Raw genomic sequence first — 45,494 nt, 5'->3', positions numbered from 1 at the left:
CGAGAGGATCTCACGCTCTTCGAGCTTCTGTCGATAGCGCAGAATCGGGTCGTTCTTTTTGTGTTCCTCGATTTCCTGCTTGGTGCGATAGGTGTCGGGGTCGGACATCGAATGTCCTCGGTAGCGATAGGTGTTTACTTCCAAGAGGGTGGGCAGATGTTCGGTTCGCGCCAGGCTCACGGCTTCCGCCACCATGGCGCGCACTTCTTCCACTTCCATTCCGTTGGCAACCCGGCCAGCCAGATCGAAGGCCGAGGCTCGATTGACCAGAGGCAAGCCGGCGGAGGAGCGTGAAACGCTCGTCCCCATCGCGTAATCGTTGTTCTCGATAAGGAAGACGATCGGAAGCTTCCACAAGGAGACCAAGTTGAGCGTTTCGGAAAAGACCCCTTGGTTCACGGCTCCCTCGCCGAGGAGGCAGAGGGTGATCCCTCCCGTGCTCTCATATTGTTGGGCGAAGGCGAGTCCCGCTGCCACGGCGGTATGAGATCCCACGATCGCGTGTCCCCCATAGAAATGATGCTTGCGATCGAAGAGGTGCATCGATCCGCCCATCCCCTGGGAGCAGCCGGTCTGCTTTCCTAAGAGCTCCGCCATGCATGCGCGAGCCGAGGTCCCACGCGCCAAGGCGACTCCGTGATCCCGATAGGCCGTAATCACCGCATCCCGAGGCTCCAGAACCGATAGGGCACCGACCGCGACCGCTTCCTGGCCGATGTAGAGGTGGCAGAAGCCCTTGATGGCAGCCCGCATAAAGGCCTGAGCCGATTTTTCCTCGAAGCGCCGGATCCGAACCATCTGGCGGTAGAGATCAATTTGAATCTCGGGACTAAGGGAAGAAGCGGGCGCTTTGGGCTCCGCTACGGCTACACCGGGATCATCCGCTACCATAATCGCACCTGCCTCCTTGTTTTTCAGGGATCGTTCGTCCGAGCGTTTCGACGTTCGCCCGCGACCGATCCGCTGCTGCTTGCGGTTCCTGTTCCTACAAAGCATATTTTGGGCCCATTGGCAATGAGCGGACGATGATTCCTGCACAAAAGACGCAGATCCCGGGACCGCGCTCGTCTATGCTATGCGCCGGGTTGCGCCGCTGGGAATCCCGGAATGTGACCTTTCTTTCCGCAGAGTTTCCCGTTTTCTGGGAGCAGGCCGAAGGAGTGAACGTCTGGGATGTCGACGGAAACCGTTATCTCGATTTGACCGCGGGATTCGGTGTAGCGGCCTTGGGATATTCCCATCCGGCGATTGCCGCCGCCGGCGGTGCGCAGTTGCGGCAACTACCTCTCGGGATGGGGGACGTCCACCCCTCCGCGGGAAAGGTCGAGCTCTTAGAGTTCCTTTCGCGTCTCACCTTCGAGGCGTGGGGAAGGGGAGAGGCCAAGTCGATTCTCGGTTGTACGGGCAGCGACGCCGTGGAGGCAGCGATGAAGACCGCCTTCCTGGCTACGGGGCGTCCCAAGCTGATTGCTTTTCGAGGGAGCTATCACGGGCTTGCCTATGGAGCGATGGAAGCCACGGAGATGGGCGATTTTCAAAAACCGTTTCTTGAACAATTGGCCAAGCGAGCGGTCTTCTTGCCCTTTCCGAATTGCTGGCATTGTCCCTGGGGCAAAGGAGAGCGTTCGCCCTCGGAGTGCGATGCAGGCTGCCGTTCCGCATTGGCTGCCGATCTCAAGCGCGTCTTCGCGAGCCACTCGGTGGGAGCCGTGCTCGTCGAGCCGATGCTAGGCCGGGGAGGCATGGTCCTGCCACCGGACTGGTTTTTACCCCTCCTTCGCCAGGTGGCCGATGAGGAGGGAGCGCTTCTGATCCTGGATGAAATTTTTACCGGCTTCTTTCGAACCGGTCCCCGCTTTGCCTGTGAGCGATGGGGGGTAGTGCCCGATCTGCTTTGCGTGGGGAAGCCCTTGGGGGGCGGCTTTCCGATTTCGGCCTGTATCGGCCCCGCGGGAGTGATGGATGCCTGGCCTGAGTCAGATGGAGAGGCCCTGCATACCAGCACCTTTCTCGGAAGTCCGCTCGGTTGCCGGCTGGCTTGCGCCTTCTTGGAGGAGATCGAAAGCTGCCGGAAGGGTTTGGCGGTCGAAGAAAAGGGAAAACGGCTCTTGGCAGGATTGAGCGAATCGCGGTTTCCGGCATCGCCTCTCAAGAACGTCCGCGGTTCCGGGCTTTTCGTAGGGGTCGAGGTGACCGACCGGCATGGCCGGCCGGACGCGGCTTTGGCCGGCCGACTGGTTTCCGCCCTATTGAAAGCCGGATTGATCTTGCTGGCTGGAGGTCCCGATCGCCATGTGCTCTCGTTCACTCCCCCGCTGGTCGTCACGCAAGACGAACTGAACTGGTCGATCGCCACCCTTCACTCTCTTTTGGAGAGGATCGGGAGATGATCTTCAACCGGGCTCCTTGCCTGGATCCATGTCAAAGTTATAGCGAACGACGCGCTTGGCATGCACATCGAGGATCTGCCGCTCGAACTGATAGTAGATCGGGTTGCGCTGGGCGAATTCGAGCTTCTCCGGTGAATCGATGTCAAAGGAGAGAAAGAGGCTGAAAGGATCGCCCGGAGCGAGATTGCGTCCTACGCGCAGGCTATGGATATCCGGAAGCTTGAGCAGAATAATCCGGATTTCGATCATGAGGGTGTCCAGTTCGGACGAAGAAGTAGAAGGAAGGAGTTCGAGAAAGCAGAGGTGATGAATCATGACGTGGGATGTTAGTAATTGTGCCGCAACAAATTCATACCAGCCGTATCATAAGGCGGGGGCAAAGGCAAATTTACTCGACACGGCTAGGCATCGGCGGCAGAGTGCCGACAAATGTTCGGCAAGCTCTTAAAAAAAAATTAGGGTTGGCCCAAAGCCCAGGCAGCGATGCTCCGCCGGAGATGGCTTCCTCACCCGAGGGTCCTCCTTCTCCTCAAAAGACTCCGACTTCTCCTCTGCCCGTCATTCCCTGTCCGGTCGGTGAGGCAAAAACGCCGAAGGCCGAAGAGCGCGCGCCGGAGCCTCTCATCTCTGTTCTTGTGCCCCAGGTTTGTCGCGTTCCTTCCCTGCCGGAAGTGCCGGAGCCCGAGGAAGAGACGGACGTCATCGGGGCCGGGACGCAGTTACGAGGAACGATTGCTTTTGCGGGAACCCTCGTCATCCACGGTGGCTTCGTAGGGAGCGTCCATGCTCCGGAGGGAACGGTGCGGATTGGCGCCGAGGGACAAGTAGAGGCGGACGTGGAGGCAGCGGAGCTGCAGGTCGAAGGGAAAGCGAGAGGCAGCTTTTTTGCTCATGACTTGATCGAACTGCGGGAAGGCGCGGATGTCCATGGGAATATGCGGTGTGCCCGCTTGCAGATTGCGAGAGAAGCAGCATTCGAAGGGTTTTGTGAATGCCACCGACCGTCTTCCCCAGAGCCCGAAAAAAGGATGGATCGGCCCGATCTGGATGACTTCTTCACGGCAGTGCGAATCGCTTCCCTCCGGCCATGAATCGGCCAGGAATAGAGAAGCCGAAAGACGGCTGAGCCTCTTTAACGGATTGAAGCGCAAAGCGGTCGGCCGACGATATCTTCCAACACCGTCAGGGGGGAACGCTCGGGATGTCGAAGAGAAGCGCGTGGGAGATGAAAGGTCTGTTCCAGCAAGTGCTGGCCGGAATCGACTGCATGCAGGGCTTGGTCGGTAAAGCACATCCAGGTGCTGCCCGGAGGGAAGGCAAAGGCCTCCTGCGGGCTCTGTCGCTGGTAATCCATGTCGAGCTTGCCCTGATCGTGTAGGCCGAGCATGTAGTGATCGTACAGGCTGCGGTATCCTTTCGTGGCTCCGACGAGAGAGAGCACGAAGCGGAAGCCCGGAATCGGCTGGGGAACGCGGCCGGCAAAACGTTGGGCGTATTCCCGGAAACCTTCGCCGATGCGCCAGCAGCGCGGCTTTCCCTCCGGATTGATGTTGCAGAAGACCCTCAGGATCCGCTTTCCGCCGGTCGGACGAGACGGAAAGGAGTCGACATGAAGCCGGGTGTCGTCCTTCCGATAGGAAGAGGCCCTGCCGGAGATTTCGATGGGCCGGAAGCTCGTCCTTGCCTGGAGAAGAGTCGACGCATAAGTCGGGAGAAGGTTTTGCAGGAACTCGCGCGTGCTATCCGCGTAGCGGCGGAGCATTCTCGAAAGCGCTGTCTTCTCCGCGTCGCTGCCGCTGACTCCCCAAATCTGTCCGGTTTCGCGCTCGAAGCTGATGTTTTTTGCGTCCCCCGTGCTCCATTTCGGCTGGAGAAACGCATCCTCCCCCGGGAGAAGCTCAAACGCCAGGTGCGGGAAATAGAGGACCTTGCCTTCCTCGAGACTCTCGATCGCTCGGTCCTGCACTTCGGAGGCTACCGCTTCCGTCCAAGAGTTTCCAGGCAGTTCAATAATCGAGTTCATGGCCATAGGAGCGGTAATTCGAGGACAAGTTTCTCGCGATGGCCGTAGAGCGGCTCTTTAGCGATTCTTCTTAAGAATCGGTAGACCCGTCCGGTCACTCTCGGAAACGATATAACCTGCCGGAAGGGCGTCAATCGCTCCATCGCGAGGCTGCGTCGAAAAGAAATAGAGCGTTACCTCGTGACCGTTACGCAAGGTCTGCTCGCGAGCATGTAGATAATAGGTTTTTCCGGACTTTTTGCTAACGACATGAAACGGCATGAATCTTCCTCCCCGAAGTTGTCCCGCAATTCAAACGCAATGATCCAATGTTACTAATCCAGCGCACCCGCTTCCCGAAGCGTCGCGTAGACTCCCTTTTTGCTCAGCGTCTTGAGTCCTCGAGCGGAAAGCCGCAAGGAGACCCAGCGGCCGAGCTCCGGCACGAACAGTCTCTTTCGCCTAAGATTCGGGAAGAACGTCCTGGGGGTTTGCGCGGTCACATGGGTTCCGATCCCCCCCTGCTTCTTCGGTTTGCCCTTGCGCCGGATTGCATGGCCGCGAGTCGGTCGCTGGCCTAAAATACAACAATGACGAGCCATCGAAATCTCCAAAACCTATTTTAGGAGCAGTACGTTGCGCGCACGCTTAATTTCCTGCGTTAACTTTCTGTGAAGTTTAGCAGGCATTCCCGTGATTCGTCGAGGAAGAATGCGACCGCTTTCCGTGGTGAATTTGCGAAGGAGATCCGTGTTGCGAAAGTCGATTGCTTCCGTATTGATGTCGACTCTGCGTCGGCTTTCCGCACTGTGCTGCCGGCGATTGCGGTTGTGTCTCTTTTTTTTCATGCCTGTCTCACTAGGCCCCGGGGCCTTCTCTCTCCTCTCCCGCCTCGTCTTCTTCTTCGCCGGCTTCCGCCGCTTCTCCGAACTGGGGAACCGATTCCCACCTCCGCTCGAAACGGCTCTGCAACTCTACTTGGCGCTGGCAGGCTACGGTAAAGCGCGCGTGCGGGGCCGCCTCCAATCGCTGGAGCGGGATCGGCTCGCCGGACATTTCGCAGATTCCGTAGGTCCCGCCTTCGATCCGCTTGAGCGCCTCCTCGATCTCGTAGAGAGCATCCTGCTCCTGAGAAAGCAGGCTCAAGGCAAAATCCTTGTCGTAGGCATCGGTGCCCGCATCCGCTTGGTGCATGCCGAAGCCGCTGGCCTCGCTGCCTTCCGGACGAACGCGTAGAGAATCCTGGGCGATGCCTTGCATCTGCCCCAGGATGTCGTCGCGCAAATCGAGGAGACGCTGGCGCTGCGTTTCAATAAAGCTCTGGCGGCGTTTGGGCGAAAGGTCGGCGAGTGTGAGCGTGGATGGTGTTTCAGACGCTTCTACGCTCGCTTCGTTTTCTTGCGAAGCTTCTTGTGGCGTTTTCGCTGCCTGCTGTTTGCTTCGGCTCGGTGAAACGGGGGAGTTGTTCTTTTTCGTGCTCAATTTCTTCTCCGCTGCAGCAGTCGAGGGTGAAATTTCTAACCCTGCTTTGGCCTTAGCCTGCATATCCTTGGAACTCTTTCTGCTGCTTTTCCCAGCCATTGCGCCAGACAATATGCGAGGGAAGGCAGCGTTTGCCAAGGACTTTGTCCTGGATGTCGCAGGCAGAAGAGGGTGACTACCACCTCTCGGGTACGAAATGTGTAAGAAATGGCGGCTAGAAGAGATTATCCTTCGGCCATGCGTCCCGAGCGGATCTTTCTCGGATGGGATCGTCCTTTTCCCCCACAGGCGGCGGAATGGCTGCTGGAGCGAGCGGGAAAGGGCTCCTGGCCCGATCTCTCCCGATGGCTTCTGATCGTACCGACCCGGCAGTCGGGAAGGACGCTACGGGGCGCGCTCTGCCTGCTCAGACCGGGAGGTTTCCTCGCTCCTCGCGTGGTCACTCCGATGGAGCTTTACGGTGAGGGGCGAAGCTCGGCGGGCAAGGTGGCCGGGCCGACGGCTCGGCTTTGGGCATGGACTCAGCTTCTGCTTTCGGAGGAGGGGATGGAGGAGATGGCCCTCTTTCCCGGGGAGGCGTTCGAGCGGGATTTCTCCTGGGCTCTAGGTGTGGCGAAGAGTCTCTGTAAGGCACAGGATCTCCTTTCCGAAGGGGCCTCGACCTTTTCCAGCGTTCAGGAGGTGAGCGGCCACCCCGAACCGGAACTCTGGTTCCGGTTGGCCCGACTGGAGGAGCGGTATCGGGCAATCTTGGCCGGTGCGGGCTTGCGGGATCCCATGGAAACCCGGCTTGAAGCTCTCCGTGAAGCTTCCTGGAATTTCGACGTCGATCAGGTCGCCCTGATTGGTTGTCCTGACCCTCACCCGCTGGCCGTGCGGCTGTTGGAGCGGGTCTTGCCGGACGAGGTCTGCTCGGTGTTGATCCAAGCGCCAGAAGGGATCGCAGGCGGGTTCGACCTGTGGGGAAGACCTGATCCGGCCTTTTGGCGAAGAAGGGAGATGCCCTTCCTGCCGAACACCCGGATCTATGCGGAGGAAGGGGAGGTCATGGGCCGTACGGCCGACCTGGTGGCGGCCAATTGCTCGTGGGATGCGGTTACCGTCGGCGTCTGCGCTTCCCGACTCCTTCCCTTTCTGCGTCTCTCTCTGGAGGAGAGGGAAATTCCCGTGTTTGATCCGGGCGGCATTTCCGCTCGCGGATCAAAGTGGGCCTCTCTTTTGGCGGACCTCCGGGAACTCCTGCGGCAAAGAAACCTCGCTTCCTTTCGTCGCCTGCTCTGTCATCCCGCGGCGGCGGACTGGCTGGGTTTCCGGGAAACCGGAGTGGTACGCTCCTTCCTGCTCGGAAGGCTCGATCGAGCGGCATCTCGAACCTTGTCGCAGGAGTTCCGATCGGCCACACGGCCGGAGTCGGCCCTGGAGCCTTTTGTGGAGCGGGCGCAACGCTTCTTGTCCGAGGCGGGCGCAGACCCTCTCGGAGCGATCCGGAAGATCTTGGAGGATGCTTTCGAGCCGGAAGGCGACTCGGGGAGCCACCGGCTCCTTTGTGAGGAGCTGGAGCATGCCCTGGAGGAGATCGAGGCGCTCGGCTCCTCGGCGAAGAACCGTCTGGATGCTGCAGAATGTCTCGATCTCCTGATCGACCGAGTCTCTCAACAAGACCTGCCGGAAGAGCGGCCCGAAGCGGCGGTCGAACTCCGGGGCTGGCTTGAGCTGCTCTGGGACGATGCGCCTCACCTCATCCTGGCCGGTTTTCAGGAGGGCTCGGTTCCCGAATCGGTCGCCTATGACTTTCTGCTCCCTTCCGGCCTCCGCGAGCGGCTTGGCCTGAGGACCGATGCCGAGCGCGAAGCAAGGGATGCCTATCTTTTGGAAGCGATCGCGACGCACAGGAGGGAGCAGGGAAGGATCGATGTGTTGGCCGCCCGGTTCAGCCGGGAAGGGGAACCGCTCTTCCCTTCCCGGCTTCTCCTTCGCTGCCCCCCAGCCTCGCTGCCCGAGCGCGTGCGGCGGATATTGGAAGTTCGAGATTCGCGGCTGCGCCATCAGCCCGCGTCGACCGATTCCTTTCCCCTGGCGATCGGACCGCTGCGTTGGCAGGGAGGGAAGGAGCTCTCCGTTACGGCCTTGCGGGATTACCTCTCTTGCCCGTTTTTCTTTTTTCTTCGCCGGGTTAAGCGATGGGAAGCGGTCGAACGGCTTCCCGAAGAATTCGATGCACCGGAATTCGGCGCTCTCCTTCACGATGTTTTGGCTGATTTCGGACGAGCGGACGAAATGAGAGAGTGCGATCGGAGCGAGGCGATCGAGACGTTTCTCCGGGATACTCTCTCGATGCGGCTTCGGCAGCGCTTCCCCGAGGGGATTCCGCCTGCGGTGGCCTTGCAAGCGCGAGCGATCCAGGGGAGGCTTGCCGCCTTCTCCCGCGTGCAGGCAAAAGAAGTTCTTCAAGGATGGAGGACGATCGTTGTGGAGGAGCCCTTTGAGCTCCGAATCGGCGGTTGGAAACTCGACGGCAGGATCGATCGGGTCGATCGCGATTCCGAAGGAAGGATTCGACTCATCGACTTCAAGAGTCCAGAACGAGCCTTGAGCCCGGAATCCGCGCACCTGGTCGCGGCCGAGAAGGGGCAGGGGCCGGCCGCCGGTCTCTTTCTGCGGGAAGGAAGAGGGCTCCGATGGAAAGACCTGCAACTTCCGCTCTACGCCGCGGCATGGCGTCTTCGTGAAGCGGACTGTCCCGATCTCCGGGTAGCCTACCTCGTGCTCCCCAAGGATCGCGAGAAGGTGGGGGTCCAGGAGTGGCGGAACTGGAGCAGGGAACTGGAGAGGGAGGCGGAAAGTTGCGCCGCCCGGATTTTGCAAGCCATCGAGGAAGGCTGGTTTTGGCCACCGGAGAGATCCGCCGAGTGGGATCGGGAGCCGTGGCGATTCTGGTTCGATGGACGTCCGGCGGAGATCGTTGCCCCCGTTCGAACCGCCTCGGGTACGAACGTTGCGGGACATGCAGATTAGGATAGGAGGAACGTGGGAGAGAGTTTGCCGATGGACCGCTGCTGCTTGATTCGCGCTTCCGCCGGGACAGGGAAGACCGAAGAGTTGGCGCGGCGGATGGTCGATCTGCTCCGCTGTGGCGTGGAGCCGCATCGGATCGTTGCGGTCACTTTTACGAGAAAGGCTGCAGCGGAGATCCTCGATCGAGTTCTCGGGAAGCTCGTCGAGCAAGCCGAAGCCGATCGGGCCGGCGCAGGAGAGGACCGCGGGCGGTTTGCTCGAGATGCTCTCACTTCGCTCCAGGCCTTTCTGGCCGATCTGCCGCGGCTGCAGTTGCGCACGATCGACAGTCTCTTTCAACGGATCGTTCGCGTCTGCCCGATCGAGCTGGGCCTTCCCGAAAGCTTCCAATTGATGGATGAGCTGGAGGCGAGGGAATTGCGGAGTTCTCTGCTTGCGGAAATGCTCCGAGAGGGCGGAGAGGCCGGAGCGATGTTGGCCGAGGCCGTGAGCCGGTTGACGCAAGGAGAGGAGAGGAAGAGCGTCTGGATGGTGCTCGATCCGTTGATCTCGCAATTTTGGGAAGCCTATCAGGAAGAACCCGACCGGGAGCGTTGGGGGGGAGAAGCACTCCGGCGTGCGCTGATCCCCGACGGCCGGGAGACGGATGGAGAAAGGCTCTGGCAGGAGATCGCCCGAAAGTGGAGTCTCCAAGTTCCGGATCGCAGCGACGACTGGGAGAGGCTTCGCCCCCTCTTGCTTGCGTATCGGGGGAACGGGACCCCTCATCGGCTGATCGCCAATCTCTTGGAAAGTTACGATCCGGCTGCGGGCTCTTGCGGGGAGTTCTATTTTCAAAGAAAAAAGATCGTTCCCAATGAGGAGATGGCCCGCCTTCTGGGGCGTCTTGCTCGGTTCTGGATCCAGAATAGCCTCGAGACTGCTTGCGAACGGACCCGTGGGCTCGCCTCTCTCCTTGCCGAGTTTCACGCTCGCTATCGGCACGCTCTTCGTAGCCAGGGGCGCATCGCTTTCAGCGATGCGCCGCGGCTCCTCCGGGAGTTGGGAGCGGCGGGCGGAGGCATGGATCAAGACCTCTGGTTGCGGATCGCCTTCCGGCTCGATTCGCAATGGGACCATTGGCTCTTCGACGAGTTTCAGGACACGAGCCGGTCGCAGTGGAGAGCGCTGGAACTTCTGGTGGGAGAGGTGATTCAGTCGACGGAGGAGACGAGGAGCGTCTTTTGCGTCGGGGACGCGAAGCAGTCGATCTACGGATGGCGGGGGGGAGATCGGCGCCTCTTCGAGGAGATTGCTTCCCGCTACGAAGGTGGCGTTGCACTCAGGACGCTCTCGACCTCGTATCGATCGCAGCCCGCCGTGATTGAGCTGGTGAACGCGCTGTTCGGCAGCAAGGCGGCGTTGGAAGAGCTCTACGGGGACGCGGGGAGAGCCTGGGCGAAGGATTGGGCGCCCCATGCATCGGCGTTGCGCGACGCCAGCGGATATAGCTGCTATCTCGAGGCCGGCTCCGATTCCGATGAGCCCTCTTGGAGCGAAGGGATGGCGGACGGTACGGACGAGGAGGCGGAAGAAGAGCGTTCCTCGCCTGTCGACTCGGCCCTGGCTCGCCTGATCCGGGAAAGCATCCGGCCCGCCGAGCGGGGGCTTTCCTGTGCGGTTCTCGTCCAGACCAACCGGTGGGCCCGGCGTCTGGCGGATCGGTTGCGCAAAGAGCGGGTCGGCTCGGTCTTCCTGGAAGGAGACATCTTTCCCGGCGGGGACAATCAGCTTGGACGGCTTGTGGCGGCAGCCCTCCAGAGCCTGGTGCATCCAGAGGACACGCTTGCGCGAGGCTGGGTGCAGGCTTCCCCTCTCGGGGATGGGTTTTGCCAAGAGTGGGAGAAGTCTGGGTGGCGGATCCTATATGAAGAGGGGTTTCAAGGCGTGGTCGCCGAGATCTTGGGACGATTGCCCACGGAATTGGACGATTTTTCCAAGGAGAGAGCCGCGCTGCTGCGGGAGATGGCTTGTCGGTTCGACCAGACCGGCTCGCGCGACGTGGAACGGTTCCTGCGCTACCTGAGGGATCAGCCGGTCCGCCTTCCGGAGACGGTCGGCGCCGTCCAAGTGATGACCGTCCACAAGGCAAAGGGCCTGGGCTTCGATGCCGTAGTCGTTACCGAGCTCGAGCGGCCGGTTCGAATGCGGAGCAGATTGCTCGAGGTGGATCTCCCGCGAGGGGAGTCGGGCCTGCTCTTGGCCCCGGTAAAAATGATTGCGAGCAAGATCCCTCTGCTGGCGAAGGCGAGGGAGAAGGCATGGGAAGAGGAACTCTTCGAGCGGCTCTCCGTTCTCTACGTAGCCCTGACCCGGGCCCGGCGAGAGCTCTATGTGCTCGCGGAAGCCGCTCCGGCTCGGAGGAGGGCGTCAAGGGCGGGATCGAGATCCACCGCACTCACGCATCGCGATCTCTTGCGCCGAACTCTGGTGGCGGGAGAGTCCCGAGCGTTTTGGCCGAAGAGCGGGGTGGATCTCTTCTTCGAGCGGGGGGAACTCGGGAAGTCCAAAAGGCAGGAGGATGTTCCGAGTACGGGCGAAGAGCCCGAGCGGTTGCCGCCGCTCGCCTTTCCGCCGCGCTCCGTCCGCCTGGCGCCGCTTGCCCCTTCACGATCCGGGAAGGATAGGGCCGCAAAGCTCTTCGCCCCGGGACGAGCGTCCGGCCGAGAATTCGGCACCCTGGTCCATGAGATGCTTGCGCGGGTGGAGCGGGCGGATGCCGAAAGCTTGGCGTCTCTGCGGCGGATTGCTTCCGCCCTACCATCCACGACGATCGAGGAGGCGGCGAGAATGGCGCTCGGTTGTATCGAAAGTCAGGTTTGCGGGACGATTTTCTCTGTGCCAAGCGACACGATCCTCTGGCGGGAGAAGCCGTTTGAAGCGCTGGTCTCCGGCCGATGGATCAGTGGAATCTTCGACCGGGTTCACCTTTTTCTCGATCCGAACGGCTCTCCGGCTTCTGTGATTCTCTACGACTTCAAGACCGATCGGGAGCCGCTGGAGCGAGGCGAGGAGGGACTCGTCGCCCGTTATCGGGAACAGGTCGGGCTCTACCGGGCGGTTCTTGCCCAGATGACGGCGCTTCCGATCGAGAAGATTCGCGCCATCCTGGTCTGGGTAGGGCCGCAACGCCTGGTGGAAGTCCCACCGCCTTCGGCGGACAGGTAGTAGCCATTCATCGATACCAGGCTTGCCAGACGACGCGAAGGGTCCCCATTGGTTGGGACGAGGCGGCATCTCCGAGATTGTGATAGTACCACCAGATCTTGTTTCCCTCGATCCGATATCCCTTGGGGGAGACCTCAAGAATCTTGTTGGCCAGAAATTGCGGGAAAGCAGAGGAAGGAGGGGAGCCGGGAGAGCTTCGGGGCGCGAGGCCAAAGGCGGGGCTCTTCGATTCCTGCGCCATGTAGGCATTGAAGAGACGACCAAGGTCGACCACGACCCAGTAGTTGACGACCGGCGGCCGCCAGCCGGTGGGTTGGATCAGGTCCTCGAACGAATCGATCTTCTGTCCGGGATCGACGGGAAGAACCTGCTGCAGCGATTCGATCTGCACGCGAACTCTCTGTCCGCCTGGGAAGTGGAGCGGTACCCAGTAGCGGTCTCCTTGCTTTTGGACGGGGATCGAAATGCCGTTTGCCTTGGCGCGAAAGTCGAGATAGGGGAGATGGGCCGGTTCCTGTTGGAAAAGGGAGATGTCGCCCGTTCCGCCCCAGTTGACGCACTCCCAGACGCCCTGGTAGCGGATCCGGGGGGAGGCCGGCTCGCCTGGCCGACTCGGGGTCGAGAGGAAGAGGGAGTAGTAGCGTCTTGCGCTCACGAGTTGCACCGGCGGGTTGGTCGCCCAAGCCGAGCCGGCGCCAAGCGTCAGGAAGAGGAATGCGAGCAGGAGGAGCGGGGCGGAGGAGGAACGCTGCCGCAGGAGCACGCTCTTGGAAGGCCCGGCTGCAATCCGTCCGAGAGAGGCTCCGAGAGGTCGGACCAAGATGCGGCCTTTCAGTCCAGGGCGTCAGGCGCGAGCAACCTGATCCTTCCGCGCTGCCTGGGCGACCGCTTGGGCTACGCCCTTGGCAACGTCTCGGTTGAAGACGCTCGGCACAATGTACTCCGGAGCCACTTCCGAGGCAGGAATGCACGAGGCGATTGCTTCGGCCGCCGCGAGCTTCATTCCCTCCGTGATCCGAGAAGCTCGCACGGAGAGGGCGCCTTGAAAGATGCCCGGGAAGGCCAAGACATTGTTGATCTGGTTGGGGTAGTCGCTTCGGCCCGTAGCGACAATCTGCGCGTATCGGGCGGCCTCTTCCGGCATGACTTCCGGAGTCGGGTTGGCCAGCGCGAAGACGGTTCTCGGCTCCCGCATCCCCTGAATGTCCTCGGCGGAAACCCGGCCTCCGGAGGAGACCCCGATGAAGACATCGGCTTCTTTCATGGCGTCCTTCGCCGTTCCACGGATCCCGTCGGGGTTCGTGTGGGCGGCCAACCATTGCTTAATGGGAGTGAGATCCGAGCGACCGGCTTGAATGATGCCGTTACGGTCGCAGACGACGATCGAGCGGCAGCCGACCTTGAGAAGCATCTTTGCCACCGCCACTCCCGCCGATCCGGCCCCCATGATGACGTAATGCTGCGACGCCAACTCTCGGCCGAGCAGCCGGGCGCTGTTGATCAATGCGGCGAGCACGACCACGGCCGTCCCATGTTGATCATCGTGGAATACGGGAATATCCAATCGCTTCTGCAGCTTCTCCTCGATCTCGAAGCAGCGCGGTGCGGAAATGTCTTCCAGATTGATTCCGCCAAAGCCGACGGCGATTCGGGCGACGGTGTCGACAATCTCGTCCGTTTCCCGTGCGTCGAGGCAGATCGGGTAGGCGTGGATCTGTCCGAATTCGCGGAAGAGCATCGCTTTGCCTTCCATGACCGGCATGGCCGCCGCCGGCCCGATATCTCCAAGGCCCAGGACGGCAGAGCCGTCGCTGACCACGGCCACGGAGTTGCTCTTGATCGTCAGCTCGAAGGCGAGATCGGGATGCGCGGCGATCGCTTCGCAGACGCGGGCGACTCCGGGAGTGTAGGCCATCGACAAGGTGTCGCGGTTGGTCAAGGGAACTTTGTTCTCGACATGGATCTTGCCACCTTGATGGAGCAGGAAGACGCGATCGGATGCAGAGAGAATCGTCACGCTCGGCAACTGGGCGACCGCCTCCTCGAGCAGCTTTGCATGCTCTTCACTTCGGGCATTGACCGTGATCTCTCGAATCATCTGTCCCAAGTGCACCGTGACGATATCCATCGCGCCAAGATCCCCTCCGTTGGCGCTCAGCACCCGAGCGATCTCGGCCAACATTCCGATCTTGTTGGGATAGGAAAGACGCAGAAGGAAGCTGTAGCTGGCGGATGGACGAAGCGATTTGGACTCCATGGGGTAGGATCTCTTAAAATGGCCTAAAGTAGCCTTTTTTAATGGGTAGCGACGCGGGGCGCACGTTCTTTTTGATTTCAGAATCTCTCTCGAGGATGAATCCTCGAGTCCCGGACATGAGAGAGCAGCGGATCCGCGCAGGCGTCGATCTCGGGGGAACGAAGATCGAGATCCTCGTCCTGAAAGGAGAGGGCCGGGAGATCGCCCGGCGGCGAATCCCGACCCCAACCGACGGTTACCAAGCGATCCTCGAAGCAGTGCAGCGGCTCGTAATGGAGGTCGAGCAAGAGTTGGACCTCGACCCGCTCCCCCTCGGTGTTGCTTCGCCGGGCAGCGTATCGACGACCAGCGGCCTCTTGAAGAATTCCAATACCGTCTGCCTGAACGGGAGGGCGTTGCAGGCGGACCTGGAGCGGCGGCTGGCTCGGCCCGTCCGCGTTGCCAACGACGCGAACTGCTTCGCGCTCTCCGAAGCCTCCGACGGCATGGCGAAAGGGGAGTCTGTCGTCTTTGGAGTGATCTTGGGAACGGGGGTGGGGGGCGGTCTGGTGATCGAGGGAAGGATTCTTTCCGGCGCCAACGGGATCGCCGGGGAGTGGGGCCACAATCCTTTGCCTTGGGCCCGGCCCGAAGAGCTTCCGGGACCGGAATGCTACTGCGGAAAACGGGGCTGCATTGAAACCTTCCTTTCCGGTCCCGGATTGGCCTCGGACCATGAGAGGGTGACCGGGATGCGGCTGGGGCCGGAGGAGATCGTTCGGGGCGCTGCCTGCGGCGATCCCGATTGTGAGGCCACTCTGCTACGGTACGAGGTGCGGCTGGCTCGGGGGCTCGCTCATGTGATCAACCTGCTCGATCCAGACACGATCGTTCTCGGCGGAGGGCTCTCCAACGTCGACCGCCTCTATCGCCGAGTCCCCGCTCTTTGGAGCCGGTGGATCTTTTCCGACCAGATCGTTACCAAGCTCGTCCCGCCTCGTCACGGCGACTCAAGCGGGGTGCGAGGGGCGGCTCGCCTTTGGGATCCCCCGACCTCCCGCCCGCTTCCGTAGAAGGGCATCGGCGGCTAGATCCTGGAGCGCACGAGGCGGAGCAGACGTTCAGTGGAGGCGTCGTGCGGCTTGCGTGCGGGCTCTCCGCTCAGTTCGGGCAGGATGAGCTGAGCGAGCTGTTTGCCCAGCTCGACCCCCCACTGGTCGAAGGAGTCGATGTTCCAGACCGTTCCTTGGACGAAGATCTTGTGCTCGTAGAGAGCGATCAGGCTGCCCAGGGTGCGAGGCGTCAACTTGCGAAAGAGAAAGGTGTTGGTGGGGCGATTGCCTTCGAAAGTCCGGTGGGGAGTGAGCCTTGCGATGTCATCAGCCGCCAGTCCGGCCGCTTCCATTTCGGTGCGCACCTCGTCCGCGGTCTTGCCCCGAAGGAGCGCCTCGGTTTGCGCCAGGCAGTTGGCCAGCAGGATCCGGTGATGCTCGTCCGAGGGTCCCAGGGGATTATGGCTCTGGACGGGGATGAGGAAATCGGCGGGGACGAGCTTGGTGCCTTGGTGGAGAAGCTGAAAAAAGGCATGTTGTCCATTGGTTCCCGGGGCACCCCAGAGAATCGGTCCCGTCGTCACGGAGACGGGTGTCCCGTCCTTCTGGACATGTTTCCCGTCGCTCTCCATGTCCGCCTGCTGCAGGTAGGCCGGAAGAAAGGCGAGGTATTGATCGTACGGGAAGACCGCGTGGGTCGACGCCTGGAAGAAGTTATTGTACCAGACGCCAAGAAGCCCCATGAGGACAGGAATGTTCTTTTCGAACGGAGCCGTGCGGAAGTGTTCGTCCACCGCGTGCGCGCCGGCCAGCAGCTCCTCGAAGCGATCCATGCCGATGGCCAGAACGATGGAGAGGCCGATCGCCGACCAGAGGGAATAGCGGCCGCCGACCCAGTCCCAGAAGGGAAACATGTTTTTTTTGTCGATTCCGAAGGCAACGACCGCCTTTTCATTGGTCGAGATCGCCACGAAATGCTTGGCCACCGCCGCGGGATCCTTGGCCTTTTCGAGAAACCATGCGCGGGCCGAACGGGCGTTGGTGAGCGTTTCCAGAGTGCCGAAGGTCTTGGATGAGATCAGGAAAAGAGTCGTCTCCGGAGAGAGGTCCCGAAGAACTTCGGTAAGCTGAGTGCCGTCGATGTTGGAAACAAAGTGGAGGCGAAGAGAAGAGTGGTAGGGGCGAAGGGCATTGGTGACCATCACCGGGCCGAGGTCGGATCCGCCGATGCCGATGTTCACGACGTCACGGATCGGCTGCCCCGTATAACCCCGCCATTTGCCCTCTCGCACGGCTTCGCTGAATTGCCTCATCTGAGCGAGAACGGCGTGTACCTCCGGCATGACGTCCTTCCCGTCGACGAGGACGGAGCTGCCGCGAGGGTTGCGGAGTGCGGTGTGCAGAACCGCGCGTCTCTCGGATACATTGATCTTCTCCCCGGCGAACATCTTTTGGATCCAGCCCGACAGATCCGCCTGCCGTGCGAGCTCCAGCAATAGCTCGAGGGTCTCGTTCGTAATCCGATTCTTGGAGTAGTCGAAGACGATCTCCTCCAGGGAGAGCGAAAAGCGTTCCGCGCGGCCCGGATCCTCGCGGAAGAGATCCCGAAGATGAAGCGGGCTGATCTGGGCGTAGTGTGCTTGAAGCTTGCGCCAGGCGGGTAAAGCGGTGGGAGAGTTCATGGGATTGGGAGGCTAATCACGGGGGTTTTGCGATTCGGTGGATGGATGGCTTCGGAGGGCGATCCGTTCGTCCCTACTGACTTTGTAAGGAAACCGATAAGGCCAATCGTTAACAGCTGGGTTTGCGGCAAGCAAGCCGATTCTGCGCCTCCGCTAAAAGGACCGCCTCTCTTCGGAAGGATCGCTCGCTACCGAGGAAGAGCAAGCGGGGGCCTTGCTTTCGATAGCGAGCTTTGCCATGCTTTGTTCCATTGCCCGTGCCCGACCGTGGCGGTGCCGTAGGAGGAATGGGAGGAACGTGTGCCTTTCGCCGCTCCGCTGGTTGGCGACGCCGGGTACCGCCTCTCGGCCGGTCAGAACTGATTTTTAGGTCGGGAGGGGCCGGAAGGGCACTCCTCCTTGAAAGAGGGAGTCTGTGGCTGTGGAGGTTGGTGGACTGAAGTCGCTCGATATGCGTATTCCCGTTTCTACTTACCGCCTTCAGCTCCGAAAAGAACTGGGTTTTGCAGCCTTGGAGCCCGTCGTGGCGTATCTCGGTGATTTGGGAATCGGGGATATCTACGCTTCGCCGATCACGCGAGCGCGGACGGGCAGCAGTCACGGATATGACGTCGTTGATCCGGGAGAGATCAATCCGGAGATCGGCTCCCCTGAGTCCTTCGCTCGCCTCATGGAAAACGTCCATGCCCGGCAGATGGGATGGCTTCAGGATGTGGTTCCCAATCACATGGCCTACGACAAGGAAAACCGGTTCCTGATGGACGTGTTTGAGAACGGTCCGCAATCCGAATTCTATGAGTTCTTCGACATCGAGTGGAACCACCCCTATCCGACGCTGCGGCGCCGGGTACTTGCCCCGTTCTTGGGTCCCCATTACGGAGAGGCGCTGCAAAAGGGGGAGATTCGCTTGTCCTTTGAAAAGGGGGCCTTTTGGGTCTCCTATTTCGAACACCGCTTCCCGCTCTCCATCGAGAGCTACGGAACGGTTCTCGCGCAGGTCCAGCAGCAGATTCGTAGCCGCTTGGAGCGCCGAGATCCGGACTATCTGAAGCTCCTGGGCGTGATCTACACGGTTCGCAACCTGGGTTCGGCGGCGAATCGCGAAGAGAGAATCGACCAGACGACTTTCGTGAAGGCCGTCTTGGAAGAGCTCTCTCAAAAGAATGGCTTCGTGCGGACGTCTCTGGACCGGAGCCTGGAGGGGTTCTCTCCCGCCAATCCCACCGCGGCATCGCTGGCGCTCCTGGATCAGCTCTTGTCCGAGCAGTACTTCCGTTTTGCCCACTGGCGGGTGGCTTCGGAAGAGATCAACTATCGGCGTTTTTTCACGGTCAATGATCTCATCTCGGTGCGCATCGAGCGGGAAGAGGTCTTTTCGCGTGTCCACCGGCTGATTCAGGGCTTGGTCGCGGAAGGAAAAATCACCGGGATTCGCGTCGATCATATCGACGGGCTCTATCGTCCGCGTGCCTACTTGGATGCGTTGCGGAAAGCCCTGCCGGATACCTACACCGTCGTGGAGAAGATCCTGGCATTGGGGAGAGAAGATCTCCCGAAGGATTGGCCCGTCGAAGGCACGACCGGGTACGACTTCCTGGCCATGGCAACTCAGCTCTTCTGCCCGAGGGAGAGCACCGAAGCCTTTACCCGCTGCTATGAAGATTTCACCAGGCTTGAGCAGAGCTATAGCCGGTTATTGAGGGAAAAGAAACGCTTCGTCATCGGTCGCCGACTCGCGGGGGATCTCGACCGCATCGCCCTTATGATCCACTCGCTCTGCGCCCGTCTCTGGTTTGGACCGGACGTGACGATCTACGCGATTCGCAGAGCGCTGGTCGAGGCGCTCTCCTGTTTCCCGGTCTATCGTTCCTACGTCGATGCCGATGGGCCAAGTCCGGAGGATCGGCGGTGGATCGACGAAGCGATCCAGACCTCGGAAGAGAATCTGCCGCAGCTCAGGGCGGAGCTTGAATTCATCCGCCGTTTTCTCCTCGGCGAAATGCCTCACGAGCTTGCCGAGGAAGATCGAGCGCAGGCGCTCGACTTCGTCCGTCGTTTTCAGCAACTCAGCGGACCTCTGATGGCCAAGGGCTCGGAAGATTGCCAGTTCTACGTTTACAATCGGCTCCTTTCCCTCAACGAGGTCGGAAACGATCCTTCCCGCTTCGGGATCGATGCGGAGGAATTTCATCAATTCCTAAGAGATCGCTGGCTCCACTGGCCTCACACGCTCAATGCCACGATGACGCACGACGCAAAGCGGGGAGAGGACGCTCGCGCCCGCTTGTGCGTGTTGGCCGAACTTCCCGAAGAATGGGCGCTTCTACTCGGCCGGTGGAGCAAGATCAATGCGGGAAAGAAGCCCAAGGTTGGCGATCTCTCTGTCCCCGACGCGAATGCGGAGTATGCCATCTACCAGGCCCTCTTGGGAAGCTGGCCATGGAAGAATGAGGAGATCGAAGGGTTCCGCGAGCGCTTCAAGGCCTACTTTATCAAGGCGAGTCGGGAGGCGCGGAGCTTTTCCGGATGGCAGAATCCGAACCGTCTCTACGAGGAGCGATGCTGCGCCTTTCTGGATCAGATTCTCGATTGGGACCAAGGAAAGCAGTTTTTAACGGCTTTCCTCCCCTTTCAGCAGAAGATTGCTCGGTACGGGGTCTACAACTCGCTTTCACAAGTCGTCCTGAAGACGGCGGCGCCTGGAGTCCCCGACTTTTATCAAGGGACGGAGCTCTGGGATCTCTCGTTCGTTGATCCGGATAACCGACGGCCAGTCGATTTTAGCCTGCGCAGAGAGCTTTTGGCGGAAATCCGCGGGAAGGGAGACCAGCCGGGCTATCGGAAGGAGCTTCTGGCGCATGTCGAGGATGGAAGGATCAAGCTCTTCGTCACGCACAAGGCTTTGCAGGCGCGGCGGCTCTTCCCGGAACTCTTCCGCTCCGGCAGCTATGAGCCGATCCCGTTTTCCGGACCGCAGGTGGAGCATGCCTTCGGCTTCTTGCGCTCCTGGGGAACGCAGCACCTGATCGCGATTGTTCCCCGTTTCGTCACGAAGCTCTGTTCCAGCGAGGAGGCACCGATCGGTCCGGCGGCATGGAGCGACACCTCGGCTCCTCTGCCCGAGTCGCTTTCCGGCTCGTGGCGATGCGCCCTTACGGGGAATTCGCGCCATTGGGAGGGGCAGCTCCCGCTGAAAGAAGCGATGGCCGAGCTACCGGTCGCTCTCTGGATCTCAAGCGGAGTCGATGCCCCTGGCATAGAAAACGGCGCTGCGAGCGGCTAAGGAAAGGAGGGAGCCGGGCTCGAGGCGGCTCGGTCCCGTGGAGCCTTCCCCCATCCACCGCGCTTCTTCAGTGTCAAAAATCTTCTCGATCGTGGGGAGATCCGGATCGATGCGGATCGAGCGCGGCTGCCGCGAGAAATTAAAAAAGCCTTCCACCCGGGCTTCTCCCTTGTTTCGCCGAAGCCGAAGCAGTCCGGTCTTCTCGTCCGCCTCGCAGGAATCCTCGCGCGCATCGAGCGGGATATGGCGAAGCACGCGCTCCCGTAAGATGAGAAGTTCTCGATAGAATTCCCAGAGAACGCCGTGGCTCCCCGCATGGCGGCGCTCCCATTGAAGGACGGCGGAAAAAAAGGTCGCCTCGGCGGCCGGGTCGGGGATGTCGTCGCCTGCCGCATCGTGAAAGGCGGCGAATTCGCGCTTGCGGCCATTGCGGACCGCTTCCAGGAGCTCCGGATCCTCGTGATCGACAAAGTAGGGAAAGGGGCGGGGCTCTCCATATTCCTCCCCCATGAAGAGCAGAGGGAGAAAGTCCGAGAAGAGCAAGGAGGCGGCGGCCAGCTTCCGGGACGAGAAGTCGAGGATGCTGCTGAGGCGGTCGCCGTGTGCCCGATTGCCCACCTGGTCATGATTTTGGGCGAAGACGACGAATTGCTCTCGTCCCACCCCATCCGGAGGGGCGCCGTGACGCCGCCGACGATAGGGGGAGTAGCGGCCATCGAGGACATAGCCTTGGGAGAAGGCCTTGGCGAGATCCGTCACGCCCCCAAAATCGGCGTAGTAGCCCTGTTTTTCGCCGGTCAGCAGGCCGTGAAGGGCGTGGTGGAAGTCGTCGCACCACTGGGCGGGAAGCCCGTTGCCACCCGGTCTCGGCCGAACGAGCCGGGGATCGTTACGGTCGGTTTCCGCAAAAAGAAGAAGCGGTCGATCGAGTTCCCGCTCCCATTGCCGGGTGCGCAGGGCGAGCTCTTCCAGGAAGGGAAAGGCCGATTCATCATGAATCGCGTGGATCGCATCGAGGCGGAGGGCATCGATGTGAAACTCCGCAAACCAGGTGTGCGCGTTTTGCAGGAAGTAGCCACGAACCTCGTCGCTGTCCGCGTCATCGAAGTTGACCGCCGGCCCCCAAGGCGTCCGGTAGTTTTCGGTAAAATAGGGGCCGAACTGGGAGAGGTAGTTCCCCTCGGGGCCGAGATGGTTGTAGACCACGTCCAGGACGACGGCAAGTCCTGCCGTATGACAGGCGTTGACCAGCGTTTTGAGACCGGCGATCCCGCCGTAAGAGGTTTGCACGGCAAAAGGGTAGACGCCGTCGTAGCCCCAGTTGCGCCTGCCGGGGAACTGGGCGACCGGCATGATCTCGATCGCGCGAATCCCCAGCTGGCGCAGCTCGGGCAATCTCGGAAGGATCGCGGCAAAGCTCCCCTCCGGAGTATAGGTTCCGACGTGGAGCTCGTAGAGGACGTAATCGGGTAAGGCGAGTCCTGACCAGGATCGATCCGTCCAGGGGAAAGAGGGGTCTATGATCTCGGAAGGTCCGTGGACCCCCCGCGGTTGGCATCGGGAAGCGGGATCGGGCAACTCCTTCTCGCCGTCGAGCCGGTACTGATAGAGCCAGCCCGGCTTGGCCTCGGGTACGGTCACGGTCCAGTAGCCCGCGCCATCTTTTTCCATGGGATAGATCCGTTGGGTGGGATCAACCAGCGAGAGCTCACAGCGCGAACGATAGGGAGCCCAGACGCAAAAACGACATCCGTCCGGGGTGAGAAATGCTCCTTGATTCATGAGGACTGTCTTTTCGAATGGTTGGAAATCGATTTTCCGGACAAGCGTTGCTTTCGAGCGCTACTCGCTGAGGATCGGTTCCAGGAATTCCCCGGGAGGCAGAGGCTCTGTGGGGCGCTCCCCGCGGAACAGGACACTGGTATGTCCCATCAGCGTGTAGGTTTCTCCGGCGGCCAACCGCTCGGGAGCCAGCCTGGGTTGATCGGTGTCGAGGATCCGCTCCCAACGAAGGCTTCCTCGCCGCTTGGGAAGCACGAAGGGGATCGGCTGCTCCGAAGCGTTAAAAAGAAGGAGCATCGAGCTCCCCTCAACCGGGTTGCCGAACTCATCGACGACGCCCGTCATGTCGCCGGAGAGGCGTACTCCCAGGCACTGGACCGCAGGGGAGGTCCACTCCGATTCGTCCATCGGCTTTCCGGACGGGCCGATCCAGACCACGTCGCGAATGTCGGAGCCGCGGATTTCCCTCCCTTGGAAGAAATGACGACGCTGGAAGACCGGCTCCTTCCGCCGCATCCAGATGAGTTGTTGCACCAGTTGGGTGAAAAAGAGCTTTTCTGCCGTCGGCTCCCAGTTGAGCCAAGAGATCTCGTTGTCCTGGCAATAGGCATTGTTGTTGCCCGACTGGGTATGGCAGAACTCATCGCCCGCCTGGACCATGGGCACTCCTTGCGAGGTGAGCAGCGTGAGCCAGAAGTTGAGTTTCTGCTTGGTTCGAAGCGCCAGGATCGCAGGATCCTCCGTCGGCCCTTCGACGCCGCAGTTCATGCTCCAGTTGGCATCGGTGCCGTCCCGGTTCTCCTCCCCGTTGGCTTCATTGTGCTTCTGCTCGTAGGAGACCAGGTCCAGAAGGGTAAAGCCGTCGTGACAGGTAATGAAGTTGATGCTGGCGTGGGGCAGCTTTCCGCTTGCTTCGTAGAGATCGCTCGATCCCGCGAGGCGGGTGGCCAGTTCCGAGACCATGCCTCCTTCTCCCTTCCAGAAGCGACGGACGCAGTCTCGGTACTTGCCATTCCACTCGGCCCAACCGACGGGAAAATTCCCGACCTGGTAACCTCCGGGACCGAGATCCCAAGGCTCTGCAATTAATTTCACGCGGCAAAGAACGGGGTCCTGATGAATGAGATCAAAGAAGGCCGAAAGCCGGTCGACCTCGAAAAACTCGCGGGCCAAGCTGCTGGCCAGATCGAAGCGGAACCCGTCGACGTGCATTTCGGTGACCCAGTATCGGAGGCTGTCCATGATCAGCTGGAGCACCCGGGGATGGCGCATGTTGAAGGTATTGCCGGTGCCGGTGAAGTCGACGTAGTAGCGGGGATCTTCCGAAGAAAGCCGGTAGTAGGAGAGGTTGTCGATGCCTCGGAAGGAGAGAGTGGGTCCTAGCTGATTGCCTTCCGCCGTATGGTTGTAAACCACATCGAGGATCACCTCGATCCCGTGGAGATGGAGAGAGCGGACCATCGACTGAAACTGCTCCGCGCAGGTGAGGCCGCAATTCGCAACGGCGTAGCGGAAATCCGGCGCAAAAAAACCGAGTGTGTTGTATCCCCAGTAGTTGGAGAGCTTTTTTTCGATCAGGACTCGCTCATCGATATGGTGATGTACGGGAAGGAGCTCGATCGCGGTAACACCGAGCTCCAGGAAGTAGCGGATCATCTCATCGTGGGCCAGGCCGAGGTAGGTGCCCCGGAGTTCCGGCGGGATTTTGGGATGAAGCTTGGTGAGCCCCTTGACGTGCGTCTCGTAAATCACGGTCTTATGCCAAGGAACTGCCGGAGCACGATCGTCGGTCCAGGGAAACATGGTGTGGGCGACGCGGGCCAACGGAACGAAGGAGGCGTCGTCCCGGGAATCGAGGCTGAGATCCTGGTCGGGATCGCCGACCGTGTAGCCGAAAACCGCGTCGTCCCACTTGAGGTGGGCGCCGATTTCCCGGGCATAGGGGTCGAGGAGCACCTTGCTCGGATTGAACCGTAGGCCGCGTGAGGGCTCGTAGGGTCCATGGATCCGATAGCCATACTGCTGTCCCGGCAGCATCCCTGGAACGTAGGTATGCCAGACCTCTCCGTCCGACTCGGACACGGGAATTCGCTGGAGCTCGCGACGATCTTCGGAAAAGAGGCAGAGCTCGACCTTCTCCGCACTCGCGGAAAAGAGGGCGAAGTTCACCCCTCGGCCATCCCAGTAAGCGCCCAAGGGGAAGGGATTTCCCGGCAGAAATCGTTCAAACATAGAGGGGGTGTTCCAGGATGGTTTTGAGGAAGCGGAGCCGGATCGTCGTGGACGGGGGCTCCCAACGCAGCACGAAATCGAGTTCCGAAAGACCGCGCTCCACAAGGCAAAACTTGAGAAGGCGAGCCTCTTCTTCCTTGGAAGCCGGGCAGCAGGGGGCATGAGCCATGGCTTCGCGATAGGCGCGCCAGAAGACATGGCTTGCATAGAACCACCAGCTCTCCGCCGCCGCTTGCATCCAGGGAAGATCGGTTTGCGGCAGGCCTCCATTTCGAGCGAGCGCGGAGAGCGCAGCCGCATAGAGGGAGGAGATGAGGCTCGCTATATCCCGGTGGGCGGGCCGTTTGAGCCTGCGCTCCGAGAGAGGCCGGTAAAATTCGCCTTCGAAGTCCGCAAGCACGAAGTCCTTGCCGGTGAAGCGCAATCGCCCGAGATGATAATCTCCGTGAACTCGAATCTTTGCGGCTCGGATTACGGGGCCAAGGAAGGAGGCCAGGGCTTTTTCCAATGGATCGCTCAGCGATTGCCATTCTTGATGCTCCGGATCTTGCTGCCGGAGGGCGAACATCCGGCCGACACGCCGGTGGGCCTCCATCGCAACCTGGAAAAGGGACCGCTGGGACCAAGGGGTGAACGCTTCCGGGGAGAATGCGGGATCGGTTGTAGCGGCCGCCAGCGCCCGATGCAGTTCCGCCGTTCGCTTTCCCAGGAGACGAAGGTGCTCGCAAAAGACCCCTTCGATCAGCTGCACCTGCTCCGGAGGCCAACTTTGCGGATCGCCGGCCGGAAGAGGAGAAAATTCAGCCGAGGCGGAACGCTGGCCTAAGGCTCTCTCCAGGAATCGGCTGGCGGCATCGAGGGCCAGACACCAGCCGTCGGCTTCGATGGGAGGGAATTCTTGGAGCAGCGCAAGGACAATGGTCCCGCCCTGCTGCCGATGGAGATCGATTGTGCCCGCATACCGCGGGACGAATGACAGAAGGCGGTGTTCTCCCAAGTAACGGGCGATCTCGACCTCGGGGTTGGGACCCTCTTCGAGCCTAAGATAGCATCTCAGGGCAAACCGCTTCTCATAGAGCACGGTCCGACTCTGCTTGGCACCGGGAAGGATCTCGGATTCGCTAGGCAGATCTCCCTTTCGACGAAGATCTTCCAGGTAGCCGGCCGGCCGCGCCTGGATGGTGGCGGTCTTCAAGGAGACGCGCCTCCGCGAAGCCAACCAGTCGAGCACCCATGCGCGGAAGGCCGGATCGAGGAAGGCGTCGATCAAGACGCCCGTCTTTCCTTCCCGAGCATACTGGGCGAAGACCTTTTGTGGTTCCTTCTGGAGAAGACGTTCGGCCTCCTCGCCTTCGACAGGAAGCCATCCGCAGAAGGCGGTCCCGGCTTCGCCTTCGGAATAGGAGAGACGAAAGAGGACAGCTTGCACGGGTTCCCCCAGGGAGCGGAGGGTCTCGACCTCGAGCGCGTCCTCCGCGACCGCCTGCGTGAGTTTCCGGAGGGAGCGGGTCGACCAAACCTCATGGGAGAGGTAATCGGGGAGAGCATCTCCCGCGAAAGCTCGTCCCCTCTCGGAGAGCCAAAACTCGGGCGACGGCGGCTCCGGCAACATCGCGATCCTCTCTCGGGAAGTCGAGGGAGTTGCGGTGGGCGGGTGGAGCTCGAGCCAAAAGTGTCCATAGGGACCCAAGGTGAAGGCGTAAGGACGGTCGGTGATCTCGGGAAAGCGCATGCGCCCGAAGACCTCTTCGGGAATCGCCCCCAGGAAGCTCGAAAGCGGAACCTGCGCAACCTGGCTGAAACGGGAGAGGTTGATGACCACCAGAATGTTCTGTTCCCCATCCGAGCGGAGGAAGGAGAGAACCTTCGGGTTTTGCGAGTGGACAAACTGCAAGCCTCCCCGGCGAAACGCGGAAAAGCGTTGTCTCATCGCGATGACTCTCCGGGTCCACCAGAGGAGGGAGGAGGGGTTGTTCTCCTCGAGCTCGGCATTCAACGTCTCGTAGTGATATTCCGGGTCGATGATCACCGGAAGGTAGAGCTTCTGGGGATTGGCGCGGGAAAAGCCGGCGTTTTTGTCCGCACTCCACTGCATCGGAGTGCGCACGCCGTCGCGATCCCCGAGGTAGATATTGTCGCCCATGCCGAGCTCATCGCCGTAATAGAGGATCGGCGTCCCCGGCAGGGAGAAGAGGAGGATCGTGAGGAGCTCGATCTTCCTCCGGTTGTTTTGCAACAGGGGAGCCAGCCTCCGGCGGATGCCGAGGTTCAAACGCGCTCGCCGGTCCTTGGCGTAAACCCGGAACATATAGTCCCGCTCCTCGTCGGTCACCATCTCGAGCGTGAGCTCGTCATGGTTTCGAAGAAAGGTGGCCCAACGGCAGCCCGCCGGAATTTGGGGCGTCTGCTCCAGGATGTCGACGATGGGATAGCGTTCCTCCATGTGCATCGCCATGAAGAGACGCGGCATGACGGGGAAATGAAAAGCCATGTGGCACTCGTCCCCGTTGCCAAAGTAGGCGGCTGCATCTTCCGGCCACTGATTCGCCTCGGCCAGGAGCATCCGGTTGGCGTAACGGCTGTCGATGTATCGGCGAAGCTCCTTGAGGAATGCGTGGCTCTCCGGGAGGTTTTCGCAATTGGTCCCTTCCCGTTCGAAGAGGTAGGGAACGGCATCGAGGCGGAGACCGTCGACGCCGAGGCCCAGCCAGAAATCGATGACCGCCAAGACTTCCTTTCGGACCTCGGGATTGTCGTAGTTCAAGTCGGGCTGATGGGAGTAGAAGCGGTGCCAGAAGTAGGCTCGGGCCATCGGGTCCCACGTCCAGTTCGAGTTCTCGAAATCTTGGAAGATGATCCGGGCCTCCGTGTAGCGGTTCGGGGTATCGCTCCAGACGTAATAGTTCCGCCAGCGGCTTTTGGTGGTAGACCGGCGAGCCCGTTGAAACCAAGGGTGTTGGTCGGAAGTGTGGTTGAGGACAAGCTCGGTGATGACCCGGATCTCCCGGCGATGGGCTTCTTCCAGAAAGCGGACGAATTCCTTCAAGGTTCCGTAGTTGGGATGGACGCTGCAGTAGTCGGCGATGTCGTAGCCGTCGTCGCGTAGCGGCGAGGGGTAGAACGGCAGGAGCCAGATCGCGGTAATCCCGAGCTTCTTCAAGTAATCGAGCCGCTCGACGAGGCCCACGAAGTCGCCAATGCCGTCTCCATTGCCGTCGGCAAAGGCTTTGACGTGCACTTCATAGAGGACGGCATCCATCCACCAGTGGGGTGGCGGTTCGACGAGGGGTGCGGCCAAAATGCCACGACGTTTGCGTCTTCGGGGAGTGGCGGGGAGCGCCAGTCTACTGGCCACAAGGGAATGCAGGGAATCGCTTCTCTTTGAGAAAGCCATCGTCGATTGTCCTCAGATTTGTGCTCTGCTTTTCTCCAAACGGCAAGCGGTTTGCGCGGGTCCGGGTGCGGGATGGATCGGGGAACGAGGCGGCGGATGCCATCGCCCACGGGAGCCGGAGGCTCTGCGGGATAGGCCGATTCCGGTGACGGCGGGCAAAGCGACCTTTTTCTCACACATCATGCAGAGTTCGCGGAGGCAGGGCGGCTCGAAGCGCGTTCCCGATCGCCAGGATGTCAATCAGCTCCTGGGCGATCGCTCCTTCCACGGGAGTCAAGCGCCCACCGGCGGCGATCAGCATACCGCACAGACTCAGCAGCATGCCTCCGACCCCACTCTGCAACGCAATCCGCCGCATCCGCCGGCTGATGTGGAGGAATTCGTCGATCTTTCGAAGCGAGTTTTCCAGGCAGACCACATCGGCGGCTTCCGCCGTAACATCCGCATTCTGCCCGATCGCCATGCCGACCGTGGCCGCCATCATGGCGGGGGCATCGTTGATCCCGTCGCCGACATAGATCGTCTTGACTCGTGCCGTTTCCTTCCGCACGAGCGTCAACTTCTCCTCCGGCGTCTGACCGGCGTGGATCTCCCGGATTCCCACCTGCTCCGCGAGATAGCGGACCTCGGATTCCCGGTCCCCGGAGACCAGAATCGTCCGGTGGAACTGGTGCTTCGGCCCGAGATGGGCCACGAAGGAACGGCTCTCGCGGCGCGGCGCGTCCCGGAAGCGGCAAGCGGCGGCATAGCGTCCCCCGATCCAGAGAATGCATTCCAGGCCGCCGGAAGAAGGCGGGAGCTTGGCCTCCTCGATCTCGGCCCCGGTGAGCTGCGAGCGGCCGGTAATCCGCACCTGGAGCCCTTCGACCACTCCGGTGAGTCCCTGCCCGGGCGGCTCTCTCACCTCCGAAGCCTCGGGAGGGGCGATTCCCTCCTTTCGGGCGGCGGCGAGGATCGCGCGCGCGAGCGGATGCTTGGAATAGTGTTCGAGTCCGGCGGCGACCTTCAGCACCTTCCTTCGGGAAAAGCCCTCTGCGACGGAGAGTTCGGTCAGTCGAGGCTTGCCATAGGTGAGGGTGCCGGTCTTGTCGAAAAAGGCGGTTCGACATTGGCTCACCTGTTCCAGTGCCGCGGGCGTCCTGACGATGATCGACCGGCGAGCGCAGAGGGAGATCGCTCCGATGATGGCCACGGGAATGGCGAGGATGAGCGGGCAGGGAGTCGCGATCACGAGCACGGCCAGAAAGCGGACCGGTTGGCCGGTGAAAAGCCAGGTGGCCCCGGCGAGGGCGATCGCGGCGGGAGTATAGTAGACGGCGAGGGTGTCCGCGAGACGGCGAAGCCTCGGGCGCTCCTGTTCGGCCCGAGCCATCACGGCCATGATTTTCGCATAGCGGGAATCCTCGGCTAGGCGAGTCGCGCGGACGGTCAGAGCCGACTCCCCGTTGATCGCGCCGGAGAGGACCGAGGTGCCCACAGTCTTCCGGATCCGAAAAGGTTCGCCCGTCAAGTAGGCCTCGTCCATCTCTCCGTGGCCTTCGACGACGACGCCGTCCACCGGGCAGGTTTCATGGGGAAAAACAACGACCTGATCGCCGATGCGAACCGCCGAAAAGGAGACCTCCTCGAGGCCGGACGGCGCCTTCCGATGGACGCTCGAAGGCATCCGCTTGGCCAGAGCGCGCAATACCGAGGACGCTTGCCCCATGGCGAAGCTCTCCAAGAACTCTCCCCCGGAGAGCATGAGGACGATGATCGACCCGGCGAGATATTCCCCGAGACAGAGTGAGGTAAGGATGGAGATGCCGGCGAGGAGATCCGATCCGAACTCGCGGCGGATTGCTTTTCGCCCCAATTCAACGATGAGGGGAAGTCCTCCCGCTCCCAGCGCGAGCAGAAGCGGTGCGTCGTAGAGGCGCGGTTGCGATCGGAACCCGAAGCGGAGTGCCAGATGGAGAGCGACGGCGATCAGGGTCAAGGCCGCAACCGATCCATTTCGGTGGCGGAGCAGCCATAATGCGGGCCGGCGTGCATCGGATCTCTCCGCGGAAGAAGGAAGACCAGGCTTCATGACCGCTCGCCCGCCGTCGGGCTTCCCGAAGGGTGCCGCTTTTCGCTGTCCCGCTCGGTCCAGGTGTAGAGCGTCGGCAAGAGGAGAAGCGAGAGGAGGCTAGAAGAGAGAATGCCTCCGATGACGACAAGCGCAAGCGGTCGTTGGACCTCTGCACCCGCGCCCTGCGCGAGAGCCATCGGGAGGAAGCCTAGGCTCGCTACGGCGCCCGTCATGAGCACGGGCCGCAGCCGAATCTGGCAGCCTTCCCAGACCGACTCCCGCACGCTCTTTCCTTCGTTCCGTAGCTGGTTGAAAAACGAGATGAGCACGAGCGACGCGAGGGTGGCAATGCCCGAAAGGGCGATAAAGCCCACGGCGGCGGAAAGACTGAAGGGCAGGTTCATCAGCCTTAGGGAAAAGATTCCCCCCGTTGCCGCCACGGGGACGCTCAGAAGCACCAGAAGCGTCTGCCGGAGCCTGCCGAGCGCGGTGTAGAGCAGAAAGAAGATGAGCAGAAGACCCGTGGGCACAATGACGGCGAGCCGAGCTTGGGCATGAACGAGGTTCTGATATTGGCCGCCGAACTCGAGGAAGTATCCCGGCGGGGGATGGAGAGCCCGGAGAATCCGGGCGCGCGCTTCCCGGACAAAGCCTTCGAGATCCCGGCTGCCGAGCGTCACTTCCAAGACCTGGTAGCGGATTCCGTTGCCGCGGTGGATCATCCGGACCCGGTCGCGTATCGTGTAGTCGGCGACTTCCCCGAGGGGGAGCAGGCCTCCGTTCTCGCTGCGGACGGGAAGACGGAGAACTTTCTCGGGATCGCTTCTCTCCCCTTCGGGGAGTCGGATCACGATCGGGTAGCGGCGCTCTCCGTCGATCATCGTTCCGACGTTCTCCCCTCCCACGCCGGTGGCGACGGCGCTGTTGATTTCCGCCGACTGGACGATGTATCGCTCCATGGCTCCGCGATCGGGCAGGAATTCCAAGGAGGGAGAGCGCCCGGCCGACTGGAACTCGACCTCGAGGGCGCCCGGGATGGTGCGAAGGATCTCCTGGGTGCGCGAGGCCAAGCCCTCGAGGACATCGTAATCCGGTCCGAACCACTTCACGGCGAGCTCGGCTCGCTGACCTTCAAGCATGTCGTTGAAGCGCATCTCGATCGGCTGCACGAAGAGCATGGTCTGCCCGGGAACCCGCGTTTCGACTTCCCGGGAGATGATCTCGATCAGCTTCTCCCGATCGATCGGGCGGCCATTCTCTTGGCGCCACTGCGCGCGGGGCCGAAGCATCATGTAGAGATCGTTTTCATTCGGGGGCATGGGATCGGTCGCAATCTCGGAGGTGCCGGTCCGTGAGAAGAGGAGCTCGGCTTCCGGAATGCGGGAGAGCAGCATCTTCTCCGTCTCCTTTTCAAGGGCCACCGACGCTTCCAGGCTGACCGAGGGGGCCTTGTAAAACTCGATGGTGAAGGCTCCCTCGTCGAGGCGTGGGACGAAAACGGCTCCCATATGGCTCAGCGTCCAGAGACCGAAGGCAAATGCCGCGAAGGAGCCTGCCACCACAAGAATCCCACCCCGGCCGAGCGTCCAACGAAGGATCGGGAGATAGGCTCTGCGGGCGAGCCGGATCAGCCAGGTCTCCCGCCCGGAGGCGTTTTCCCGGATCCAGACCGTGGCCGCCGCGGGTACATAGGTGAGTGCGAGGAGCAGCGATCCCGAGAGCGCGAGGATCACAGAGAAGGCCATGGGGCGAAACATCTTCCCTTCGATGCCGCCGAGGGAGAGTATGGGGACGTAGACGACCGTGATCACCAGCACGCCGAAGAAGACGGAAGGGCCGACCTGCTCGGCGGCCAAGAGGACCGTTGAGAGCCGTTCGCTTGGGGTGAGAGGTTGTCCCGAGGCGCTCCTGCGCCGGGCCAGTTCGCGCAGAGCGTTGTCGACGAGAACGACCGCGCCGTCGACGAGGAGCCCGAAGTCGATCGCGCCCAGGCTCATCAAGTTGGCGGAGACATGGAGCGGGCCCATGGCCAGGAGCGCGAAAAGAAAGGAGAGGGGAATCACGGAGGTGACCAGGAGGCTTGCCCGCACCTCGCCCACCAGGAGAAAGAGGACCCCAACGACGAGCAGGGCGCCTTCCGAGAGGTTTTTGACGACGGTCTGAATCGTCCGGCCGACCAGCTCCGACTGATCGTAAAGAATGTGGATATCGACGGAGGGCGGAAGCCGCTTTCGGATTTCTCCGATCTTTTCCTTTACACGGCTCGCGACGGCCTGCGCGTTCTCTCCGATCAGCATCAGGACCGTGCCGACCACCTCCTCCTTGCCGTTCACGGTGGCCGCTCCCGTTCGGATATTCGGCCCGACGGCGACTTGAGCCAGATCGCCGACGAGCACGGGCTGCGTGCTGCCCGCATACTTGATCGGCAGCCGCCCGATCTGCGCGAGATCCTCGACTCGGCCAAGGGAGCGGACGAAGAGCTGCTGGCCCATCTGGTCGATGACGGCGCCTCCCGCATTTTGCACGTTCTTGCCGACCAGGGCGCCGAGATCGGAAACGGTCAAGCCGGCGTGGAGGAGGCTTTCGGCGGTAGGCGAGACGACAATCAGTTTTTCATAGCCGCCCGTGGTGTTGATATCGGCAACCCCGGGAATTCTCCGGAGCAGCGGCTTGACGGTGTATTCCTGGAGAAGGCGCAACTCCATCAGCTGGAGCATTTCGGTGGGAGGCTTCTCCTTGGATTCCGGGCGGTATTCAAGGGAGTAGTAGAGGATCTCTCCCAGACCGGTCGCCATCGGGGCGAGCGAGGGGCTCAAGTCGCGGGGGATTTTGGCTTGCGCAGCCAGCAGCCGTTCGCTGACGAGCTGCCGGCTTCGGTAGATGTCGGTGCCGTCGCGAAAGATCAGGGTGACTTGGGAGAGGCCGAACTTGGAGAGGGAGCGCATCACGTCGAGCCCCGGGAGGCCGGCGAGCTCGACTTCGATGGGAAAGGTGACGAGCTTTTCGATCTCTTCGGGTGCGAGCGATGGCACGGGGGTGTTGACTTGCACCATGGGGCTGGTGATATCGGGAACCGCATCGATCGGCAGCCGAAGAGCCGCCCAGAACCCGAGAGCGAAGAGCGCCGCAGAGGCAAAAAAGATCAACTCCCGCCGGCGAACGGAGAAACGAAGGAGGGTGTTAATCACGGCGATCTCCCTGCATGATCGGGTGAGTCGCTGTTTCCGGACGCTCCGGAAACGGGAGACGATCCGGGTTCTTTCATCCCTCGGGCAAGCGGCGGATCTTTTCTCCGGCCAACGGTTGCGGCCCGCCGCCGGCCGGTGGGCGGCCGTTCCTTGTGCGTGCGCTTTCCCGCCACCGTTCCATCCAGGCATAGAGGGTCGGCAAGAGCAGGAGGGAGAGAAGCGTCGAGGAGAGCACTCCCCCGATCACCACGACCGCCAGAGGCCGCTGCACTTCCGCGCCGGCACCCTGTGCGAGCGCCATGGGAAGGAAACCGAGGCTGGCGACCGTAGCCGTCATCAGGATCGGCCGGAGGCGGATTTGGCAACCTTCCCATACCGCCTCGGCCACCGTCTGTCCTTCCTCCCTCAACTGATTAAAGAAAGAGACCAGCACGAGGGCTGCCAGGACCGCGATGCCGGAGAGGGCAATGAAGCCGACGGCCGCCGACAGGCTGAAGGGAAGTCCGGCGGATTGGAGGGCAAAAATCCCCCCGGTGATTGCGACCGGAACGCTGATCAACACCAGGGCGGTCTGCCGGAAGTTTCCCAAGGCCGTAAAGATCAGGAAGAAGATGAGGAGGAGCGCGGCGGGGACGATCACGGCCAGACGGGCCTGGGCACGAAGGAGATTCTGGTATTGGCCGCCGAATTCCAAAAAATAGCCCCGAGGGGTCTGGATCGTCTGGGAAATGCGGCGTTGCGCCTCGCGAACGAATCCCGCCACGTCGCGGCTCCCCAGGGTCACTTGTACCGGCTGGTAGCGGATTCCTCCTGAGCGGTGGATGATGCGCACCCGTTGTTCCACGTTGCATTTTCCCACCTCTCCGAGCGGCAAGAGCCCCCCCGATTCGCTTCGCACAGGCAGCCGGAGGATCGCCTGAGGGTCGGAACGCAAGACTTCCGGAAGGCGAATGACAACCGGGTATCGCCGCTCCCCATCGATCATTGTTCCCACGACCTGTCCGGCCATGGAAGTCGCTACCGCGGCATTGATCTCCCCTGCTTCCACCGTGTACCGATCCATCGCGGACCGGTCGGGAGAGAACTCGAGCGAAGGAGCCCGACCCGCCGACTGCATCTGGACATCGAGGGCCCCAGGGATCTGGCGCAGAATCTCCATGGTTTGTGACGCCAGGGGCTCGAGCACGTCGAAATCCGGCCCATACCACTTTGCCGCCAAGTCGGCCTTTTCGCCTTCCAGCATCTCGTTGAAGCGCATCTCGATCGGCTGGCCGAAGAGCATTCCTTGTCCGGGAACCCGCATCGCGATCTCGCCTTGAATGATCTCGATCAAGCGATCTCGGTCGATCGGCTTTCCCTTCTCTTTGCGCCACCCTTCCGGAGGGCGGAGGATCATATAGGTGTCGTTTTCGTTTTGAGGCATCGGATCGGTGGCGATATCCGGGGTGCCCGCCCGGGAAAAGATGAGGGAGATCTCCGGGACCCGGGAGAGAAGCATCGACTCGGTCTCCTTTTCAAGCGCCATCGAGGCGGGAAGCCCCATCGACCACGTTTTGTACATCATCACGGTGAAAGACCCTTCATTGAGCCGAGGTACGAAGACTGCTCCCATCCGGCTCAAGAAAAAGAGAGAGAGAGCGAAGAGTCCGAAGGAGGAGAAGACGACAAGGGGCCCTCCCCAGCCGAGTGTCCATCGCAGCGCCGGGGTGTAAAGGGCACGCGCCCAGCGAATCAGCGGGCTTTCCCGATCCTGCAGCTTTTTGCCGAGCCAGAGCGAGGCTCCCGCAGGAACATAGCTCAGAGCGAGCAAGAGAGAACCGGAGAGGGCCAGGATGACCGTCAGAGCCATGGGCCGGAACATTTTCCCTTCGATCCCCCCGAGCGCCAGAATGGGAAAATAGACTACGGTGATGACCAGCACGCCAAAGAAGACCGAGGGTCCGACCTGCTCGGTGGCGGAGAGAATGGCCGACTGGCGTTCGGCGGGGGTGAGCAGCCGGCCGAGTTGCGCCTGACGGCGGGCAACCTCGCGGATGGTATTTTCCACGATCACCACCGCCCCATCGACGAGCAATCCGAAGTCGATGGCTCCCAGGCTCATCAGGTTGGCCGAAACATGGAGCGGCTGCATGAGGAAGATCGCGAAGAGAAAGGAGAGAGGAATGACCGAGGCGACGAGCAGGCTGGCGCGAACATTGGCAACCAGGAAAAAGAGCACGCCGATGACCAGTAGCGCTCCTTCCGAGAGGTTCTGGATGACGGTGTGGATCGTACGGTTCACGAGATCGGATTGATCGTAGACGATTTGAAGCTCGACTCCCGGCGGCAGCCGCTGCTGGATCTCCGCCATCTTTGCCCGGACTCGCCCGGCGACGCTCAGCGCGTTTTCTCCAATCAGCATGAGGACGGTCCCCAGGACGGTTTCCTGACCGTTGCAGGTCGCGGCGCCGGTCCGAATGTTCGGTCCGACGGTCACCCGGGCCAAGTCGCTCACGAGGATCGGTTTGGAGGAGCCTCCATATTTGACGGGCAGCCGCTCGATTTGCAGGAGATCCTCGACCCGGCCAAGCGAGCGGACGAAGAGCTGCTGTCCGGCCTGGTCGATGACGGCACCTCCCACGTTTTCCACGTTCTTTCCCACCACGGAGGCCAACTCCGAAGCGGTGATTCCGGCGTGAAAGAGGCTTTCCGGGTTCGGCTCGATCAAGATGAGCTTCTGATAGCCTCCGCTGGTGTTCACATCGGCCACTCCCGACACCATGCGGAGAAGGGGTTTGACCGTATATTCCTGGAGAAGGCGCAACTCCATGAGCTGTAGTATTTCGGTTGGCGGCTTCTCCTTGGCATCCGGCCGGTAGTGGAGCGTGTAATAGAGGATTTCGCCCATTCCCGTGGCGATCGGCGCGAGCGTCGGGGTCAAGTCTCGGGGAAGCTTCGACACTGCACCCAGGAGCCGCTCGCTGACCAGTTGACGGCTTCGGTAGAGGTCGGTGCCGTCCCGGAAGATCATCGTTATTTGGGAAAGTCCGAACTTGGAGAGCGATCGCATCGTCTCCATGCCTGGGATGCCCGAAAGCTCGATCTCCAGGGGAAAGGTCACCAGCTTTTCGATTTCCTCGGGCGCCAGGGCCGGGACCGGAGTATTTACTTGCACCATGGGGCTGGTGATGTCCGGAACCGCATCGATGGGGATCTGCAAAGCGGACCAGAATCCTGCGCAGAGCAGCCCGATCGCGGCGAAGAGGACCAGCTCCCGCCGATGCAGCGAAAAGGCCAACAGTCGGCGAATCATCGCTTGCTCCTGCAATCCGGAAAACTCAGCCTAGCGCAATTGCTTCTCATTCGGAACTCCGGGTGACTCCCTGGCGGAGCGAGAGCTCCAGGAGCCAAAGATCTTCCGCCCCGTGAGAGACCACGAGCGTGCCTGCGGGCGGGTTGCCCACGAAAGCGACGAGCCCATCAATCGAGAAAGAGACCGCGATCGGTGTTCTCCGATAGAACCGGCCGTCCCAAACGTAGACGAAGTTCCCTTCCGCGCTTGCCAGAAGAGCGCTCTGGGGGACGGCGAGACGGGAGGTGTCGCTTCCGAGCGGGGTCGAGAATTCGATCCATGTGCCGACGGGGAAGGCGTTAGCGGGATCGGGGAACTCGATCAGGAGCTCGGCTTGGCCGGTCACCGAAACAAGCTCGTGATCGATTTGGAAGATCTTGCCTTCCTTTTCCGGCGGCCCGTTTACATCCTGGCCCTTGTGACGGAGGAGCACGGGTTTGCCGACCTTGAGCTTTTCCGCCGTTCGTGGATCGATGAAAACGGTGGCGTAAGCATTGCCGGAGCGGATCGAGCCGCTCGACTGCGTTCTTTCGGACGCTCCGCGGTAGACTTGCGCGCTTCCGCTGAGTTGGGGAGCCAGATCGTGGACAATCACCGGCGTCGTCTCGAGATGCAAGGCCTTGCGGGTGATCTCCCCGAGAAGGAGCCCCTTGTCCGGAACGAGCTGCGGGGGCTCTTCGGCTTCCCTCTTCGAACGGGAATCTTCCAAAGCGACCGTGGGTTCTTGCGGAGCCGGAAGGTCGGGTCGGTTCATCCGTTCCGCCGCCCATCCTGGAGTGGGCAAAAAGGCGAGCAGCATGTAGAGCACGCAGCCGAACCGTTGCGAGGGGGTCAGGAGCGCGTCCATCATGACCTCCGGCAGGTTAACGAGGGGCGAGGGTCGTTCCCGCCGTCAGGTTTTCTAGGTTGAGGAGCGCCGTTTGCAGGTCCAGGGCCGCCGTGTAGAGGGCCTGGGCGGAGGAGAGGTATTGGCGCTGCATTTCGAGGAAGGTCTGGACCGGGATCGCACCCAGCCGATACTGGCGGTCGGCGAGCTCGGCGGCGCGTCGAAGCCGGGCAATGACGTCGTGCGACTGCTCCGCGAGCTGCTTGCGCGTCGTCTGGTAGGTGGCGAAGGAGGCGGCGACCGCGCTCTGGACGCTCCAGAGGGCCGAGCCATGGAGCGCTTCTGCTTGTCGGCGTTGCGCGGCCGCGGTCAGGATGTTTCCTCGATTGTCGTTCCAGAAGGGGAGACCGCTCGTGAAGACGATGCCGGGCCCCTGATCGAAGTTGGTTCCTCTCTCGCCGATCCAGAAGGGACCGACCGAAAAGTCGGGAAGAGCAGCAAGCTTGGCTGCGTCGAGCGATTTGGCGGCCCGGTCGATCTCGGTCTCGCGCATGAGAAGGGCGTAGTTCCGGCTTCTGGCTTGCTCCTGGAGCACGGGCAGGGCGAGAGAGGGGGCTTCGGCCGGCGGGAAAATGGTATCGGGAACGGGCGTCGCAGAGGGTCGGGAGCGCAGCGCGTTGATCTGGGATTGGATCGCGGTTCGATTCTGCTCGAGCTCCCGAGCCAGCCTCTGCAGATCGACGAGGCTCCCTTCTAAGATCCGTAAATCGAGATAGCCTTGGACGCCGGCGGTCGGGCGCCTGCGGAGGAGGTCGACCAAGCCGTTTGCGCGCTCGGAGATCTCGTGGGCGATTCTCGCGTTGGCGGTGGCGACGCCGAGTCGGTAAGCCAGCGTCCGGACCTGCATGGCCAAGCTCAATCGAAACTGCTGGAGCCCGAGTTCGGCGACGCGGACGTCCTTTTCCGCGATCGCCTTTGCCAGGGACATCTTGCCGGGGAAGAAGACCGGCTGGTAGATCGCGTATTCCTGCATCCAGCCGTGGGCCGTTCCTCCCCGGGTCGGCGTGCTGTACCAGGGACCGGCGAATCCTTCGATCTGCGGGTAGGGAAGAATCCGTGCTTGGACCACCTGCCCCTTGGCGGCACCAATGGCTCCTTCGTAATAGGCGATTTCCGGGTTGCGCGCCAGGGCTTCGGCGACGAGTGCATCGAGAGCGCTCTGCGGATCGGCGGCAAGAGCGGATCCACCCGCGGCGGCGACGAGCAGAAAGGAAAGGACAAATCGCACTCCCTTCATTCGGGGAAACCCTTGGCCGTGAACTCTCCTCCCGTCAAGAAGAAGAGGTCGAGCCATGCGGTCGCCGCGTCCATCCGGGCGGCGAGCGTGGTGCGGAAGGCGGAAAGATATTGCTGCTGGGCCGCAAGGAAGCGGTGTACGTCGATGGCACCAATCCGGTATTGCCGCTCGGCGAGCGCGGCGGCCTCTTTCAGGGAGGCGATCAGGCTCGGTGGCTGAAGCGCCAGCTGATTCCTCGTTGCTTCGTAGGCGGAGAGGCGGGCGAAGATCAGGCTCTCCACATTCCGCTGGACGACCGGGAAGAGAGCCATCGCCTGCTCTTCCTGGGCCTTGGCGGTCGCTAGGTTGCCGCGCTGGTTGGCCCAGGCCACTCCCTCGATTCCGGGGACCTCTGCTTTTCCGACCGGGAGGCCGACCAAGATCTCGATACCGGGGCCTGCGTCATAATTGACTCCCTGGTAGGCCATCCAGAAGGGTCCCAGGGCAAGGTCGGGGTAGTTGGCGATCTGTGTCGCCTTTCGCTGTTGGCGAGCCCGATCGATCAGGACTCGATGGATTTGCAGGAGGATGTTGTGGCGTTGCGCTTGCGCGAGGAGGCGATCCAGGGAGACCGGAGGAAAGGACTCCCAAGGAAGCAGTTGCTCCGGCACGGGGGTGTCCGACGGTCGCCCCAAGTAGGCATTGAGTTGCGCGATCAGCGTCCACCGGCTCTCCTCCAGCCACCGGAGCTCCTGCTGCAGTCCGATGAGGCTCCCCGCCAAGATTCGTGCGTCGAGGTATCCGAGAATGCCTGCCTTGGGGCGTTTCTCCAAGAAGTCGACCACCGAAGAGGTCCGCTCCTCGATCTCCCGCGCTGCCGCCGCGCCGGCGACGGTGACGGCGACCTGCTGGGCCAGGGATCTCACTGCTACCTCGAGCGAAAGGCCAAATTCCTGAAGGAGAAGCTGTGCGAGGATGACGTCCCGGCGAGCGACGGCTTTTCGCAAAGAGACCTTTCCCGGAAAGTAGAAGGGCTGGAGCAGCTCGAACTCCTGCTGGTATCCCAAGACCGTCTGGCCGGCTCCTCCGCCGCTCAGATAAGGCCCGACGAAGGCAACGACCTGGGGCTTGGGAAGCATCGTGACCTGGACGAACTGCCCCTCCGCGGCCTGGATGGCCGTTTCATAGGACCGATAATCGGGATTCTCGGATCGAGCCTCGGCCACCAGAGCGCGCAAGACGTCCTCCCGCGGCGATGTCGCTTCGGAGCGGGAAGCCGAGGTAAGAAGAAAAAGGACGCCGAGCGCGAAAGGCCCGGCGATTCCTTCAAGCAAGGCTCTCGCCCGTTTCCTGCCAAGACGCATCAGGAATCTTCTATAAAGAGGAAGAGAAGAGGGCGAAAAGCTCTTTTGCGCATACTGCGAATCGCGGCGGAGCCCGCTCCGGCCGCTGCTTGACGTCGGTTCCTTGCGGCGACTATAAAAAACAAATGAGCTTCCGTCTCATCTTGTTGCGGCATGGGGAGAGCATCTGGAACCAGGAGAATCTCTTCACCGGCTGGACGGATGTCGACCTCTCCGAAAGGGGGAAGGAGGAGGCGCTGCGAGCCGGCGAGCGGCTCAAGGAAGCCGGCTTTCGCTTCGACGAGGCGTACACTTCCGTTCTGAAGCGTTCGATCCGCACGCTTTGGAGCGTGCTCGACCGGCTCGATCAGATGTGGATTCCCACGGTCTGCGCTTGGCAGCTCAACGAGCGCCATTATGGCGCCCTCCAAGGCCTCGACAAGGGCCAGACCGCCCATAAGTATGGAGAGGATCAGGTCCTGCTCTGGAGGCGCTCCTACGATGTCCGCCCGCCTCTGCTTTCTCCGAACGATCCGCGACATCCTCGCCACGATCCCCGCTACGCCTCGGTCGCCTCGAAGGATCTGCCCGCGGCGGAGAGCCTCAAGGATACCTTGGCGCGCGTGATCCCCTACTGGGAAGGCGAGCTCGCTCCGCGGATCCTGGCGGGCAAGCAGCTCATCGTCGTGGCTCACGGAAACAGCCTGCGGGCGCTGGTGAAGTATTTGGACGGGCTCTCGGACGAGGAGATCGTCCGGCTCAACATTCCGACCGGCATGCCTCTGATCTATGAACTCGACTCGGATTTGCGAGCGGTCAGCCACCGCTACCTGGCTTCGGACGATGAGGTCGCCCGGGCCTCGGCGAGCGTAGCCGCTCAAGGCCGGGCGCGTTGAGCGTACCCATCCGGGTGGAAAGGTGCGAGAGAAGCAGGCGGGCGTGGGGGAATCCGCGGAGATGAACCCGATCCATCTGGAGATCTTTCGGGCACTCTTTACCTCCGTGGCGGAGGAAATGGGACATACTCTGCGCCGAACCGCTTTTTCCCCCAATATCCGGGAGCGGTGCGACTACTCCTGCGCGGTGTACAAGGCGGACGGACGGCTCGCGGCCCAAGGAGATCACATGCCCGTCCATCTCGGCTCGATGCCGGTCGCCGTCCGGAGGGCCATTCAAGCGGTGCCGATGGGTCCGGGTGACGCGGTGATCCTCAACGACCCCTACGAGGGCGGAACCCATCTGCCCGACTTGACCTTGGTCACCCCCGTCTATGAAAAGGAAGAGGAGAGGGGGGCTCCTCTCTTCTACGTCGCCAGCCGTGCCCATCACGCGGATATCGGAGGAATGACGGCCGGCTCGATGCCGCCCTCCTCCGACATCTTCCAGGAAGGCCTGCGCATCCCGGCGGTCAAGCTCGTGGAGAACGGACGGTGGAACCAGGCGCTGCTCCAGGTGATTCTGGCCAACGTGCGCACGCCGGGGGAACGGGAGGGCGATCTAGCCGCCCAGCTCGCGGCGAATCGGACCGGCGAGGCGCGGCTCCGGCAACTGCTCGGCCGGTATGGAAAGGAGCAGCTGAATTCGGCGGCCGATTCGCTGATCGACTACACGGAGCGGATGGTTCGCAAGCGGCTGTCCGAAATTCCGGATGGCCTCTATGAGGCGGTGGACTACTTGGATGACGACGGTTTTTCCGAAGAACCGATTCCGATTCGCGTAGCGATTCGCAAAAGAGGCGAGGAGGCGTTCGTCGACTTCACCGGATCCGCACCTCAGGTGCGGGGAAGCGTCAACGCCGTGCTCGCCATTGCGCTCTCCGCGGTCTCCTATGTCGTGCGCGCCCTATTGCGGGAGGACGTCCCGGCGAATGCGGGCTTGTTGGCACCCGTCCAGGTCGTGGCCCCGCCCGGCACGGTGGTCAATGCTCTTTTTCCGGCTGCAGTCGCCGCGGGAAATGTGGAAACCTCCCAGCGGCTGGTCGACGTGATTTTGCGAGCGCTTAGCCAAGCCCTGCCCGAAGCGATTCCTGCCGCAAGCGGCGGAACGATGAACAATTTAACCCTCGGAGGGGTCGATCCGGAATCCGGCTGCCGCTTTGCCTACTATGAGACGATCGCCGGAGGCATGGGGGGAGGACCGGAAGGAGACGGTGACAGCGGGGTCCACACCCATATGACCAACTCGCGGAACACCCCCGTCGAGGAGCTGGAGCACGCGCTGCCGATCCGCGTCGTCTCCTACCGGCTGCGGCGGGGTTCCGGAGGAGTCGGGAAATCCCGAGGTGGGGATGGGATCATCCGCGAGATCGAGTTCCTGGCCGAGATGGATATTACTCTTTTGTCCGAGCGAAGGCGCTTTCCCCCGTACGGGTTGCAAGGAGGAGCGAACGGAGAGCGCGGCCAGAATGTGTTGATCGACGAAGGTGGGGAGACGTTTTTGCCCGGCAAGATCAGCTTCCAGGGTAGACCCGGGCAAATCCTCTCCATTCGAACTCCGGGCGGGGGTGGATGGGGCCGTCCGACCTCCCGGGGGACGGCTTAGCCATTCGCCCGGCCGGCCTGCCGCACCGCCTCGAAATAGGCGGCGAAGAGCGGACGGTAGCGGAGAGGATCTCGCTCCGGATGGAACTGCACGCCGCGAACGAAAAGGTAACCCTCCACGCGAACCTGCTCGACGATTCCGTCCAGCCGGCACCAGGCCTCGGGAACGACTCCCGATCCTAACCGATCGATCGCTTGGTGATGAGAGCTGTTCACCAGTGGGAATAGGATCTCGACCCCCTCGGCGTAGACGAGCGGCTGCGTATGGGAATCCTCCAGGTTCTCGTGGCCCGGGATGTCGAGATGGAGGGTTCCCCCCAAGGCGACGTTGAGGATTTGCACGCCGCGGCAGATCGAGAGGACGGGAAGCCGGCGGGCCAAGGCCGACTGCAAAGCGGCAAACTCCCACTCGTCCCGTTTCGAGTTGGGGGAGCGGATCTTCTCCGGCGCATCAATCTCCTGCCGAAGGAAAGCGGCGGAGATGTCGGTGCCGCCGGTCAGGAGGAGCCCCTGCCAGCCCCCCGGCGGAACCTCCTCCGTCCGGGCGTTGCGGAGCCACAAGCCCTCGGGCTCGAAGATCCGTGCGAAAAGCGCTTCGTCCTTGGCCCGGATCCAGGAGGCAACAGCGAGCATAGAGGCGATGATGGCGCACGAAAGGCGTGCCCGCAGCCCTTTTTTCATGGCGTGGGGGAACGGGCTGATCATGAGGCGTGGCTCTTCCCGTGACGACAAGCGTTGTCTGGGAGGGTCCGTTCCCGTAATGTTTTCTCTTATCGTGGGAGACGAGTCGATTGTTGCGGGACGGGAGCAGGGAGTGGGCGCCGTTGTCGGGTTTTTAGGGATCGCCACCGGAATCTTCGATTTCCTCCGCCGATCCGGAATGGTCGCTCCGGAGGAGATTGCCGGCCGGATGGGATTGGATGCTGGTTATGTGAGAGGTTTCTGCGAAGCCGGTTTTGCCTTCGGCTATCTCGAAGAGGAGGGCGGTCGGTATTGCCTCGCGCCGGAGTCGGGCGGTCGGCGGAGAGCCGCGGAAGGTTCCTTTCTGGCAGCGGCGGTAGATGCCGTCTTGGGTCCCTCGGTCGCCCTACGCCTGGTGCCTCTCTTTCGGACGGGGTATCGACCGGAGCCGGGAGCCTTGATCGATCCCGAAATTCTCCCTTGGTTCGGCCGGTTTTTGGAGGAAAAGCATTCTTCCCTCTTCGAAGAGGAGATCTTCTCCGGGGTGCCGCTTTTTGTGGAGCTGGCGCAGCGGGAGGGCGTCGTTTTGGACCTAGGATGCGGGAATGGCTGGCTCCTTCGCCGCTTGCTTCCCCGCTTTCCGGGTTGGCGCGGGATCGGCATCGACCGCGAGGCGGGGCGAATCGCCCAGGGAAGGCAGGCGGCGGAAACCGCAGGTCTTTCTGAACGGATGGAGCTGGTCGAAGCGGATCTGTTTTCCTGGAGTAGTCCAGAGCCCGCCCAGCTCATTCTGGTGAGTCGGGTGCTCCATCATCTCTGGCCGGCACGCAACAGGTTCTTTGCGCATCTGGAGCGGCTTGCGCGGGAGGATGGGACCATCCTTCTCTGGGAGCCGTGCTGGCCGGAAACCGTCGCATCCCTGCGCGATCCTGCCCGACGCAACCTTGCGTTTCAGAACCTCCACGAGTATGCACAGGGGGCACGGCTCCTGACCTCCGCCGAGGTAATTGCGGGAGTCGAAGAGGCGGGCTGGAAAACGTCGGTCTACGGGTTTGCCGGCGGTACGGAAATGGTGGTGCTGGGCAGCAGAAAGGGAAGGGGATGGTAACCTGGGCAAAAGAGCTGGCGGAAGTTCACGCCAAACATGTATTGACTCCCTGGGCGGTCCAGAAGCGGGCCTCGGGCCCGATGATCGTCCGAGGCGAGGGAAGTTTTCTTTACGATTCGGAAGGGAACCGCTACCTCGACTTGAGTGCGGGTCTCGTGGCCGTCAATCTTGGCCACGGGAAGGAGCAGGTGGTCCAAGCGATCCAGCAGCAGGCGGCCCGCCTCTGTTACGCCTCCCCCGTGTTCTTCCACGACCAGCGGGCCCTCCTTGCCCAGGGCTTGAGCCAGTGCGCACCGTGGTCGGAAGGAGCCAGGGTCTTCTTCACGACGGGAGGCGCGGAAGCCAACGAGGACGCAATCAAGATGGCCCGGATGATCACCGGGCGACAAAAGATCCTTTCGCTGTATCGATCCTTTCACGGTTCTACCCTGGGAGCGGGCACGCTCACCGGGGAGTACCGGCGGTTTGCCGGCGAGCCAGGGATTCCGGGGGTTGTCCATTTCTGGGGACCCTATCTTTATCGCAGCCCGTTCTTTTCAGCGAACGAGGGCGAGGAGAGCGAGCGTGCTCTCCGCCACCTGGAACTCGTGCTGCTACATGAGGATCCAAGCCGGGTGGCTGCGATCCTTCTGGAGCCGGTCGTCGGCTCCAACGGGGTTCTAGTTCCCCCGGCCGGATATCTCTCCGGAGTTCGCGAGCTTTGCCGCCGCCATGGCATCTTGCTCATCCTCGATGAAGTCATGACCGGGTTTGGCCGGTTGGGGGCTACCTTCGGAGCGGATCGTTTCGAGGTCGTCCCCGACATGATCACGTTCGCCAAAGGGGTGACCTCGGCCTACGTGCCTCTCGGGGGAGTGTTGGTGCGGGAGGGGCTTGCGGCGACCTTCGACGAGCAGCCACTCTGGTGCGGGCATACCTATTCCGGCCACCCGCTCGCGATGGCTGCGGGGCTGGGAGCACTGGCCGCCTATCGGGATGAGGGGCTATTTGAACGGGCGGGCCGAATCGAGGAGTGGCTGCAGCGCGGGCTACGCGAGCTGGCAAAGCAGAGTCCCCTCGTCGGGGATGTCCGCGGCCTGGGAGCCTTCTTCGGGATCGAGCTGGTCCGCAGCCGGCAGACGCGCGAACCGCTTTCCCTCTGGCACAAGCCCCTTTCGCAAGAGATGGGCTGGCTGCAGCAGCAGCTGCTCGGGCGAGGGGTTTATGCGTTCTGCAAGCATAACGTGATCCTGGTGGCTCCGCCCTTGACGATCACCGAAGAGGAGCTGCAAGGGGGACTCGAGCAGCTGGGAGAAACTCTCAGGCGGCTATGGGAAGAGCCATCGTTCGATCTCCGAAGGGGTTGACGCATCGAGATCGGCGATGATGCGGTCCGCCTCCCGAAGCGCTTC

The 45,494-nt window shown here is 61.8% G+C and carries 29 protein-coding genes; 10 read left to right on the top strand and 19 right to left on the bottom strand.

Going from position 1 to position 45,494, the window contains the following annotated elements; all coding sequences use genetic code 11:
* On the bottom strand, window positions 1–891 hold an 891-nt coding region (pdhA, locus tag MAMT_RS00155), incomplete at its 3' end, for a pyruvate dehydrogenase (acetyl-transferring) E1 component subunit alpha (protein WP_142658919.1).
* Window positions 892–1,109: 218 nt separating this feature from the next.
* Here pdhA and MAMT_RS00150 point away from each other — a divergent pair.
* A complete protein-coding gene (locus MAMT_RS00150; RefSeq protein ID WP_246186424.1) occupies window positions 1,110–2,390 on the top strand; it encodes an aspartate aminotransferase family protein in 1,281 nt (426 codons plus the stop codon).
* A 3-nt stretch (window positions 2,391–2,393) separates the two neighbouring features.
* Here MAMT_RS00150 and MAMT_RS00145 read toward each other — a convergent pair whose 3' ends face one another.
* Entirely contained in the window at window positions 2,394–2,705 is a 312-nt protein-coding gene (locus tag MAMT_RS00145; protein WP_142658917.1) for a Dabb family protein, read from the bottom strand.
* A gap of 146 nt (window positions 2,706–2,851) precedes the next feature.
* On the opposite strand from MAMT_RS00145, the gene MAMT_RS00140 reads away from it, so the two are divergent.
* Window positions 2,852–3,481, top strand: coding sequence for a bactofilin family protein (locus tag MAMT_RS00140; RefSeq protein WP_178086812.1), 630 nt, complete (start codon window positions 2,852–2,854; stop codon window positions 3,479–3,481).
* A gap of 41 nt (window positions 3,482–3,522) precedes the next feature.
* Here the strand turns inward: MAMT_RS00140 and kdoO are convergent, their stop codons facing one another.
* The 4 genes from kdoO to MAMT_RS00115 form a co-directional block, all read right to left on the bottom strand.
* Window positions 3,523–4,413: a Kdo hydroxylase KdoO gene (gene kdoO, locus MAMT_RS00135; protein WP_142658915.1), complete on the bottom strand. Its 891-nt coding sequence runs from the start codon at window positions 4,411–4,413 to the stop codon at window positions 3,523–3,525.
* Between the two features lie 314 nt (window positions 4,414–4,727).
* Window positions 4,728–4,994 carry a 50S ribosomal protein L28 gene (gene rpmB, locus MAMT_RS00125; RefSeq protein ID WP_142658913.1) on the bottom strand — a complete coding sequence of 89 codons (267 nt, stop codon included), beginning with the start codon at window positions 4,992–4,994 and terminating at the stop codon, window positions 4,728–4,730.
* Window positions 4,995–5,009: 15 nt separating this feature from the next.
* Complete coding sequence (gene rpsR, locus MAMT_RS00120; protein WP_142658912.1) at window positions 5,010–5,240, bottom strand: 30S ribosomal protein S18; 231 nt, start codon at window positions 5,238–5,240, stop codon at window positions 5,010–5,012.
* Window positions 5,241–5,250: 10 nt separating this feature from the next.
* Complete coding sequence (locus tag MAMT_RS00115; RefSeq protein ID WP_246186423.1) at window positions 5,251–5,874, bottom strand: TraR/DksA family transcriptional regulator; 624 nt, start codon at window positions 5,872–5,874, stop codon at window positions 5,251–5,253.
* A 207-nt stretch (window positions 5,875–6,081) separates the two neighbouring features.
* Between MAMT_RS00115 and MAMT_RS00110 the strand changes: the two genes are divergently transcribed.
* Window positions 6,082–8,889 (top strand): PD-(D/E)XK nuclease family protein, encoded by a 2,808-nt coding sequence (locus tag MAMT_RS00110; RefSeq protein ID WP_142658910.1) that lies wholly within the window; start codon window positions 6,082–6,084, stop codon window positions 8,887–8,889.
* Between the two features lie 12 nt (window positions 8,890–8,901).
* A complete protein-coding gene (locus tag MAMT_RS00105) occupies window positions 8,902–12,096 on the top strand; it encodes a UvrD-helicase domain-containing protein (protein WP_178086811.1) in 3,195 nt (1,064 codons plus the stop codon).
* Window positions 12,097–12,103: 7 nt separating this feature from the next.
* Here MAMT_RS00105 and MAMT_RS00100 read toward each other — a convergent pair whose 3' ends face one another.
* Window positions 12,104–12,916 carry a hypothetical protein gene (locus MAMT_RS00100; protein WP_142658908.1) on the bottom strand — a complete coding sequence of 271 codons (813 nt, stop codon included), beginning with the start codon at window positions 12,914–12,916 and terminating at the stop codon, window positions 12,104–12,106.
* A gap of 24 nt (window positions 12,917–12,940) precedes the next feature.
* Window positions 12,941–14,353 carry an NAD-dependent malic enzyme gene (locus MAMT_RS00095; RefSeq protein WP_142658907.1) on the bottom strand — a complete coding sequence of 471 codons (1,413 nt, stop codon included), beginning with the start codon at window positions 14,351–14,353 and terminating at the stop codon, window positions 12,941–12,943.
* 95 nt (window positions 14,354–14,448) lie between these two features.
* Between MAMT_RS00095 and MAMT_RS00090 the strand changes: the two genes are divergently transcribed.
* Window positions 14,449–15,405, top strand: a complete 957-nt coding sequence (locus MAMT_RS00090) for an ROK family protein (RefSeq protein WP_246186422.1) — start codon at window positions 14,449–14,451, stop codon at window positions 15,403–15,405.
* A gap of 14 nt (window positions 15,406–15,419) precedes the next feature.
* Here the strand turns inward: MAMT_RS00090 and pgi are convergent, their stop codons facing one another.
* Window positions 15,420–17,066, bottom strand: a complete 1,647-nt coding sequence (gene pgi / locus MAMT_RS00085) for a glucose-6-phosphate isomerase (protein ID WP_142658905.1) — start codon at window positions 17,064–17,066, stop codon at window positions 15,420–15,422.
* A 415-nt stretch (window positions 17,067–17,481) separates the two neighbouring features.
* Between pgi and treY the strand changes: the two genes are divergently transcribed.
* Window positions 17,482–20,349 carry a malto-oligosyltrehalose synthase gene (treY, locus tag MAMT_RS00080; protein WP_246186421.1) on the top strand — a complete coding sequence of 956 codons (2,868 nt, stop codon included), beginning with the start codon at window positions 17,482–17,484 and terminating at the stop codon, window positions 20,347–20,349.
* Here treY and treZ read toward each other — a convergent pair.
* The 9 genes from treZ to MAMT_RS00035 form a co-directional block, all read right to left on the bottom strand.
* On the bottom strand, window positions 20,299–22,131 hold the full coding sequence (treZ, locus tag MAMT_RS00075) for a malto-oligosyltrehalose trehalohydrolase (RefSeq protein ID WP_142658904.1): 1,833 nt from the start codon (window positions 22,129–22,131) through the stop codon (window positions 20,299–20,301). The two genes, treY and treZ, sit on opposite strands and share 51 nt — an antisense overlap.
* 60 nt (window positions 22,132–22,191) lie before the next feature.
* Window positions 22,192–24,363, bottom strand: coding sequence for a glycogen debranching protein GlgX (gene glgX / locus MAMT_RS00070; protein WP_142658903.1), 2,172 nt, complete (start codon window positions 24,361–24,363; stop codon window positions 22,192–22,194).
* Window positions 24,356–27,622, bottom strand: coding sequence for a maltose alpha-D-glucosyltransferase (gene treS, locus MAMT_RS00065; protein ID WP_446685539.1), 3,267 nt, complete (start codon window positions 27,620–27,622; stop codon window positions 24,356–24,358). The genes glgX and treS overlap by 8 nt, the downstream gene beginning before the upstream one ends.
* A gap of 307 nt (window positions 27,623–27,929) precedes the next feature.
* Window positions 27,930–29,828, bottom strand: a complete 1,899-nt coding sequence (locus MAMT_RS00060) for a heavy metal translocating P-type ATPase (RefSeq protein WP_142658901.1) — start codon at window positions 29,826–29,828, stop codon at window positions 27,930–27,932.
* Window positions 29,825–32,998, bottom strand: a complete 3,174-nt coding sequence (locus MAMT_RS00055) for an efflux RND transporter permease subunit (protein ID WP_142658900.1) — start codon at window positions 32,996–32,998, stop codon at window positions 29,825–29,827. The genes MAMT_RS00060 and MAMT_RS00055 overlap by 4 nt, the downstream gene beginning before the upstream one ends.
* Before the next feature lie 73 nt (window positions 32,999–33,071).
* Window positions 33,072–36,290: an efflux RND transporter permease subunit gene (locus MAMT_RS00050; protein WP_142658899.1), complete on the bottom strand. Its 3,219-nt coding sequence runs from the start codon at window positions 36,288–36,290 to the stop codon at window positions 33,072–33,074.
* Window positions 36,291–36,336: 46 nt separating this feature from the next.
* Window positions 36,337–37,179, bottom strand: coding sequence for an efflux RND transporter periplasmic adaptor subunit (locus MAMT_RS00045; RefSeq protein WP_142658898.1), 843 nt, complete (start codon window positions 37,177–37,179; stop codon window positions 36,337–36,339).
* A 13-nt stretch (window positions 37,180–37,192) separates the two neighbouring features.
* Window positions 37,193–38,452: a TolC family protein gene (locus tag MAMT_RS00040; RefSeq protein ID WP_142658897.1), complete on the bottom strand. Its 1,260-nt coding sequence runs from the start codon at window positions 38,450–38,452 to the stop codon at window positions 37,193–37,195.
* The gene (locus MAMT_RS00035) at window positions 38,449–39,765 is read right to left on the bottom strand and encodes a TolC family protein (RefSeq protein ID WP_178086810.1); all 1,317 of its coding nucleotides are present in this window, start codon (window positions 39,763–39,765) and stop codon (window positions 38,449–38,451) included. Before MAMT_RS00035 ends, MAMT_RS00040 begins: the two co-directional genes overlap by 4 nt.
* A 155-nt stretch (window positions 39,766–39,920) precedes the next feature.
* Between MAMT_RS00035 and gpmA the strand changes: the two genes are divergently transcribed.
* Both gpmA and MAMT_RS00025 read left to right on the top strand, forming a co-directional pair.
* Window positions 39,921–40,670 carry a 2,3-diphosphoglycerate-dependent phosphoglycerate mutase gene (gene gpmA, locus MAMT_RS00030; RefSeq protein ID WP_142658895.1) on the top strand — a complete coding sequence of 250 codons (750 nt, stop codon included), beginning with the start codon at window positions 39,921–39,923 and terminating at the stop codon, window positions 40,668–40,670.
* Between the two features lie 61 nt (window positions 40,671–40,731).
* A complete protein-coding gene (locus tag MAMT_RS00025) occupies window positions 40,732–42,315 on the top strand; it encodes a hydantoinase B/oxoprolinase family protein (protein ID WP_142658920.1) in 1,584 nt (527 codons plus the stop codon).
* Here MAMT_RS00025 and MAMT_RS00020 read toward each other — a convergent pair.
* On the bottom strand, window positions 42,312–43,019 hold the full coding sequence (locus MAMT_RS00020; protein WP_142658894.1) for a gamma-glutamyl-gamma-aminobutyrate hydrolase family protein: 708 nt from the start codon (window positions 43,017–43,019) through the stop codon (window positions 42,312–42,314). The genes MAMT_RS00025 and MAMT_RS00020 overlap by 4 nt on opposite strands.
* A gap of 55 nt (window positions 43,020–43,074) precedes the next feature.
* On the opposite strand from MAMT_RS00020, the gene MAMT_RS00015 reads away from it, so the two are divergent.
* The gene (locus MAMT_RS00015) at window positions 43,075–44,103 is read left to right on the top strand and encodes a class I SAM-dependent methyltransferase (RefSeq protein ID WP_178086809.1); all 1,029 of its coding nucleotides are present in this window, start codon (window positions 43,075–43,077) and stop codon (window positions 44,101–44,103) included.
* Window positions 44,097–45,449 (top strand): aminotransferase class III-fold pyridoxal phosphate-dependent enzyme, encoded by a 1,353-nt coding sequence (locus tag MAMT_RS00010; protein ID WP_142658892.1) that lies wholly within the window; start codon window positions 44,097–44,099, stop codon window positions 45,447–45,449. The genes MAMT_RS00015 and MAMT_RS00010 overlap by 7 nt, the downstream gene beginning before the upstream one ends.
* Window positions 45,450–45,494: the final 45 nt, after the last annotated feature.

The sequence above is a fragment of the Methylacidimicrobium tartarophylax genome, assembly GCF_902143375.2.
GTDB lineage: Bacteria > Verrucomicrobiota > Verrucomicrobiia > Methylacidiphilales > Methylacidiphilaceae > Methylacidimicrobium > Methylacidimicrobium tartarophylax.
The sequence above is the reverse complement of the archived record's forward strand: the minus strand, read 5'-3'. Positions and strand labels throughout refer to the sequence as shown.

Excerpts from the sequence above, each read along its gene's own strand:
- MAMT_RS00145 (WP_142658917.1), bottom strand. The coding sequence starts at position 2,705 with ATGATTCATCACCTCTGCTTTCTCGAACTCCTTCCTTCTACTTCTTCG.
- kdoO (WP_142658915.1), bottom strand. The coding sequence starts at position 4,413 with ATGAACTCGATTATTGAACTGCCTGGAAACTCTTGGACGGAAGCGGTA.
- rpmB (WP_142658913.1), bottom strand. The coding sequence starts at position 4,994 with ATGGCTCGTCATTGTTGTATTTTAGGCCAGCGACCGACTCGCGGCCAT.
- rpsR (WP_142658912.1), bottom strand. The coding sequence starts at position 5,240 with ATGAAAAAAAAGAGACACAACCGCAATCGCCGGCAGCACAGTGCGGAA.
- MAMT_RS00110 (WP_142658910.1), top strand. The coding sequence starts at position 6,082 with ATGGCGGCTAGAAGAGATTATCCTTCGGCCATGCGTCCCGAGCGGATC.
- MAMT_RS00095 (WP_142658907.1), bottom strand. The coding sequence starts at position 14,353 with ATGGAGTCCAAATCGCTTCGTCCATCCGCCAGCTACAGCTTCCTTCTG.
- MAMT_RS00090 (WP_246186422.1), top strand. The coding sequence starts at position 14,449 with ATGAATCCTCGAGTCCCGGACATGAGAGAGCAGCGGATCCGCGCAGGC.
- pgi (WP_142658905.1), bottom strand. The coding sequence starts at position 17,066 with ATGAACTCTCCCACCGCTTTACCCGCCTGGCGCAAGCTTCAAGCACAC.
- treZ (WP_142658904.1), bottom strand. The coding sequence starts at position 22,131 with ATGAATCAAGGAGCATTTCTCACCCCGGACGGATGTCGTTTTTGCGTC.
- glgX (WP_142658903.1), bottom strand. The coding sequence starts at position 24,363 with ATGTTTGAACGATTTCTGCCGGGAAATCCCTTCCCCTTGGGCGCTTAC.
- treS (WP_446685539.1), bottom strand. The coding sequence starts at position 27,622 with ATGGATGCCGTCCTCTATGAAGTGCACGTCAAAGCCTTTGCCGACGGC.
- MAMT_RS00060 (WP_142658901.1), bottom strand. The coding sequence starts at position 29,828 with ATGAAGCCTGGTCTTCCTTCTTCCGCGGAGAGATCCGATGCACGCCGG.
- MAMT_RS00050 (WP_142658899.1), bottom strand. The coding sequence starts at position 36,290 with ATGATTCGCCGACTGTTGGCCTTTTCGCTGCATCGGCGGGAGCTGGTC.
- MAMT_RS00045 (WP_142658898.1), bottom strand. The coding sequence starts at position 37,179 with ATGATGGACGCGCTCCTGACCCCCTCGCAACGGTTCGGCTGCGTGCTC.
- MAMT_RS00040 (WP_142658897.1), bottom strand. The coding sequence starts at position 38,452 with ATGAAGGGAGTGCGATTTGTCCTTTCCTTTCTGCTCGTCGCCGCCGCG.
- gpmA (WP_142658895.1), top strand. The coding sequence starts at position 39,921 with ATGAGCTTCCGTCTCATCTTGTTGCGGCATGGGGAGAGCATCTGGAAC.
- MAMT_RS00025 (WP_142658920.1), top strand. The coding sequence starts at position 40,732 with ATGAACCCGATCCATCTGGAGATCTTTCGGGCACTCTTTACCTCCGTG.
- MAMT_RS00020 (WP_142658894.1), bottom strand. The coding sequence starts at position 43,019 with ATGATCAGCCCGTTCCCCCACGCCATGAAAAAAGGGCTGCGGGCACGC.
- MAMT_RS00015 (WP_178086809.1), top strand. The coding sequence starts at position 43,075 with ATGTTTTCTCTTATCGTGGGAGACGAGTCGATTGTTGCGGGACGGGAG.
- MAMT_RS00010 (WP_142658892.1), top strand. The coding sequence starts at position 44,097 with ATGGTAACCTGGGCAAAAGAGCTGGCGGAAGTTCACGCCAAACATGTA.